46 protein-coding genes and 1 pseudogene (1 of these 47 only partly in view) are annotated in these 56,670 nt (G+C 74.7%); 18 read left to right on the forward strand and 29 right to left on the reverse strand.

Annotated elements, in window-relative coordinates; all coding sequences use genetic code 11:
• Positions 1–447 precede the first annotated feature (447 nt).
• A complete protein-coding gene (locus ACFWJO_RS25270) occupies positions 448–897 on the forward strand; it encodes a PTS glucose transporter subunit IIA (protein WP_386868580.1) in 450 nt (149 codons plus the stop codon).
• An 81-nt stretch (positions 898–978) separates the two neighbouring features.
• Positions 979–2,649, forward strand: a complete 1,671-nt coding sequence (gene ptsP, locus ACFWJO_RS25275) for a phosphoenolpyruvate--protein phosphotransferase (protein ID WP_386868581.1) — start codon at positions 979–981, stop codon at positions 2,647–2,649.
• Between the two features lie 70 nt (positions 2,650–2,719).
• On the opposite strand, the gene ACFWJO_RS25280 is transcribed toward ptsP, so the two are convergent.
• Both ACFWJO_RS25280 and ACFWJO_RS25285 read right to left on the reverse strand, forming a co-directional pair.
• A complete protein-coding gene (locus ACFWJO_RS25280; RefSeq protein ID WP_386868582.1) occupies positions 2,720–3,688 on the reverse strand; it encodes a hypothetical protein in 969 nt (322 codons plus the stop codon).
• A 25-nt stretch (positions 3,689–3,713) separates the two neighbouring features.
• Positions 3,714–5,012 (reverse strand): MFS transporter, encoded by a 1,299-nt coding sequence (locus ACFWJO_RS25285; RefSeq protein ID WP_386868583.1) that lies wholly within the window; start codon positions 5,010–5,012, stop codon positions 3,714–3,716.
• Positions 5,013–5,059: 47 nt separating this feature from the next.
• Here ACFWJO_RS25285 and ACFWJO_RS25290 point away from each other — a divergent pair, with 47 nt between their 5' ends.
• Together ACFWJO_RS25290 and ACFWJO_RS25295 are read left to right on the forward strand one after the other, a co-directional pair.
• Positions 5,060–6,379, forward strand: coding sequence for an aminotransferase class I/II-fold pyridoxal phosphate-dependent enzyme (locus ACFWJO_RS25290; RefSeq protein ID WP_386868585.1), 1,320 nt, complete (start codon positions 5,060–5,062; stop codon positions 6,377–6,379).
• A gap of 240 nt (positions 6,380–6,619) precedes the next feature.
• Positions 6,620–7,318: a TetR/AcrR family transcriptional regulator gene (locus tag ACFWJO_RS25295; protein ID WP_386868587.1), complete on the forward strand. Its 699-nt coding sequence runs from the start codon at positions 6,620–6,622 to the stop codon at positions 7,316–7,318.
• 148 nt (positions 7,319–7,466) lie between these two features.
• Here the strand turns inward: ACFWJO_RS25295 and ACFWJO_RS25300 are convergent, their stop codons facing one another.
• From ACFWJO_RS25300 to ACFWJO_RS25335, 8 genes are all read right to left on the reverse strand, one after another.
• On the reverse strand, positions 7,467–8,231 hold the full coding sequence (locus ACFWJO_RS25300) for an SDR family NAD(P)-dependent oxidoreductase (RefSeq protein ID WP_386868589.1): 765 nt from the start codon (positions 8,229–8,231) through the stop codon (positions 7,467–7,469).
• Complete coding sequence (locus ACFWJO_RS25305; protein WP_386868591.1) at positions 8,224–9,432, reverse strand: MFS transporter; 1,209 nt, start codon at positions 9,430–9,432, stop codon at positions 8,224–8,226. The genes ACFWJO_RS25300 and ACFWJO_RS25305 overlap by 8 nt, the downstream gene beginning before the upstream one ends.
• Positions 9,433–9,435: 3 nt before the next feature.
• The gene (locus tag ACFWJO_RS25310; RefSeq protein ID WP_386868593.1) at positions 9,436–9,990 is read right to left on the reverse strand and encodes a quercetin 2,3-dioxygenase; all 555 of its coding nucleotides are present in this window, start codon (positions 9,988–9,990) and stop codon (positions 9,436–9,438) included.
• Between the two features lie 12 nt (positions 9,991–10,002).
• On the reverse strand, positions 10,003–11,079 hold the full coding sequence (locus ACFWJO_RS25315) for a methionyl-tRNA formyltransferase (protein WP_386868594.1): 1,077 nt from the start codon (positions 11,077–11,079) through the stop codon (positions 10,003–10,005).
• Between the two features lie 44 nt (positions 11,080–11,123).
• The gene (locus ACFWJO_RS25320; RefSeq protein ID WP_386868595.1) at positions 11,124–12,305 is read right to left on the reverse strand and encodes an acyl-CoA dehydrogenase family protein; all 1,182 of its coding nucleotides are present in this window, start codon (positions 12,303–12,305) and stop codon (positions 11,124–11,126) included.
• A 28-nt stretch (positions 12,306–12,333) separates the two neighbouring features.
• Positions 12,334–13,866, reverse strand: coding sequence for an FAD-binding oxidoreductase (locus tag ACFWJO_RS25325; protein ID WP_386868597.1), 1,533 nt, complete (start codon positions 13,864–13,866; stop codon positions 12,334–12,336).
• Between the two features lie 421 nt (positions 13,867–14,287).
• Positions 14,288–14,812, reverse strand: coding sequence for a chorismate mutase (locus tag ACFWJO_RS25330; RefSeq protein WP_386868599.1), 525 nt, complete (start codon positions 14,810–14,812; stop codon positions 14,288–14,290).
• Complete coding sequence (locus ACFWJO_RS25335) at positions 14,809–15,342, reverse strand: flavin reductase family protein (protein WP_386868601.1); 534 nt, start codon at positions 15,340–15,342, stop codon at positions 14,809–14,811. The genes ACFWJO_RS25330 and ACFWJO_RS25335 overlap by 4 nt, the downstream gene beginning before the upstream one ends.
• A 145-nt stretch (positions 15,343–15,487) precedes the next feature.
• On the opposite strand from ACFWJO_RS25335, the gene ACFWJO_RS25340 reads away from it, so the two are divergent.
• Positions 15,488–16,939, forward strand: a complete 1,452-nt coding sequence (locus ACFWJO_RS25340) for an amino acid permease (RefSeq protein WP_386868603.1) — start codon at positions 15,488–15,490, stop codon at positions 16,937–16,939.
• Between the two features lie 140 nt (positions 16,940–17,079).
• Here the strand turns inward: ACFWJO_RS25340 and ACFWJO_RS25345 are convergent, their stop codons facing one another.
• Positions 17,080–17,283 carry a hypothetical protein gene (locus ACFWJO_RS25345; RefSeq protein WP_386868605.1) on the reverse strand — a complete coding sequence of 68 codons (204 nt, stop codon included), beginning with the start codon at positions 17,281–17,283 and terminating at the stop codon, positions 17,080–17,082.
• Between the two features lie 344 nt (positions 17,284–17,627).
• Between ACFWJO_RS25345 and ACFWJO_RS25350 the strand changes: the two genes are divergently transcribed.
• A complete protein-coding gene (locus ACFWJO_RS25350) occupies positions 17,628–18,212 on the forward strand; it encodes a DNA-binding protein (protein ID WP_386868607.1) in 585 nt (194 codons plus the stop codon).
• Positions 18,213–18,256: 44 nt separating this feature from the next.
• On the opposite strand, the gene ACFWJO_RS25355 is transcribed toward ACFWJO_RS25350, so the two are convergent.
• Positions 18,257–20,227 carry an acetoacetate--CoA ligase gene (locus tag ACFWJO_RS25355; protein ID WP_386868609.1) on the reverse strand — a complete coding sequence of 657 codons (1,971 nt, stop codon included), beginning with the start codon at positions 20,225–20,227 and terminating at the stop codon, positions 18,257–18,259.
• 216 nt (positions 20,228–20,443) lie between these two features.
• Here ACFWJO_RS25355 and ACFWJO_RS25360 point away from each other — a divergent pair, with 216 nt between their 5' ends.
• Complete coding sequence (locus ACFWJO_RS25360; RefSeq protein WP_386868611.1) at positions 20,444–23,008, forward strand: glycoside hydrolase family 31 protein; 2,565 nt, start codon at positions 20,444–20,446, stop codon at positions 23,006–23,008.
• Here the strand turns inward: ACFWJO_RS25360 and ACFWJO_RS25365 are convergent.
• Positions 22,999–23,571 carry an NUDIX domain-containing protein gene (locus ACFWJO_RS25365; protein ID WP_386868613.1) on the reverse strand — a complete coding sequence of 191 codons (573 nt, stop codon included), beginning with the start codon at positions 23,569–23,571 and terminating at the stop codon, positions 22,999–23,001. The two genes, ACFWJO_RS25360 and ACFWJO_RS25365, sit on opposite strands and share 10 nt — an antisense overlap.
• On the opposite strand from ACFWJO_RS25365, the gene ACFWJO_RS25370 reads away from it, so the two are divergent.
• The 3 genes from ACFWJO_RS25370 to ACFWJO_RS25380 all read left to right on the forward strand — a co-directional run bounded on the left by ACFWJO_RS25370 (position 23,570) and on the right by ACFWJO_RS25380 (position 26,163).
• Positions 23,570–24,406 carry a M15 family metallopeptidase gene (locus ACFWJO_RS25370; protein ID WP_386868615.1) on the forward strand — a complete coding sequence of 279 codons (837 nt, stop codon included), beginning with the start codon at positions 23,570–23,572 and terminating at the stop codon, positions 24,404–24,406. The two genes, ACFWJO_RS25365 and ACFWJO_RS25370, sit on opposite strands and share 2 nt — an antisense overlap.
• 81 nt (positions 24,407–24,487) lie before the next feature.
• Positions 24,488–24,979 (forward strand): Zn-ribbon domain-containing OB-fold protein, encoded by a 492-nt coding sequence (locus ACFWJO_RS25375; protein WP_386868617.1) that lies wholly within the window; start codon positions 24,488–24,490, stop codon positions 24,977–24,979.
• Complete coding sequence (locus ACFWJO_RS25380; protein WP_386868619.1) at positions 24,976–26,163, forward strand: lipid-transfer protein; 1,188 nt, start codon at positions 24,976–24,978, stop codon at positions 26,161–26,163. Before ACFWJO_RS25375 ends, ACFWJO_RS25380 begins: the two co-directional genes overlap by 4 nt.
• 55 nt (positions 26,164–26,218) lie before the next feature.
• On the opposite strand, the gene ACFWJO_RS25385 is transcribed toward ACFWJO_RS25380, so the two are convergent.
• The 4 genes from ACFWJO_RS25385 to ACFWJO_RS25400 are packed head-to-tail and all read right to left on the reverse strand — an operon-like array spanning position 26,219 to position 30,401.
• Positions 26,219–26,830 (reverse strand): ATP/GTP-binding protein, encoded by a 612-nt coding sequence (locus tag ACFWJO_RS25385; RefSeq protein WP_384420333.1) that lies wholly within the window; start codon positions 26,828–26,830, stop codon positions 26,219–26,221.
• Positions 26,811–27,218 carry a DUF742 domain-containing protein gene (locus ACFWJO_RS25390; RefSeq protein WP_386868621.1) on the reverse strand — a complete coding sequence of 136 codons (408 nt, stop codon included), beginning with the start codon at positions 27,216–27,218 and terminating at the stop codon, positions 26,811–26,813. The genes ACFWJO_RS25385 and ACFWJO_RS25390 overlap by 20 nt, the downstream gene beginning before the upstream one ends.
• A gap of 16 nt (positions 27,219–27,234) precedes the next feature.
• A complete protein-coding gene (locus ACFWJO_RS25395; RefSeq protein WP_384420339.1) occupies positions 27,235–27,672 on the reverse strand; it encodes a roadblock/LC7 domain-containing protein in 438 nt (145 codons plus the stop codon).
• Complete coding sequence (locus tag ACFWJO_RS25400; protein ID WP_386868715.1) at positions 27,669–30,401, reverse strand: nitrate- and nitrite sensing domain-containing protein; 2,733 nt, start codon at positions 30,399–30,401, stop codon at positions 27,669–27,671. Before ACFWJO_RS25400 ends, ACFWJO_RS25395 begins: the two co-directional genes overlap by 4 nt.
• Positions 30,402–30,828: 427 nt before the next feature.
• Here ACFWJO_RS25400 and ACFWJO_RS25405 point away from each other — a divergent pair, with 427 nt between their 5' ends.
• Complete coding sequence (locus ACFWJO_RS25405) at positions 30,829–31,188, forward strand: hypothetical protein (protein ID WP_386868623.1); 360 nt, start codon at positions 30,829–30,831, stop codon at positions 31,186–31,188.
• A gap of 181 nt (positions 31,189–31,369) precedes the next feature.
• Here the strand turns inward: ACFWJO_RS25405 and ACFWJO_RS25410 are convergent, their stop codons facing one another.
• The 5 genes from ACFWJO_RS25410 to ACFWJO_RS25430 form a co-directional block, all read right to left on the reverse strand.
• On the reverse strand, positions 31,370–36,061 hold the full coding sequence (locus tag ACFWJO_RS25410) for a hypothetical protein (RefSeq protein WP_386868625.1): 4,692 nt from the start codon (positions 36,059–36,061) through the stop codon (positions 31,370–31,372).
• A gap of 35 nt (positions 36,062–36,096) precedes the next feature.
• A complete protein-coding gene (locus ACFWJO_RS25415; protein ID WP_386868627.1) occupies positions 36,097–36,990 on the reverse strand; it encodes a hypothetical protein in 894 nt (297 codons plus the stop codon).
• Positions 36,987–37,373: a hypothetical protein gene (locus ACFWJO_RS25420; protein WP_386868629.1), complete on the reverse strand. Its 387-nt coding sequence runs from the start codon at positions 37,371–37,373 to the stop codon at positions 36,987–36,989. Before ACFWJO_RS25420 ends, ACFWJO_RS25415 begins: the two co-directional genes overlap by 4 nt.
• Entirely contained in the window at positions 37,370–38,917 is a 1,548-nt protein-coding gene (locus ACFWJO_RS25425; RefSeq protein ID WP_386868631.1) for a hypothetical protein, read from the reverse strand. The genes ACFWJO_RS25420 and ACFWJO_RS25425 overlap by 4 nt, the downstream gene beginning before the upstream one ends.
• A gap of 249 nt (positions 38,918–39,166) precedes the next feature.
• Positions 39,167–39,862, reverse strand: a complete 696-nt coding sequence (locus ACFWJO_RS25430; protein ID WP_386868632.1) for a GntR family transcriptional regulator — start codon at positions 39,860–39,862, stop codon at positions 39,167–39,169.
• Positions 39,863–40,036: 174 nt separating this feature from the next.
• Between ACFWJO_RS25430 and ACFWJO_RS25435 the strand changes: the two genes are divergently transcribed.
• The 5 genes from ACFWJO_RS25435 to ACFWJO_RS25455 are packed head-to-tail and all read left to right on the forward strand — an operon-like array spanning position 40,037 to position 44,415.
• Positions 40,037–41,317, forward strand: a complete 1,281-nt coding sequence (locus tag ACFWJO_RS25435; RefSeq protein WP_386868634.1) for an MFS transporter — start codon at positions 40,037–40,039, stop codon at positions 41,315–41,317.
• Positions 41,314–42,117 (forward strand): putative hydro-lyase, encoded by an 804-nt coding sequence (locus ACFWJO_RS25440; protein WP_386868636.1) that lies wholly within the window; start codon positions 41,314–41,316, stop codon positions 42,115–42,117. Before ACFWJO_RS25435 ends, ACFWJO_RS25440 begins: the two co-directional genes overlap by 4 nt.
• Positions 42,118–42,167: 50 nt before the next feature.
• A complete protein-coding gene (locus ACFWJO_RS25445; protein WP_386868638.1) occupies positions 42,168–42,932 on the forward strand; it encodes a LamB/YcsF family protein in 765 nt (254 codons plus the stop codon).
• A complete protein-coding gene (locus ACFWJO_RS25450) occupies positions 42,929–43,555 on the forward strand; it encodes an allophanate hydrolase subunit 1 (RefSeq protein ID WP_386868639.1) in 627 nt (208 codons plus the stop codon). The genes ACFWJO_RS25445 and ACFWJO_RS25450 overlap by 4 nt, the downstream gene beginning before the upstream one ends.
• Positions 43,552–44,415, forward strand: a complete 864-nt coding sequence (locus ACFWJO_RS25455) for a biotin-dependent carboxyltransferase family protein (protein ID WP_386868641.1) — start codon at positions 43,552–43,554, stop codon at positions 44,413–44,415. The genes ACFWJO_RS25450 and ACFWJO_RS25455 overlap by 4 nt, the downstream gene beginning before the upstream one ends.
• 9 nt (positions 44,416–44,424) lie before the next feature.
• Here the strand turns inward: ACFWJO_RS25455 and ACFWJO_RS25460 are convergent, their stop codons facing one another.
• From ACFWJO_RS25460 to ACFWJO_RS25485, 6 genes are all read right to left on the reverse strand, one after another.
• A complete protein-coding gene (locus tag ACFWJO_RS25460) occupies positions 44,425–48,018 on the reverse strand; it encodes a hydantoinase B/oxoprolinase family protein (RefSeq protein ID WP_386868643.1) in 3,594 nt (1,197 codons plus the stop codon).
• Positions 48,015–48,977: an SGNH/GDSL hydrolase family protein gene (locus ACFWJO_RS25465; protein ID WP_386868645.1), complete on the reverse strand. Its 963-nt coding sequence runs from the start codon at positions 48,975–48,977 to the stop codon at positions 48,015–48,017. Before ACFWJO_RS25465 ends, ACFWJO_RS25460 begins: the two co-directional genes overlap by 4 nt.
• Positions 48,974–50,227 (reverse strand): glycosyltransferase, encoded by a 1,254-nt coding sequence (locus tag ACFWJO_RS25470; protein ID WP_386868647.1) that lies wholly within the window; start codon positions 50,225–50,227, stop codon positions 48,974–48,976. Before ACFWJO_RS25470 ends, ACFWJO_RS25465 begins: the two co-directional genes overlap by 4 nt.
• Positions 50,224–51,351, reverse strand: a complete 1,128-nt coding sequence (locus ACFWJO_RS25475; RefSeq protein WP_386868649.1) for a glycosyltransferase family 4 protein — start codon at positions 51,349–51,351, stop codon at positions 50,224–50,226. The genes ACFWJO_RS25470 and ACFWJO_RS25475 overlap by 4 nt, the downstream gene beginning before the upstream one ends.
• A gap of 159 nt (positions 51,352–51,510) precedes the next feature.
• Positions 51,511–52,932, reverse strand: a complete 1,422-nt coding sequence (locus ACFWJO_RS25480) for a HEAT repeat domain-containing protein (protein WP_386868651.1) — start codon at positions 52,930–52,932, stop codon at positions 51,511–51,513.
• A gap of 253 nt (positions 52,933–53,185) precedes the next feature.
• Entirely contained in the window at positions 53,186–53,584 is a 399-nt protein-coding gene (locus tag ACFWJO_RS25485) for an ankyrin repeat domain-containing protein (RefSeq protein WP_386868653.1), read from the reverse strand.
• Between the two features lie 297 nt (positions 53,585–53,881).
• Between ACFWJO_RS25485 and ACFWJO_RS25490 the strand changes: the two genes are divergently transcribed.
• On the forward strand, positions 53,882–54,076 hold the full coding sequence (locus tag ACFWJO_RS25490) for a hypothetical protein (protein ID WP_386868655.1): 195 nt from the start codon (positions 53,882–53,884) through the stop codon (positions 54,074–54,076).
• 37 nt (positions 54,077–54,113) lie between these two features.
• On the forward strand, positions 54,114–55,763 hold the full coding sequence (locus tag ACFWJO_RS25495) for a hypothetical protein (RefSeq protein WP_386868657.1): 1,650 nt from the start codon (positions 54,114–54,116) through the stop codon (positions 55,761–55,763).
• Between the two features lie 105 nt (positions 55,764–55,868).
• Here ACFWJO_RS25495 and ACFWJO_RS25500 read toward each other — a convergent pair.
• Positions 55,869–56,670, reverse strand: a pseudogene (locus tag ACFWJO_RS25500) (PLP-dependent aminotransferase family protein); its annotated part runs 695 nt beyond the window's last position; the annotation flags it as partial.

Raw genomic sequence — 56,670 nt, forward strand, 5'->3', positions numbered from 1 at the left:
CCCTCGCGGGCTTTCCTCCGGGCGCTTCCTTCGTTCTTGCGTTTCCGACTCTATCAGATCTTTCCGATCCGATTTCCTCGGTGCTTTCCGGTCCCTTTTCCAGGCATTCACCTTCGGGGCCCTTCGGCGGGGTCAAACACTACCAGGCTTTTTCCCTCCCCCTGACCACCCCCTCCGCGAGCACGCAGAGGTGTAGACCACTGGGGTTAGGATCTGGCTTGATAGGTGCTGCCGACCCACGACTCAAAGCCGCGTTGGGGTCAGGCAGGAGTACGACAGTACATCCCTACGTCACCTGAGGCAAATCGTTTCCGGTAGTCCCTAGGTCCGCCAACTGGTACGTCTCGTGCGGAACCCGGACTACCTATGACATAGGCTTCTGAACAGTACGCCGTCCAGGACAGGCAGTGACGGCGCCACACAATCTCCGCCCCTGGGAGGCTTCCCATGACAACCGTGACGTCGCCACTCGCTGGACGCGCCATCGGTCTCGCCGCAGTACCCGACCCCGTCTTCTCCGGTGCGATGGTCGGTCCCGGTACCGCCATCGACCCCGTGCGTGAGCCCTCCGAGGCCGTCTCGCCCGTCGACGGCGTCGTCGTCTCTCTTCACCCGCACGCCTTCGTCGTCGTGGACAGCGACGGTCACGGCGTGCTGACCCACCTCGGGATCGACACCGTCCAGCTGAACGGGCAGGGCTTCGAGCTGCTCGTGAACAAGGGTGACACCGTGACGCGCGGACAGGCCGTCGTGCGCTGGAACCCGGCCGACGTCGAGGCCGCAGGCAAGTCCGCCATCTGTCCGATCGTGGCTCTGGAGGCCACGGCCGACTCCCTCTCCGATGTCCGTGAGGACGGGGACGTGAAGGCCGGCGACACGCTCTTCTCCTGGAGCTGACCGCCGGCTCGTCCTTCCGACGAGCGCGCATACGACATTCAACGCGGCGGCCCGGCCGCCGCTCTATCGGAGACGGGTGAGATGGAGACAACGCTGCGAGGCGTCGGGGTCAGCCACGGAGTGGCGATCGGCGAGGTCCGGCACATGGGCACGGCGGTTCTGGAGCCGCCGGCGAAGCAGATTCCCGCCGATGAGGCGGAGCGCGAACAGGGGCGCGCCCGTCAGGCTGTGGAGGCTGTGGCCGCCGATCTGATCGCGCGCGGCAATCTGGCCGGTGGAGAGGCCCAGGCGGTGCTCGAGGCCCAGGCGATGATCGCTCAGGACCCGGAGCTGATCGCCGACGTCGACCGCCGGATCGCGGTGGGCAGCACCGCCGAGCGCGGTATCTACGACGCGTTCTCGCACTACCGGGAGCTGCTCGCGGGTGCCGGTGAGTACATGGCCGGCCGCGTGGCCGACCTGGACGACGTGCGGAACCGGATCGTGGCGCGCCTGCTCGGCGTGCCGATGCCGGGTGTGCCGGACAGTGACGAGCCGTACGTACTGATCGCGCGGGACCTGGCGCCCGCCGACACGGCTCTGCTCGACCCGGCGCTGGTGCTCGGTTTCGTGACCGAGGAGGGCGGGCCGACCAGCCACAGCGCGATCCTCGCGCGTGCCCTGGGTGTGCCGGCCGTGGTCGCGCTGCCGGGTGCGGGCGAGCTGGCCGAGGGCACGGTCATCGCGGTGGACGGTTCCACGGGTGAGATCTTCGTGGATCCGAGCGAGGAGAAGAAGGCGGAGCTGACCCGGGCCGCCGAGGAGCGCAAGGCCGCCCTCGCCGCTTCCAGCGGTCCCGGTGCGACCTCGGACGGGCACAAGGTGCCGCTGCTGGCGAACGTGGGCGGGCCCGCGGACGTTCCGGCGGCGGTCGAGGCCGGTGCCGAGGGCGTGGGTCTGTTCCGTACGGAGTTCCTGTTCCTGGACGACAGCGCCAAGGCGCCGTCCGAGGAGAAGCAGGTCGAGGCGTACCGCAAGGTGCTCGAGGCGTTCCCCGAGGGCCGGGTGGTCGTGCGGGTGCTCGACGCGGGCGCGGACAAGCCGCTGGACTTCCTGACGCCGGCGGACGAGCCGAACCCGGCGCTGGGCGTGCGGGGTCTGCGGACGCTGCTCGACCACCCGGAGGTGCTGCGGACGCAGCTGACCGCGCTGGCCAAGGCCGCCGAGGGGCTTCCGGTGTATCTGGAGGTCATGGCGCCGATGGTGGCCGACCGTACGGATGCGAAGGCGTTCGCCGACGCGTGCCGTGAGGCGGGGCTGCGGGCGAAGTTCGGTGCGATGGTGGAGATTCCGTCCGCCGCGCTCCGGGCGCGTTCGATCCTGCAGGAGGTCGAGTTCCTGTCGCTCGGCACGAACGACCTGGCGCAGTACACCTTCGCGGCCGACCGTCAGGTGGGTGCGGTGTCGCGGCTTCAGGATCCGTGGCAGCCGGCGCTGCTCGACCTGGTGGCGCTGTCCGCCGAAGCGGCCAAGGCCGAGGGCAAGAGCTGTGGTGTCTGTGGTGAGGCCGCGTCGGATCCGCTGCTCGCGTGTGTGCTGACGGGTCTGGGGGTGACCTCCCTGTCGATGGGTGCGGCGTCGATTCCGTATGTGCGGGCGACGCTGGCCAAGTACACGCTGGCGCAGTGCGAGCGTGCCGCGGCCGCGGCGCGTGCTGCGGACACGGCGCATGACGCGCGGATGGCCGCGCAGGCGGTGCTGTCCGGGGAGTGATCCCGGGGCCGCCGGCCGTGAACAGGTGTTGAAGGGGCTTCCCGCCGTGTGGCGGGGAGCCCCTTCGGCGTCAGTGGGGGTGGGTTTCGTCGTGGGGTGGTGCGAGGGGGAAACCGGGGCGGTAGTCGACGTGGGGTTCGGGGGCGATGGGTTCGCCGGTGCGGGCGTCGGTGCAGTACGCGTCGAACACCTCGGCCTCGGTGAGGGGGTGGAGCCGTCCGGCGTGGAGGCGCCAGCCGTGGAGGCGGTCGCGGGCGCCGGGTGTGGTGGTGCGCAGGACGAGTCCGCCGGGGCTGTGCAGGGCGATGCCGGCGGCGAGGACGGTGACGAACTCGGCGCCTTCGGCGCTGTCGATGCGTGCTGGTCCTGTGGTGTCGCGGGTGACGTGGAGGGTGGCGATGAGCTGCTCGTCGTCGGCGGGGACGCTGCACACGAGGTGGTGGGTGCCGGGTCCTGCGGCGTCGAGGAGGCGCAGCAGCAGCTGGGAGGCGCGGTCGAAGGAGGCGCGGCCGATGTCCTGGCCGCAGTCGGCGCACGGGCCGGTCTCGGCGAGGAGCATCGTGGCGTACTCCCAGGTGGCGCGGCGGACGGCGGTGTCGATGAGGGTGGGGACGAGGGTGGCGAGGGGCTGTCCGGTGTAGGTGACGCGGGGGCCGGTGGCGGCGCGTTCGGCGGTGTAGCGGGCGCGGCTCGTGGGGTGGTCGGGGTCGAGGGCGGTGTCGGCGCAGTAGTCGGCGTAGTCCTCGGGGTCGAAAAGGGCGACGGTGGTGTGGCCGCCGTGGGTGGTGAGGGTGTGGAGGAGGTCTTCGACGTGGTCCAGGTAGCGGGCGTGGTCGTCGAAGGCGAAGGTCTCGTACTGCCGCATGGCGGTGAAGTCCTCCTCGTCGGCGAGGAGGGCGAGGGTGCCGGCGGTCTCGCGGCGGAGGGCGCGGCGCAGGTCGGGGTCGGTGGTGCGGTGGCGGGCGTGGTCGCCGGTGTGCCGGTCGCTGCGGTTGTGGCGGTCAGTGCGGTCGGTGCGGTTGGTGCCGTTGTCGGTCATGTGTCCCCCTGGGTGCTGCCATTACTTAGTCACTCACCGTAGCCGTTGGCACTGACAGTGACGACGGATCGGCCTCCGGCTCGGGCTCGGGCCTGGCGAGCCGGTCGCGTGTCACCCGGTGCTGGGCGGCCGCGGCGCCGACGAGGGCGAGGCCGAGCAGCGGCCAGGCGAGCGGGCCCGCGGCCATGACGCCGGTGACGAGGAGCGGGCCGGCGAAGCGCTGGGTGGACTGGGCGAGTCCGTGGACGCCGAGGTAGGCGCCCTGGGCCTCGGCGGGGGCGAGGGCGACGGAGAGTTCCCAGGAGGCGGTGGTGTGGACGATCTCGGCGAAGGTGAGCGCGATGACGGCGACGACGAGCGCGCTGATGGCGACGGCGCGGCCGCCGGCCGCGGAGGCGGCGAGGGCGAGGGTGCCGACGACGAAGAGTCCGGCGAGCGGGAGGAGGAGGCGGCGGGCGGCGGGGGTGGTGGCGGCGAAGCGGGCGAGCGGGACCTGGAAGAGGACGACGAGGACGGTGTTGAGGACGAGGAGCAGCGGGGCGAGGCCGACGGGTGCCGTGGTGGCGTGGGCGATCCAGAGCGGTACGGCGACCTGGAGGATCGTGTCGTCGAGGAAGAGCGCGGCGTCGGTGGCGGTGTAGCCGAGGAAGGTGCGGTCCCGCCAGGGGTTGGCGGGCCGGGCCTTGGGGGCGTCGGCGGAGGTGGCGGCGACGCGGGTGGGGGCGGGCGGTTCGGCGCAGCGCAGGGTGAGGGCGGCGATCACCGCGTAGGTGAGGACGTTGCCGATGAGGAGCAGGCCGTAGGCGCGGGTGCTGCCGGTGGCGAGGGCGGCGGCTGCGCCGAGGCCGCCGATGGACCAGCCGATGTTGACGGTGGTGCGCTGGATGGCCTGGTAGCGGACGCGTTCGGTGCCGACGAGGCGGGCCGCGTAGAGCTTGATGAGGACGCTGCCGGCGCGGTCGGGGAGGGCGCCGAGGGCGGAGTAGAGGGTGAGGAGGAGGAAGTCGTCGGTGGTGAGGAGGGCGAGGAGGGCGGCGCCGCGCATGAGCTGGGCGCCGGCGATGAGGCGGACGAGCGGGAAGCGGTCGGCGAGGCGGCCGGCGAGGGGTGCGCCGGCGATGCCGACGCCGCCGGAGACCGTCATGAGGAGGCCGACCTGGGCGAGGCCGAGTCCGGAGACGTAGGTGAAGTAGAGGGCGGTGCAGCCGGCCCAGAGGCCGGTGCCGGTCTTGTCGATGATGCTGACCAGGAGCATGCGGCGGCCGTCGCGGCCGCCGGGAATGCGGTCGAGAGCGGTGCGGTGCCACGGGTGCGGGCGGCTCACTCGGTTCCCCCTTGACGCGAGTTATGTATTGATACATAGTTCGGTACGTGGCAACACAATATTCGATCAGTGGGACGACGGCCAAGGGGATCGCCGCGTCCGTCGAGCGCGGGATCTCCGAGGGCGAGCTCGCGCCGGGCGACGCGCTGCCGCCGGTGCGGCGGCTCGCCGACGAGCTCGGTGTCAGTCCGGGCACCGTCGCCACGGCGTACAAGGAGCTGCGGGGCCGCGGCCTGGTGGTCACGCGCGGCCGGGGCGGCACGGTGGTCGCCGAGGCCCCCTCCGTGGCCTCGCGCAGACCGCCGCGCGTGCCCGCGGGGCTCGTGGACCTGGCGGGCGGGCATCCGGACCCGGCGTTCCTGCCGGTGCTCAGGCCGCCGGCCGAGGTGCGCCCGGCGTTCGGCTCCCACCGCGCGGCGCCCCGGCTCGCCGCCCTCGAGGAACTGACCCGGGCCTGGTTCGCACGGGACGGCGTGCCCGCGGAGCGGGTGACCTTCGCGCACGGCGCGCTCGACTGCATCGCGCGACTGCTGTCCGTGGAGCTGCGGCCCGGCGACGCGGTGGCGGTGGAGGACCCCGGCTTCCACCACCTCCTGGACCTCGTGCCGGCCCTGGGTCTGCGCATGGTGCCGGTCGGCGTGGACGCCCACGGGATGACCCCGGACGCCCTGCGCGCCGCACTGCGGGCCGGGGTGCGGGCGGTGGTGTGCACCCCGCGCGCCCAGAACCCCACCGGCGCCTCCTTCTCCCCCGCACGGCGCGACGAACTCGTGGCACTGCTCCGGGAGTTCCCCGAGGTGCTGGTCGTCGAGGACGACTACACCGTGGAGGTCGAGGGCCCCGTCGCGCCCACGCTGGCCGCGGCGGGCCTGGACCGGTGGGCGCAGGTGCGCACCGTCTCCAAGCGGCTGGGCGTCGACCTGCGGTGGGCCGGGGTCGCCGGTGATCCCGTGACGATCGCCCGGCACGACGGGCGGATGCTCATGACCTCCGGCTGGGTCAGCCACGTCCTGCAGGAGACGCTGGTCGGGCTGCTGTCCGACCCGGCGGTCGCCCGGCTCGTGGCGTCCGGCGAGGCCGCGTACGCGGAGCGGCGCCGGGCCCTGGTCGACGCCCTCGGCTCGTACGGCATCCGCTCCGTCGGCGCGAGCGGGCTGAACGTGTGGGTGCCGGTGCGCGACGAGTCGGCGGTGGTGAACGGGCTGCGCACGCACGGCTGGTGGGTGGCGGCGGGGGCCCGGTTCCGGATCGGCGCGCCCACGGGCGTACGGATCACGACGGCGACGCTCGTCCCGGAGGAGGCGGAACGGCTGGCCCGGGACTTCGCCGACGTCCTCGGCGACCGGCAGGCCACGTACGGCGGTTAGGCGTCGTACCGCCAGTCGCAGGCGCTCGGGAGCGAGCCGCGGAAAGGGCGATTCCGGCTTCCGGGTACGGCCGTGGCGAGCGGGGGCAGGGGCGCCCGGGGCAAAAGCGGGACAGATAGCGCGGGGGCGGAAAAAACCCGCACTGATCGGCAATCAGTTTATTAACGGCGTTTACTGTACCAGGAGTACGCTGCGAACCGAACGCCGTATAGTTCTGCCCCCGACCTGGAGGACAACAGCATGGAAACCAAGCCCACCCGTCGCGCGCGGCTCCGCCAGCAGACGATCGCGGAGATCAAGGAAGCCGCCCTGAAGGCGCTGGCGGAGTCGGGCCCTGCGGGCATCACGCTGCGGGGGATCGCCCGCGAGCTGGGCATGACGGCGGCGGCGCTCTACGGCTACTTCGACACTCGCGACCAGCTGATCTCCACCCTCGCGGCGGACGCCTACAACGAGCTGGCCGACTCGCACGAGGCGGCCCTGGCCGCGCTCCCGCCCGAGGAGGCGGGCCGCCGGGTGCGCGCGGTCTGCGACACGTTCCGGACCTGGTCGGTCGCGAACCCGGCGGCGTTCCGCTTGATCTACGGCGACGGCCTGCCCGGCTTCAGCCCGCCGGCGGAGGTCACGGAGGCGGCGCGGCGATGTTGCATGGCACTGCTGGCCGTGGTCGCCGGCGCCTGGGAGCACGTGCCGGCGGCGCTCCGCGAGGACGAGGCACAGTGGGCCGACTTCCAGGAGTCCCTGGTCACGCCGGCCCGCGAGCAGTTCCCGCAGCTGCCGCCGCAGGCGCTCGGCCTGACCCTGCGGATCTGGGGGCGGATGTACGGACCGGTGATGCTGGAGGTGTTCGGCCACCTCGGCCAGCAGATCGTCGACCCGGCCCAGGTGTATCGCCGTGAAGTCGAGGCGATCATCGAAATGCTGGGTCTTGGCGAGTAATTGCCTGGGAATTACTGGCAGGCTCCGGTGATCGGATAGCAATCCGATAATGCTTTACCCTTCACGCAAATCCCCCGGGGTCTCCGCCCGGCTGCCCGGAAGGGCCGGGCCGTCCCGCGACGGCCCGGCCCCGGCAGGGGCGCGTGCGTCAGGCCGTGGCCCCGCCGTCCACCGCGAGGGTGGCGCCGGTGACGAACGAGGCGCCGGGCGAGACGAGATAGGCGACCGCCTCGGCGATGTCGGCCGGGGCGCCGTAGCGGCCGAGCGCGGTGCCGGCCCGCTGGAAGTCGGCCGAGGGGCCGTCGGCCGGGTTCATGTCGGTGTCGACCGGGCCGGGGCTGACCTGGTTGACGGTGATCCCTCGCGGACCGAGGTCCCGCGCCAGTCCGCGGGTCAGGCCCAGGATCGCGGCCTTGCTGACCGCGTACGGCGTCATTCCGCCGCCCGGCACGCGCTCGCCGAGGCAGGAGCCGATGTTCACGATCCGTCCGCCCTCGGGCAGGTGCCGGGCGGCGGCCTGCGCGGTGAGCAGCGCGCCGCGCACGTTGACGTGCAGGGTGCGGTCGACCGCCTCGGGCGTGACGTCGGTCAGTTCGGCCCCGCTGAGGTCCATGTATCCCGCGTTGTTGACCAGGATGTCGAGGCGGCCGAAGTGCCCGACGGCGGCCTCCACGGCGGCGGCCGGGCCCTCGTGGCCGGCGGCGTCGGCCCGGATCGCCAGGGCCTTGCCGCCCGCCCGCTCGATCGCGGCGACCACCTCGTCGGCGGCCGCGGCGCCCCGGGTGTAGGTGAGGGCCACCCGGATCCCGTCGGCGGCCAGCCGGCGGGCGATCGCGGCGCCGATGCCGCGGCTGGCGCCGGTCACCAGGGCGACCCGGTCCTGCGCGGGGGACGGCGTGGTGAGGTCAGACACGGGTCGGCCTTTCGGTGGTCGGGAGCGGGGAGTCCGCGGCGGCGGACGCGGACGGGGCGGTCCGGCGCAGGACCTCGGGCAGCAGCGTCAGCAGCCCGAGGACGGCCATGGCCGCGCCCGTCCACAGCGGGGCGCGCAGGCCCCAGTGGGCGACGCCGATGCCGCCGACCCAGGACCCGACGACCACGCCGAGGGTGATGAAGGAGGTGTGGACGGTGTTGACCAGCGGGCGGTCGTTGGCGGTGCGCATCACCCGGGTCACCATCGCCGGGTTCATGGTCACGCCGACCAGGCCGATGCCCGTCATCGCCGCGAGGGCCGTCACCGCGTTGCCCGCGCCGAGCGCGAACACCGTCAGGAACACGGTGTTCAGCGCCAGACCGGTGCCGAGCACCGTCAGGGTGTGGCGGTCGGCGAGCCGGCCCACGACGGCGTTGCCGACGACGGTGGCGGCGCCGTACAGCACCAGCAGCAGCGGGACGGTGCCCGCGGCGAAGCCGGTGACGTCGGTGAGGATCGGCACGAAGTAGGAGAAGGCGGCGAAGGTCGCGCCGATGATGAGCATGCTGGTGGCGAAGGCGGCCCACAGCCGGGCGTTGCGGAACGCGCCCAGCTCGGCCCGTACGGAGCCGCCGGCGGCGCCGCTCTCCTCCTTGGCCAGGGCCGGGACCGCGCCGCAGGTGACGGCGAGGGCCAGCGCGGCCAGGGCGGCCACCGCCCAGAAGGCGAACCGCCAGCCGTAGTGCTCCCCGGCCAGCTGCGACAGCGGCAGGCCGAGCACGGTGCCGACCATCAGGCCGCCGAGCACGATGGAGGTGGCCCGGCCGCGCACCTCGGGACCCGTGATGCGGACGCAGACGGCGAGCGCGACGCCGAAGAACGCGCCGGAGGCGGCTCCGGTGACCAGCCGGGCGGCGACCATCACGGCGTAGCCGGTGGCGAGGGCGCCGAGCGCCTGGCCGGCGAGGAAGACGACGTACAGGCAGATCAGGGCGGTCTTCTGGCGCAGCCTCAGCAGGACGGCGGTCAGCAGGGGCCCGCCCAGGGCCATGGCGGCGGCGTAGACGGAGACCAGGTAGCCGATCTGCGGGATGCCGGCGTTCAGGTCCTCGGAGAGCTGGGGCATGAGCCCGGCCACCAGGAACTCGCTGGTGACCATGGTGAAGATGCCCAGGCCCAGGACGTAGATGGCGAAGGGCACGGCTCAGACCCCGTCCGTGCGGGACGGACCGGGCTGCGGGGCCCGGGGCGCCTCGGCGATCTGGTACGAGCCGAGGGCCTCGGCGATCTCCTTGGCCCGGGGGTTGTCGGCCGGGTCGAAGACCGGGATCGGCTCGCCGGGGCGGGCCTCGGTGCCCGCCTGGAGGAAGAACTCCTCGAAGCCGCTCGGCGTGAAGATCAGCAGCTGCTTGGCGGCGTGCAGGCCCTTGTTGCGGAAGCGGTGCACGGTGCCCTTGGGGACGAAGACGAAGTCGCCGGCCCGGACGTCGTAGGTCTGCCCGTCGGCGTAGAACTCCAGTTCGCCTTCGAGGAGGTAGAAGGCCTCGTCCTCGTTGCGGTGGTCGTGCGCGGGCGGGCCGCCGCCGGGCGGCACGGAGGCCTCCAGCAGCGTGATCGTCCCGCCGGACTGCGCGGTGTCGACCTTGACGGTGTAGACGTCGCCGTTGAGCCAGACCGAGGGGCCCTGGCCGGCGGGGACGTGGAGCACCTTGCCGAGGGTCGGCGGGTGCTCGCCGTGGAGCTGTTCGTTCAGTGACATGGGGTACGGACCTCAGGGGGCGGGGACGGGTACGGGAGCCGGGCCGGTTACGGGGACCGGGCCGGCCGGGGCGGGGGTCTGCGGGGCGGGGGTGTCCGGGGAGACCAGGCGGGTGCCGTCCGGCAGCTGGCCGGTGCCGCCGGCCGCGGCCTCCCGGCCGTCGCACTCGGTGGTGAGCACCTCCAGCCAGCCGTCGGCGCAGCCGGCGAAGACCCGGCCCGCGGCGCCGTGCACGACCAGGCCCGGCACCGGCGGCCGGCCGAGCGCGTCGGCGGGGGCCGGCTCGGCGGACAGGATCCGCACCCGGCGGCCGGCCTCGTCGGCGGTCCAGGCGCCGGGCGAGCGGTAGCCGGCCCGGACGTGCCGGGCCACGACGGCGGCCGGCGAACGGAAGTCCAGGCGCAGGTCGGCGTCCGAGGGGCGGCCGAAGTACGAGCGCAGCGACGGGTCCTGGGGGATCGGGCGGTAGCTGCGGTCGACGAGCTGCGGGATGAGCTCCAGGAGCATCAGGACGTTGGCCCGCTCCTGGGCGGTGCGCAGCTCGATCGCGGTCTCGCGGCCGGTCAGCGGCACCTGGTGCTGCATGATCAGGTCGCCGCTGTCGAGTACGGGCGCCATCTCGATGGCGGAGACCGCGGACTCGGTCGCGCCCTCGCGGATCATCCAGTAGAAGGGCGAGAGGCCGGCGAAGGCGGGCAGCGGGGAGGGATGGAAGTTGACCGCCGTGACCCGGGGCACCGACAGCAGCCGCTCGCGCAGGATCTGCTGGAAGTTGGCGACGAGGAAGTAGTCCGCGCCGTAGCCCTCCAGCTCCTCGACGAAGGCGGGCCGGTTGACCGAGGCGGGCCGCAGCACCGGCACGCCGAGCGCGGCGCCCTGGGTGACCAGGTCGACCTGTTCGGGATCGTCGGTGAAGTACGAGCAGCGCTTGCCCTGCGGGGAGGTGACCACCGCGGCCAGGTCGACCTGCGGGTGGCCGTGGAGCATGCTCAGGAACGGCGAGCCGAGCTTGGAGTTGACCTCCGAGAACAGCACGACGCGTATGCGGCCCGCGGGATCCGTGGGAGCGGCGGGAGCCGTGGGTGCCATGGGTCGGGAGAACCTTTCTCTGGAGCGGACGGGTACGGGCCGGTCTAGAAGAAGGGGCTGGTCGACTTCCCGCCGAGCAGCACGTTGCCGGTGAGCTGGAGGATCGAGTCCTGGGCGACCGCGTGCTGGTTCATGGTCCAGGCGTCGCGCAGCCAGCGGTCCAGCGGCGAGGGCTTGTAGACGGAGGAGCCGCCGACCAGGTCGAAGAGGGTCTGGACGATGTCGCGGGCGGTGCGGAAGGCGTGCCGGCGGGCGATGGCGGTGGCCACACGGGCGTCGTCGGTCAGCTCGGTGCCGCCGGCCAGCGCGTCCCACTGGCGGGTGAGGCTGGCGTACACGCCGGAGCGGGCGGCGAGCAGTTCGCCCTCCAGCCGGGCGATGGTGCTCTGCACGCGGTGGTCCTGCGTCCAGGGCGTGCCGGTCTCGCGGTCGGTGCGGTGCGCGGCCAGCTCGCGTACGTGGTCCAGGGCGGCCCGGGCCACGCCGAGCGGGATGCCGGACATCTTGCGCAGGATCGCGTCGGGGCTGGAGTGGAGGGGGCCGGTGCGGCGCGGGTCGGAGAAGCTGAAGGAGCGCTCCTCGGGGACGAACAGGTCCTCGCAGGAGTAGTCCTGGCTGCCGGAGCCGGCCAGACCGGTGGTGTGCCAGGTGTCGTGGAACGTGTAGGCGTCGGGCCGCGAGATCAGCACCCTCCAGTGGGTGGGCTCGCCGGAGACCGGGTCGGGCTCGGGGTTGCCGTCCTCGTCCACGATCAGGCAGCCGGCGCCGAGCCAGTCGCAGTGGGCCGAGCCGGAGCCGAACTTCCAGCGGCCGGTGAGGCGGTAGCCGCCCTCGGTGCGCACGGCACGGCCCTGCGGGTAGATCCAGCCGGAGTTGGCCAGGTCGAGCGACGGGTACATCCGGCGGGCGACCTCGTCGTCGAGGTAGCCGGAGTAGATGCCGGAGTCCATGCCGATCATGGCGCACCAGGCGGTGGAGGCGTCGCCGGTGGCGAGGGTCTCGATCAGCTCGCACTGCTGCATGGAGGTGAGCTCCGGGCCGCCCCAGGTCTTGGGCATGGCGGCACGGAAGACACCGCCCTCGCGCAGCAGGGCGACGATGTCCTCGGGCAGTGTGCGGTTGGCCTCGATGCGGGGGCCGGCCTCGCGCAGCAGCGGGACCAGGGTGCGGGCGTGCGCGAGGATCGCCTCGGCGGTGTCGGGGACGGCTTCGGTGGTCGTGGTCATGGCTGGGTCCTTGAAGTGAGCGGGACGGTCAGAGGTAGCGGCCGGGGGCGATCGTGCGGTGCGGGTCGACGAGGTCGGCGATGGCACGGACCAGCTCGGCGTCGGCGGCGTCCGGGGCGTGGGTGCGGCCCCAGCCGCCGTGCGCGGCGTCCAGCCGGTACGGCGCCCAGCCGGAGTCGGCGAAGAGCGCGTACGCCCGGTCGAGCGCGCGGTGCGCGGCCTCGGCCTGGGTGGTGCGGTCGAAGGGGAAGGAGACGACCAGGTCGATGACGTCGGCGTCGAGGGCGTTGACGGTGGCGCCGGGCCGGATGCCGGTCTCGGCGTGGATGGTGTCGAGCAGGGCCAGGGCGCGGGAGGTGTCGGCGCCGGTGAAGGGGATCAGCGGCAGGAAGAACAGCCAGCCGTTGCCCTCGGTGTCGACGAGGTCGGCGCGGGTGCCGGTGGCGGAGGCGAGCATGTCCTCGTTGAACTCGACCGAGCCCGCGTAGGCGGCCTGGACGACCTTGGAGACGGTGTCGTCGGCGGCGGGCTCCTCGCCGGCCGCGATCCGGTCGAACAGGCCGGTGGCGCGGGCCTCTTCGACGAGCGCGCCGACCAGGGCGTCGAGGGTGCCGGCGGTGGCGTCCACGCACAGGTGGGCGAGGTAGCCGAGGCCGCGCTCGCCGCCGTAGGTCGCGGTGGAGGCGGTGTCGTAGATCTTCACGACCCCGGAGACCACGTTGCCGGCCCGCCAGCGGCGGATCAGGTCCACGGCCTCGGGCAGCCGCTCGCGTCCGAAGGAGAGCCGGACCACGCACTGCGCCTCGGGGCGCGGCAGCAGCCGGACCACGGCGGCGGTGACCACGGCCAGCGGGGACTGCGTGAAGAGGTGCAGGGTGCTGGGGCCCAGGCCGTACGGGTTGGGGGCGTGGCCCGCCGTGGTGTCGGGCCACCAGCCGGTGCGCACCACGCGGCCGTCGGGCAGCACGGCCTCCAGGCCGAGCAGGTCCTCGGTGCGCTGGCGGCGCAGGCCTACGCCCCGGTCGACGAGGTTGCCGACGAGGGAGGTGTGGCCGGAGGAGGCGGTGACGTTGAGCATGCGGTCGGTGCCGGCGAGCCGGGCGGCGAGGGCGGCCTGGGTGACGCCGGGCTCGACGACGGCGTACCCGGCGTCGGTGTCGAGGGCGCGGACGGCGTCGAGGCGGTCGAGTTCGAGGCGGACCACGGGTCCGGCGGCCGGTTCCTTCGAGCCCAGGCCCCAGTTGCGGCCGGTGGAGACGGCGTGCAGGCCGGGCAGGCCGGCGCGGGTGCCGCCGTGTGCGGCGAAGGCGCGGACGACGAGCCGTACGTCCTCGGTGCTGCCGGGGCGCAGCACGGCGTGCAGCGGGCGGGCGGCGAAGGCGGAGACGTTGGCCTCGGCGGGCAGCGGCCCGGCGGCACCGCCGGCGGAACGGATCACGTGACCGGGGCCGAGTGCGGCGGCGACGGTGTCGAGGACCGTGTCGAGGACGGGGGCGGGGGCGGGGGCCGCGGCGCCGTCCTGGGCCGCGGGGAGGTCGGGGCGGGTGGCGGTTTCGGGCATGGCGAATCCTCGGAGGGTGCGTACGCGGGCGACGGCGTACGGAGGTGGTGGGAGGGAAAGGGGCGCGGGCAGCTGGGTTCGGGCCGCTGGGTTCGGGCCCGGGCTCGGGCTCGGGGGCCGGGCTCGGGCTTGGACCCGGGTCGGGGGCCGGGCTCGGGCTCGGGGGCCGAACTCGGGGCCGGCTCGGGGCCGGACTCGGGCTCGGACCGGGTTCGGTGCCGGACTGGGCTCGGGACCGCCGGGTTCGGGCTCGGCTCGGACCCGGATCGGAGGCCGTCTTCGGGCGCGGTCGCCGGGTTCGGGCCGTGGCTCGGACCCGGATCCGGTGCCGGACTCGGGCTCGGGGCCGGATCACGTGCCTGGCTCGGGCCGTGGCGTAGAACCGTGCGGGACTCTGCTCGGAACCGGCGCCCGGGCGGGCTCAGGTGCCGGGCCGGGTCGGGGCCGCGCCCGCGAGGTAGGCCGGGACGGGCCGGCCGGGCCGGTCCCAGCGGAGGTGGGCGAGCACGCGCAGCGTGCGGGCGGGCGCCCCGGTGAAGGCGGCGTCCTGTGCGCAGAGCGCGGGCACGTCCCAGCCCGCCTCGTGCAGGGCGAGCGCGGGGTTGGTGGCGGTGAGGTCCGGGGTCTGGGTGAACACCAGGCTGACCAGGTCGGCCCGTTGGAGGCCGTTGGCGGCCAGCAGGGCGGCGAGCAGGTCGTGGGTGGCACGGGCGATGGCCGGCGCGGTGTCGGCGGCCACGGCGATGGCGCCGCGGACGGCCACGAGGGTGGCGGCCGTGGGCGTACCGCCGGGCCTGCCGGCCCCCTTCGGCGTGCCGTCGGACCAACTGGCCTCCGTGGGCGTGCCGTCGGGCTCACCGGGCCTCGCGGGCGTGCCCGCGTCGGCGGGTGGCGTCGTGCCGGGACCCGTCGCCGGGGCGGTGTCCGGGCCCGTGTCCGGGCTCAACTCCGGTCCGTGGCGGCGGAGGTGAAGCGTCCCTCGTGGAACACCAGCGCGTCCTGCGGCTCCTCGGAGCACGTGGTGTGCAGGACCCGGGCCAGGAAGAGGCTGTGGTCCCCGCCGGGGTAGGTGTCCTCGACCTCGCAGGCGAGCGAGGCCAGGGCGCCGGGCAGTACGTCGTGCCCCTCGGCCGAGCGGTCGAGGAAGGCCCCGAGGGTGTGCCCGGACGGCTTCTCGCGGGAGGCGAACAGGCGGGCCACGTCGCCCTGGTGGGCGGCGAGCAGGTGGATCCCGAGCCTGCCGCTCGCGGCGATGACGGGATGCGCGCGGGCGGTCTTCATGACGGAGACCAGGACGCGCGGCGGGTCGAGCGAGACCGAGGTGAACGCGTTGACGGTCATGGCGACGGCGGACTCTTCGCTGCCGCTGCTGAGGACGGTCACCCCGGTGGGATAGCGGCGCATGACGTCCCGCAGATCCGCGGGCGCGCCGCCCGCGGTCGTGCCGCGGGCATGGGTGATGGACGGTGCAGGCATGACTCCCCCTTCGCACGGTAGTGCGAATCTTGTTGCTGCCTAAACGCTAGCGCGACTTGTGAACGCTGATAGCTTTTCTAACACAGATTGCGCCACACTGGTCAACCGAGACCCCGTCAACAAACCGCTTGCATTAGGGAAATCCGTGACGCCACCGCCCGCCCGCACCGCCCAAGCAGCGCTCCGCTCCCGCCACTTGGCGATGCTCGCCCTCGGCGGCGTGATAGGCGCCGGACTGTTCGTCGGCACCGGCGCCGGGCTCGCCGCGGCCGGCCCCGCGGTGCTCGTCTCGTATCTGCTGGCCGCCGCGCTCGCCCTCGCGATCATGCGCATGCTGGGCGAACTGGCCGCCGCACTGCCGGAGTCGGGGTCCTTTTCGGTCTACGCGCGTCGCGCGCTGGGACCGTGGGCCGGGTTCACGACCGGCTGGCTGTACACGTGGGTCACCGCGGTCGCCATCGCGGTGGAGGCCCTGGCCGGCGCGGCGATCCTGCACGCGTGGTGGCCGGCGGTGCCCTCGTGGGCCTTCACGCTCGCCGCGATGACGGTCTTCACCATCGTGAACATGACAGACGTGCGCACCTTCGGCGAGGCCGAGTTCTGGTTCGCCTCGCTGAAGGTCCTGGCGGTCCTCGCCTTCATCGCGCTGGGCGCCGCGGCCCTCCTCGGGCTGCTGCCCGGCACCCGCTCACCGGGTCTGGCCCACCTCGCCGGCGACGGCGGATTCGCCCCGCACGGCCTGTCCGGCATCGTGACGGCGCTTCTAGGGGTGGTGTTCGCCTTCGGCGGCATGGAGGTCATCGGCATGGCGGCGGCCGAGTCGCACGACCCCGGCCGCAGCATCCGCACCGCGGTCCGTACCGCGATCTGGCGGATCGCCCTGTTCTACCTGGGGTCGGTGCTCGTCCTCGTGCTGCTCCTGCCCTGGCGGGCGGCGCGTCCCGACGAGAGCCCGTACGTCGCCGCGCTCGTCCGCCTCGGCATCCCGCACGCGGACGTGATCACCCAGGCGGTGATCCTGGTGGCCCTGCTCTCCGCCCTCAACGCCAACCTGTACGGCACCTCGCGCATGCTGCACTCCCTCGCCGAGCGCGGCGAGGCGCCCCGGGCGCTGGCCCGGCGGACCCGGCGCCGGGTGCCGGCCCGCGCGGTGGCCGCCGCCTCGGCCGTCGGCTTCGCCGCGGTCGTCCCGGAGGCCGTGGCGCCGGGCGCGGCCCTCCCGCTCCTGGCCAGGGCGATGGGCGCGGCGATGCTGTTCATGTGGCTGGCGCTGGCCTGCTCCCACCTGGTGCTGCGCCGGTCCCTGGAACGCACCGGCCGCCTGGTGCTCCGTACCCGCGGCTTCCCGGCCACCACGCGCGTGGTGATCGGCGCCATCGGCGCCCTGATGGTGCTGATGGCCCTCTCCCCCGCCACCCGCCCTCAGCTCCTCACGTCCGGAGCGCTGGCCGCGGCCCTGGCCGTGACCGGATTCCGCCTCGGCCGGCGGTCCCCCGATTCGCGCCCCGGCCCGCGGGCCGCGCCCCTTGCTCCTTCCGCTCCACCTCGGGAGCCTTCCGCTCCCCAGCGGGAGCGTCCCGTACCGGCCGGCGACTGACGCACGGTGCCGAGCTGTCCGGCGATCGGCGGGCCGGCCACGGCGGGCGGCGCGCCGTGGCCGGCGGGGAGGCATCCGGCCGCGTACGTGCGCCGTAGCGCGCCGGCGCGCTCCCCTGCGGCGTCAGCCGCGCGGCGGCGTCAGAGGCTGGCGACGGTGAGGACCACGTCGTTGCCCGAGGTGGCGATGCTGACCGAGGTCTTGTCCGAGGTCGCGGTGAAGACGCCGGCGACGTCCACCACGGTGTAGCTCGCACCCTCCAGGGCCGTGCGGTAGTTGGCGACGAGAGCCTTCGGGTCGTCCGAGCGGTACGTGAGCACGTACGCGCCCTTGTCGCCGGTCACCGTCGTGAGCGTGCCGTCCGGCAGGGGCAGGCCGGCCGGCAGGTCCTCGGGCGCCTTGACGCCGCCGGAGGTGCCGGGCGCGTCCGAGGAGGCGCCGGAGTCCGGCGTGCTCGGGGCGGCCGAGGTGGTGGCGGGCTTGTCGGAGCCCTTGGTGTCCGATCCGTCGCCGCCGCAGGCGGTGAGTCCGAGGCCGGCGATCAGGACCGCGGCGCGAGCGAAGTGGTGCGGTTCCAGGACATGGTGACATCCCGTCAGTCGATGAGGGTCGGTCGTGCCTTCGGACCGGAGATTGACACATGAAAACTATCTTTGACAAGTGTCAATTGCCCTCCTAACGTGCAGGTATGGACCACGCCACGACGAAGCGCAACGAGGAGCTCCAGCGTCAGTGGTACGGAGCTCCGCTCGGCGAGCTGTGCCGGGACCTCTGCGGCCTGTTCGGAGTGACCCAGTCCGGGCTCGCCGAGATCCTCGGCGTCTCCCCCGCCATGCTCAGCCTGGTGATGCGCGGGCAACGCGCCCGCATCGCCAACCCTGACGCCGCGGCGCGCCTGTCGGCCGTACTCCGCCTCGCCCACGACGTGCGCGCCGGCACCGTGCCGCCCGCGGCGGTGCCGGACGCCCTCGCGGCGATCCGGGCCGACCGGACGCCCGGGCAGGCCTCGCTCGGCACGGCCGTCACGCAGCCGTCCCCCGCCGACGAGCCGGAGGGGGACGGTGATCTGTGCTTCGCGCTGCGGCTGAGGGACCTGCTCAACGCGCGGGCCGGCGCCGTGGAGATCCTGGAAGCGGCCGCGCTCCTCGACGCCCGGCACCCGGCGCTCGCCGAGATCCTGCGCACGTGCGGCGCGGGCCGGACGGACGAGGCCGTGGACCTGGTCCGCCGTCTCGCCGCCCGCCCGGAGGACGGGGGACGAGGGCGGGCCTAGGCCGTTTCCTTCGGATCTTGGCCGGGAGGGCCGGGCGGCCGGGGTCAGGCCTTGCGGCGCTTCGCCGCGAGCTCCTCGTAGAAGCGCAGCAGGTCGAGGTTGTCGACCGAGCCCGGGTTGACGGCCTTGGCCATCGGCGTGCCCTGGAGCAGACGCTTGACCGGGACCTCGATGCGCTTGCCGGTGAGGGTGTGTGGGACGGCCGGGACCTCGATGATGTCGTCGGGGACGTGCCGCGGGGAGAGTTCGGAGCGGATCGTGCTCTTGATGCGGCCGATCAGCTCGTCGTCCAGGGCGGCGCCGTCGGCGAGGTGGACGAACAGCGGCATCCAGTAGCCGCCGTCCGGCTCCTCCAGGCCGATGACCAGCGACTCGCGGATCTCCGGCAGGCGCTCGACGGCCTCGTAGATGTCGGCGCTTCCCATGCGGACGCCCTGGCGGTTCAGGGTGGAGTCGGAGCGGCCGTGGATGACGACGGAGCCGTGGTCGGTGATCGTGATCCAGTCGCCGTGCCGCCACACGCCGGGGAACATCTCGAAGTAGCTGTCGCGGTAGCGGCTGCCGTCCGGGTCGTTCCAGAAGCGGATCGGCATCGACGGCATCGGGTTGGTGACGACCAGCTCGCCGACCTCGCCGACCAGAGGCTTGCCCGACGGGTCCCAGGACTGCAGGTCGGTGCCGAGGCAGGCGGCCTGGAGCTCGCCGATGTGCACCGGCAGCGTGGGCACGGCGCCGGCGAAACAGGAGCAGACGTCGGTGCCGCCGCTGACGGAGGCGATCCACAGGTCCCCGCGGACCTCGTCGTGCAGCCAGCGGAAGCCGTCGGGCGGCAGCGGGGAGCCGGTGGTGGCCACGCACTTCACGCGGGAGAGGTCGAAGTCACGGCCGGGGTGCACGTCGGCCTTGGCGCACGCCATCACGTACGCGGCGGAGGTGCCGTACAGGGTGGCGCCGGTGCGCTCGGCGACGCGCCACTGGGCGCCGGTGTCGGGGTAGCCGGGGCTGCCGTCGTACAGGACGACGGTGGTGCCGGTGAGCAGACCGGAGACGAGGAAGTTCCACATCATCCAGCCGGTGGAGGTGTACCAGAAGAACACGTCGTCCGGGCCGAGGTCGCAGTGCAGGCCCAGCTGCTTGACGTGTTCGATCAGGATGCCGCCCTGGGACTGCACGATCGCCTTGGGCAGGCCGGTGGTGCCGGAGGAGTAGAGCACCCAGAGCGGGTGGTCGAACGGCACGTGCTCGAAGACCGGCTCGGTGTCGGCGGAGGTCAGCTCCGCCCAGGCGAGGGCGCCATCGGGAGCCGGGGTGCCGAGCAGCGGGATGTGCACGACGGCGCGCAGCGAGGGCAGTTCGGCGCGCAGCTCGGCCACGGTGTCGCGGCGGTCGTGCTCCTTGCCGCCGTAGCGGTAGCCGTCGACGGTGAACAGGACGACGGGCTCGACCTGCTGGAAGCGGTCGAGGACGCTGCGGGCGCCGAAGTCCGGGGCGCAGGAGGTCCACACGCCGCCGACGGCGGCGGTGGCGAGGAGGGCGACGACGGCCTCGGGGATGTTGGGCAGGTAGCCGCTGACGCGGTCGCCCGGCCGCACGCCGAGGCGGCGGAGCTCGGCGGCGAGCGAGCCGACCTGCCGGCGCAGCTCGGCCCAGGTGATCGGGCGCGGCTCGTGCGTCTCGTCGACGTGGAGCAGCGCGGTGGCGTCGGGCCGCTCGTAGGCGGCGCGCAGCGCGTGCTCGGCGTAGTTGAGGGTGGCGCCCGGGAACCACTCGGCGCCGGGCATGGAGCGGTCGCCCAGGACGCGCTCGTAGGGGGTGGCGAAGCGGAGGTCGAACCATTCGGCGACGGCCGCCCAGAAGCCCTCGAGGTCCTCGACGGACCAGCGGTGCAGGGCCTCGTAGCCGCCGTCGGCGGGGGCGCCGTGGCGCTCGGCCGCCCAGGCCTGGAAGCGGGTGACGGCGGCCGCGGCAATGCGGTCCTCGTCAGGCTGCCACAGCGGCTCGGTCTGCGATGTCATGTGGGTCGGCTCCCTGGCTGTACGCGGGTCTGCGTGTGTCGCGCGCACGTGCGGGGGTGTGCGCGTGACGCGGCTGACAGGGACGATGCCATGTGATCCGTGTTCGCACCAGGGTTCCCCGCCCATGGTCCGCTAGCTGAATGTGTGCTCCCACCACGGGTGAACGGCAGTTGAACGGACCGCGCACGGCCTGCCCCGGATGGCAGGGTGAGCCGCATGGACGGTCGTGAGCTGGTGCGCTCGGTGAAGGTGATGGGTTCGGTGCAGGGGTTGCGGGCGGTCCGCTCGGCGTGGCGGCAGCGGCGTGCCGACGCGCGGGCGCTGCCGCCGAGAGGTGCGGAGCGGGCCCGGGTGCCGGGGCCGGTGGCCGGGGCGGAGCCGTCGCCGGGCGGCGGCGTCATCCGTTTCGCCCGCTCGGAGCTGAGGATCTCGGTGTCGGCCGGCGGCACCGTGTTCTGGGGCTGGGACGGGGCCGAGCCGCTGCCCTCGTACGCGCTCGCCGGCGAGCCGCCCGAGCCCGATCCGCGTGCCGTCCTGGAGCCGGACACCGACGGCGGCTGGCGGGTGGTGTCGGAGCGGGTCACGGTCGCGGTGTCCCGGAACGGCGCGGTGGAGGTGCGCACACCGGGCGGGATGACGCTGCGCCGCGACCTACCGCCGCGATGGTGGGAGCCGGTGCGGGGCGGGGAGACGGTGCGCGGCGGGGAGACGGTGCCGGGCGGGGATGCCGTACGGGACGGGGAAGCCGTACGGGACGGGTCAGGCGCCCGGGTGGGGCGAGCCGCGCTGGACGAGGCACGCGGCTTGGCGGGCGCACCGGACGGGGAGGGCGACGGGAAGCGCGGCGGGACGGGCCGGCGCGGCGCGGTGGTTGAGCGTGGCCGGTCCGCGCGCTGGGTGCAGCGCAGTGAGGTGCCGGCGGACGCCCGGTTCTTCGGGCTCGGCGGGCGGGCGTCCGGGCCGCGGCTGCGCGACGGCTCGTACCGGCTGTGGAACACCGATCCCTCGGGCGCCTTCTCCCCCGGCGACGACCCGCTGTACATCACCATGCCGGTGCAGCTGGTCGTGGCCGACGCGGGCACGCACCTGGCCTTCTACGACAACTCCTGGGACGGGCGGGTGATCCTCGCCGAGGGCGAGGAGGGCGCGGGATCCGGCCATGACCGGCCCGGCACCAGCGAGGTCCGCATGGACGGCGGCCCGCTGCGCTGCTGGGTGGTGGTCGGCACCCCCGCGCGCGTACTGCACGGCTGGGCGGCGCTCACCGGCGCGCCGGCGCTGCCGCCGTCGTGGGCGCTCGGGCCGCAGCACGCGCGCTGGGGCTTCGGCAGCGAGCGGGAGGTGCGGCGGGTGGTGGACGGCTACCGGGACCGGGACCTTCCGCTGTCGGTGCTGCACCTGGACATCGACCACTACGACGGGCACCGCGTGTTCACCGTGGACAAGGAGCGGTTCCCCGATCTTCCGGGGCTCGCGGCGGAGCTGCGCGAACGCGGGGTGCGCCTGGTGTCGATCGTCGACCCGGCGGTGAAGGCGGAGCCGGGCAACCCGGTGTACGACGGCGGGCGGGCGGCCGGAGCGTTCGTGCGGGACGACCGGGGCGAGGAGGTCCACGGCGTGGTGTGGCCGGGGGACTGCGCCTACCCGGACTTCACCGACCCGGCGGCGCGCGAGTGGTGGGGCGGTCTGTACGAGGAGCGGCTGCGGCAGGGATTCTCCGGCGTGTGGCACGACATGAACGAGCCCGTGTCCTTCGCCCCGTTCGGCGATCCGACCCTGCCGCGCTCGGCCCGGCACGCGCTGGAGGGGCGGGGCGGCGACCACCGCGAGGCGCACAACGTGTACGGGCTCGCGATGGCACGCGCCGGGTACGAGGGGCTGCGCCGGCTGCGGCCGGAGGAGCGGCCGTTCCTGTTCTCGCGGTCCGGGTGGGCGGGGATGCAGCGGTACGGCGGGACCTGGTCGGGCGACGTGTCGACGGGCTGGCCGGGGCTGCGGGCCTCCCTGGCGCTGGTTCTGGGGCTCGGGCTGTGCGGGGTGCCGTACTCGGGTCCTGACGTGGGCGGCTTCGACGGGAGCCCGACGCCGGAGCTGTTCCTGCGCTGGTACCAGCTGGGGGCGTGGCTGCCGCTGTTCCGCACGCACGCGGCGATCGACGCGGGGCGGCGCGAGCCGTGGGAGTTCGGTCCCGAGGTCCTGGCGCACGCGCGGGCGGCGCTGGCCGAGCGGGAACGGCTCCGGCCGTACTTCGTGACGCTGTCCCGGCTGGCCCGGATGACGGGCGCGCCGTACGTGCGTCCGGTGTGGTGGGGCACGCCGGAGGACCGGGCGCTGCGGGACTGCGAGGACTCGTTCCTGCTCGGCGACTCGCTGCTGGTCGCTCCGGTGCTGTCCCGGGGCACGGACCGGCGGGCGGTGCGGCTGCCGCGCGGTCGCTGGTACGACACGGCGACGGGCGAGGCGTACGAGGGCCCGGGGCAGGTGCTGCTCGACGCGCCGCTCTCCCGGGTGCCGGTGCTGGCCCGCGCGGGCGCGGTGATCCCGGTGCGCGGGGACGGGGACGGGTCCGGGGACGGGGAGCCGGTCCTGGAGGTGTGGGCGCCGGCCGCGGGTCGTACGGGCGGCGGACTGGTGGTGCGGGACACCGGGGACGGCTGGGAGCCGGCGGAGGTCGAGCGCTACCAGTCGCGCGTGGTGGACGGCCGGGTGGTGGTGGAGCGGGTCACCGACCGGGGCGTGCGGGAGGCGGAGCTGCCGGTCCGGGTGCGGGGTCAGGTGTAGTCGCCCGCGAAGAAGCGCCGTACCGCCTCCGTGTGGAGCGGGAAGGCCAGTTCCTCGGGTGCGCGCAGCAGGTGGTGGCCGCTGGTCTCGTCCGTCGCGGCCGGCGGCGGGAGGTCGGCGGCCGGGCGGGGCGGCAGCAGGCCGAAGACGAGCAGGTGGCCGGCCGGGGAGCTGAGGGCGTCGGCGAGCCTTACGTCCTCGACGGCGGCCTCGATGCCGGTCTCCTCGCGCAGTTCGCGCACCACGGCCGCCCGCCAGTCCTCGCCGAAGTCGACGAAGCCGCCGGGCAGGGCGACCTGCCCGGACTGCGGCGGGATGGTGCGGGTGATCACGACGAGCGCGGTGCCGCGGGCGTCGGTCACGGGCAGCAGGGCCACGGCGACGGGGAGCGGGTTGCGGTAGGCGGTGGAGCCGCAGGCGGCGCAGGTGCGGGGCCAGCCGGCGTCGGCCGGGTGGCGGGCGCCGCAGGAGGAGCAGTGGGAGTGCGGAGCGGAGTCGGTCACGGGCCGACCGTACGCGATCACCCTTTCCCGCCGCTGCCGTACCTGATAGACGGTGCACATGACAGGACTGAAGCGACTGACAGGACTCGGCTCCGCGCTCCGTGCCCTCGGAGCCCTGGCCGCCGCCGGACTGCTCGCCGCCACGGCCGCCGTGCCCTCGGCGCAGGCGGTCACCGCCTCGCCGGAGCCCAAGGCTCCGAAGGAGTTCGTGGCGCTGGACCGGGTGGACCCGACGATCCTCCAGGAGATGCGTTACACCACGGAACACAACTTCGTGGGCGAGCGGATCGACGGCTACCGCCAGCCGGTGTGCATCCTGACCCGGCCGGCCGCGGAGGCGCTGCACCGGGCCCAGGTGGGGCTGCTCGCCAGGGGCTACACGCTGAAGGTGTACGACTGCTACCGGCCGCAGCGGGCGGTGGACCACTTCGTGCGCTGGGCGAAGGACCTGGACGACGAGCGGATGAAGCAGGAGTTCTATCCGCTGGTCGACAAGTCCCGGCTGTTCGCGGACGGTTACATCGCGGAGAAGTCCGGGCACAGCCGCGGTTCGACGGTGGACGTGACGGTGGTGCGGCTGCCCGCGGCGCCCACGCGGCCGTACGTCCCGGGCGAGCCGCAGGTGGAGTGCTTCCGGCCGCAGGAGGAGCGCTTCCCGGACAACTCCCTGGACATGGGCACCGGTTTCGACTGCTTCGACACCCTCTCCCACACCGACGATCCGCGGATCCAGGGGGCGCAGCGGGCCAACCGCGACCTGCTGCGGGGCGCCCTGGCGGAGCAGGGCTTCGTCAACCTGCCCGAGGAGTGGTGGCACTTCACCTTCAAGCCGGAGCCGTTCCCCGCGACCTTCTTCGACTTCCCGGTGGCGCGGAGGTCGGTGGCGGGGCACTGACGTCTTCCCCCGGTCCGTCCGCCCGTGCCAGACTTCCGACGCACGCTTCTGACACACCGTCAGATCACGGGAGGGTCGCGGATGGCACGGACGCCCAGGCCGGTGGTGGCCGGCTGGTTCACCGACTGCACCGACGAAGCCGGCGGGACGGCCCCCGACGGGGAGTTCCGGCTCCTGGGGACCCGCTGCACGGCCTGCGCCTCGGTCTTCTTCCCGCGCGAGGACGACTGGTGCCGCAACCCCGGCTGCCCCGGCGGCGGCGAGCTCGTCGAGACACCGCTCTCCCGGCGCGGCCGGGTCTGGTCGTACACCGACGGCCGCTACCGGCCCCCCGCGCCGTACGTCTCGGACCCGGACGCGCCCTGGGAGCCGTACACGCTGGTGGCGGTGGAGCTGGCGGCCGAGGCCATGGTGGTCCTCGGGCAGGCGGCGCCGGGCGTGCGGACGGCCGATCTGGCCGTCGGCGCGGAGGTGGAGCTCGTGCCGGGCGTGCTCGACGAGGACGACGAGCACGTCTGGACCACCTGGCACTGGCGGCCGGTGGCCGACGGCACCGGGGAGGCGGGCGCGTGAACGACGTCGCCGTGCTCGGGGCCGGAATGCACCCGTGGGGCAAGTGGGGCCGGAGCTTCGTGTCGTACGGGACGGCGGCCGCCCGGGCCGCGCTCGCCGACGCCGGGCTGGACTGGCGGGACGTCGACTCGGTGGTCGGCGCGGACACCGTGCGCGGCGGCTACCCCGGCTACGTGGCCGGAGCGACCTTCGCGCGGGCCCTCGGCTGGCAGGGCGCGCGGGTGACCAGCGTGTACGCGGCCTGCGCGTCCGGGGCGCAGGCGATCGGCACGGCCAGGGCGCAGATCCTCGCCGGGCTCGCGGACGCCGTCCTGGTGGTGGGCGCCGACGCGGCGCCGAAGGGCTTCTTCGCCCCGGCGGGCGGCGACCGTCCCGACGACCCGGACTGGCTGCGCTTCCGCGTGCTCGGGGCGACGAACCCGGCCTACTTCGGGCTCTACGCGCGCCGCCGGATGGCGCTGTACGGGGACACGCCCGAGGACTTCGCCCAGGTGAAGGTGAAGAACGCGGCGGCCGGCGCGCTCAACCCGCTGGCCCGCTACCGCACGCCGGTGAGCGCCGCGGAAGTGGCCGCCTCGGCGGTGGTCGCCGATCCGCTGCGGCTGCTCGACATCTGCGCGACCTCCGACGGGGGCGCGGCCCTGGTCCTGTCGAGCATGGACTTCGCCCGGCGGCACGGGCACCCCGACCCGGTCCGGGTCCGCGCGGTGTCGACGGTCACGCCCGAGTACCCGCGGACGGTCCTCGACCTGCCGGACATCGCGACCGACTCGGCGGCCGCGGTCTCCCCCGCCCCGCACTCCTTCCGCTCGTCGATCGCCCGCGCCGCGTACGAGGAGGCGGGGCTGGGCCCCGAGGAGCTGTCCCTGGCGGAGGTGTACGACCTGTCCACCGCCCTGGAGCTGGAGTGGTACGAGGACATCGGGCTGTGCGCGGAGGGCGAGGGCGCCAAGCTGCTGCGGGAGGGCGCCACGGCGCTCGGCGGCCGGATCCCGGTCAACGCGAGCGGCGGGCTGGCGTCCTTCGGCGAGGCCGTGCCGGCGCAGGCCATCGCCCAGGTCTGCGAGCTGACCTGGCAGCTGCGCGGCACGGCCGGCGACCGTCAGGTACCGGGCGCGAGGGCCGGGATCACCGCCAACCAGGGCCTGTTCGGCCATGGTTCGGCGGTGGTGGCGGTGCGCTGAACTCCGGCGGCGGGGGTGCCCAGGGCCGCCGGAGTCGGCGTCAGAGGCCGGCCGGTCAGCCCGGCACGGTGGCCGGGTCCGGCCCTGCCAGGACCAGCGCGTGCTCGACGACCGCCACGAGGACGTTCTTGACCGACTCGCGGTCGCGGGCGTCGCACATCACGAGCTCGACCTCGGGATCGAGGTCGAGCGCGCCCCGGACCGTCTCCGCCGGATAACGGCGGGCGCCCTCGAAGCAGTTGACGGCGACCGTGAACGGGATGCCGCGCCGCTCGAAGTAGTCGATGGCGGCGAAGCTGTCCTCCAGGCGCCGGGTGTCGGCGAGGACGACCGCGCCCAGGGCACCCTGCGCGAGCTCGTCCCACAGGAACCAGAAGCGGTCCTGTCCGGGCGTGCCGAACAGGTACAGGACCAGGTCCTCGCGCAGGGTGATGCGGCCGAAGTCCATGGCGACGGTGGTGGTCGACTTGGTCTCGACGCCGTGCAGGTCGTCGACCGGCCGGCCCGCCTCGCTGAGGATCTCCTCGGTCCGCAGCGGCCGGATCTCGCTGACCGCGCCCACCAGGGTGGTCTTGCCCACCCCGAAGCCGCCCGCGACCAGGATCTTCAGCGTCACCGGCTCGACCGGCGGCTGCCTGCGGCTGGAGCTAGAGCGCCCGAAGGCCATTGATCACCTCGCGAAGGATGCTCACGTCCGGCAGCTCGGCCGGCGGAACGGGGCGGGTCACGTGCACGAGCTCGTCTTCGACGAGGTCGCCGACCAGGACCCGTACCACCCCGACGGGGAGGTCGAGTCCGGCGGCGAGTTCGGCGATCGACTGCGGCTGTTCGGCGCAGCGCTCGACGATCTCCACGTGCTCGGGGGACAGCGTCTGGTCGCGGCCCGGGTCGTCGGCGGCCGGCTCGGGCACCACCAGCGCGATCAGGTCGAGCCGGTGGCGGGTCGCGGCACTGGTGCGGCCGCGGGTCATCGCGTACGGGCGGACCACCGGGCCCGCCTCGTCGTCGAACCAGCGGGCGGCCGGCTCCTCGCGGGACTGGTCTGCTTCGGTCATGCCGTCCCCCCTCTCCTCATCCTCCGGTGGGCAGCCCGGACCGGGGCGCCGTGGCGAGATGTGCGCCGACGCGCTTGACCATGAGGGTCATCTCGTACGCGACCTGGCCGACGTCCGAATCGGCGTCGGCGAGCACGGCGAGGCAGCTGCCGTCGCCCGCGGCGGTGACGAAGAGGAAGGCGTCCTCGAGCTCGACCACGGTCTGCCGGACCCTGCCCGCCTCGAAGTGGCGGCCGACGCCCTTGGCGAGGCTGTGGAAGCCGGAGGCGACGGCGGCCAGGTGCTCGCCGTCCTCGCGCGAGAGGTCCTGCGAGGCGCCGGTGGGCAGGCCGTCGCTGGAGAGCACCAGGGCCTTGCGGATGGAGCCGACGCGCTGGACCAGTTCGTCGAGGAGCCAGTTCAGCTCCCCGTTGCCGTGGGCGGAGCTGTGGGCTGCGGCGTTCGGTGCGGTCATCGACCGTCCCCCTCGGGTGTCGTTCCTGGTGCTGTCGTTTCGGCGTTCTGCCGGCGGCCGCGCTGCCAGCCGCGCTGCATCGAGGCCATGCGGCTGCGCACCTCCTCGGCGTCGCGCTCGAAGGAGTCGGTTCCCTCGGCGGGGGCCGGTTCGGCCGTGGCGGCCTGCTGGTCGTCGGCGCGGTCTCCGGTGCTCCGCAGCTGCGGGGCGAGGCTGGCCTGCCGTACGCGGCGGGGCAGCCCGGCGAACGGCGCGGGGCCGCCCTCCTCGGGTACGGGTACGAGCGTGGGCGCGGGGCGCACCCGGGCCAGTTCCATGGTGTCGTCCGTCATGGCGCCGCCCGGGGCGGCACCGTCGGTCGGCGTGCCGGCGGGATGGGCGCGGCCCTCCTCGTCGAGGCGCCGGCCGTGGTCGACGACGAGCGTCGGCGGGCGGCGGCGGGGCAGCGTCACGGGTCGGGCGGGCGCGTCGTCGTCGCGGTCGCCGCCGGTCCGGGCGCCGGAGTGGTCCGGGGCCTGCTGGTGCTGCTCGCCGCGGCGGCGGTGCTCGCGGGCCCGGAACAGGCCGCCGCGCTCGCTCTCGGTGTCGAGGAGGTCGGCCGCGCCGAGAAGGCCGGCGAAGCTTTCGGAGCCCAGCGGGGCCTCCAGTTCGACGGGGCCGTCGAGGAGCGGTCCGGCGCTTTCGAGGGCCGGGTCGGGCACCTTGGTGAGGGCGGGGCGCCGGGACGGCAGGTCGTCCGGTCCGGTGCCGCCCCGCCGGTCGAGCGCGGCGCGGTCGAGGTGCGGCCGCTCCGGGCCCTTGCGGTCGAGGCGGAAGCCGGCGCCCTGGGTCTCGGGGGCGTCGGTGAGCAACGCGGCCGGGATGAACACGACCGCGGTGGTGCCGCCGTACGGGGAGGGCTGGAGCGAGACGCGGACGTTCTGGCGCTGGGCGAGGCGGCTGACCACGAACAGGCCGAGCCGGTCGGTGTCGGAGAGCTCGAACTCGGGCGTCTCGGCGAGCCGGAGGTTGGCGTCGAGCAGGGCGTCGGGGTTCATGCCGAGGCCGCGGTCGTGGATCTCCAGGGTGAAGCCGTTGGCGACGCGCTCGCCGAGCACCTGCACGGCGGTGTGCGGCGGAGAGAACACGGTGGCGTTCTCGAGGAGTTCGGCGATGAGGTGGGTGAGGTCGGCGACGGCGGGGCCGCCGACGCCGAGCCGGGGCAGCCGGCGGACCTCGATGCGCTCGTAGTCCTCGACCTCGGCGACGGCGGCGCGGACCACGTCCATGAGCTGGACGGGCTTGCGCCACTGACGGGAGGGCGCGGCGCCGGAGAGGATCACCAGGCCCTCGGCGTGGCGGCGCATGCGGGTGGTGAGGTGGTCGAGCCGGAAGAGGTCGGCGAGTTCCTCGGTGTCCTCGGTGCGGCGTTCCATGGTGTCGAGGAGGGTCAGCTGGCGGTGCAGCAGGACCTGGTTGCGGCGGGCGAGGTTGACGAACACCTCGGAGACGCCGCGGCGCAGGTCGGCCTGCTTGACTGCGGCCTCGACGGCGGCGCGCTGGAGGGTGTTGAGGGCCTGGCCGACCTGGCCGACCTCGTCGTCGTCGTAACGGAGGTGCGGCACCTCGGTCTCGACGTCGACGTGTTCGCCGGCGGCGAGGCGGCGCATGACGCTGGGCAGCCGGACGCCGGAGACCTCCTGGGCCTCCTTGCGCAGCAGGCGCAGGTCGCGGACGAGTTCGCGGCCGACGCGGACCGAGACGACGACCGAGACGAGGAGGGCGACGAAGCCGAGGACGCCGGCGATGCCCGCCTTGAGGAGCACGCTGTACGCGGCGGGCTGGACGCGGTCCTTGTAGCGGTCGCCGGCGGCGGTGTTGTCGCGGGCGAGGTCGTCGAGGACGGGGGTGGTCTGCTCCTGCCAGCGGTCGGCGGTGACGGAGCGCGGGTGCTCGGTGGCGCCCTGGGCGATGAACGCCTCCTCGGCCTTGCGCAGCGGCGCGGTCTCGGCGCCGGACCAGTACTTCTCGAAGCGGTCGCGCTCGGAGCCGGGCAGGATCTCCAGGTTGGCCTCGTAGAGCAGCTTGCGGCCCGCGACGAGGTCGGTGACGGTGCGGGCCTCCTCGGCGGTGACGCGTTCGGCGATGAGCGCGGAGACGACGAGGGCGTCCTCGCGGGAGAGGAGTTCGCGGGCGCGGGTGACACCGACGAGGGCGCGGCCCTGCTTGTCCATCTCGACGTTCTCCAGGGCGTGGAGCGTCATGAGGAAGCTGTAGGCGGGGTCGACGAGCCGGTTGTAGAAGTCGAGGGCCTGCATGCGGCCGATGCTGCGGTTCTCCACGGAGCGGCGCAGCGAGGAGAGGCCGTCGTAGGCGGCGAGCAGGGAGTTGAGGCGCTGGGTGGTGACGGGGCTCATCTCGCCGCGTACGCCGGGGTCGGCGGCGTTGCGGCGGATCAGCGCGATCTGCCGGTCGGTGGCCTCGCGTTGCACGCGCAGGTCGGTGAGGGCCTCGGCGGCGCGGGGGTCGGCGAGGTAGATGAGGGACTGGCGGCGTTCCTTCTGGATGACGCGGGCGGTGTCCTCGACGGGGTAGCCGACCTTGTCGACGATGTAGCTGACGTCGAGGAGTTGGCGCGCCTCGCGTCCGGTGAGGACGGTGGCGAACCCCCAGAGCCCGGTGAGGGAGACGAGCGGCACGAGCAGCAAGGCCACGATCTTCCTGCGGATGGACTTCCCGCGAAAGCGCATGGCCTCCCCCAGCTCGGCCTCCGCGGCCACGGAGGTCTTCACGTTTCGTCACGCCCGGCGTCAACACGCGGCGTCAACCTTCAGCTTCAACAAACGGCGGCGCGAGCCTACTACTGCATCACAGCCATCTCGAAGACGCGTCCGGGCGATTTTCAGCCGGTCGAGTGAGTGTTGATCATGAGATGTCCCGGTATTCGGGGAGTTGGGTTCCCGGAGTGTGGCGTAGGACACCCGAGCGTCAGGGTTTCGCCGTCTCCGGACAGATGGCTGGAACTGTTCGTTCCGCAACGGTGTGAAGGGCACCCCGGCGAAACCTTTTCCCGCTGTCGTACGTCATTCTGTACCGGGGAGGGTTGTGTCCGCGTAAAGCGACGCAAGACGGGCAGCAGCCACCTTGAAGACGTCGGTGGTGGGGAGAGACAGCGCGATGGGACACGAGGCGCGGCCGGTGCGGCAGTTGTGGGTGGAGGACGAGAAGGGCCGGCGGCGGATGCCCGATCCGGTGCGCAGGGCCGCGGTGCGGGCCGTGCTGATCACGTCGGTGACGCTGATTCAGGCGATGGTCGCCTTCTTCTGTTCGGTCGCGGGGTCGTGGCTGGCGTTCCCCATGACCGTCACGGCGGTCACCAGCACCGTGGTCGCGACCTGGAGCGTGCTCGACGTGTGGATCACCCGCCAGGTGTGGCGCCAGCGCAACGGGGTCGTGTCCGAGCCGAGCAGCGCGGCCCGCGGCCCGCGGCGCGAGGGGCGCCGGGAGGAGCAGACGGCCCTGTCGGAAGCGGCCTGAGCGGGAGTCAGCGGAATACGGCCCGGAGGCCGGTCGGAACTCGGCGGGAGGCCGTCGGAAGGCTGGCCGGCACTCGGCCGGAAGCCGGTCGGAAGCCGGTCGGAAGTCGGTAGAAAGGGCCCGGTCCCCCTGTGGGGGCCGGGCCCTTCCGGTTGCCGCCGCGGATCGCGGTCCGCGGCCGCTACTGCTCGACGGCGGCCGGCGCGGCGTCCACCAGCGTACGGCGGAACACCCGGGTCGCCGTGATCTCGCCGTGGATGGTCTCGCCCTCCGCGCTCGGCTGCGGAAGACCGGGCCGCAGGTGCTCCTCCACGCTGATGTACTTCAGACCCGCCCGCAGGTCGGCGTCGTTGCGCAGCCGGATGACCAGCGGGAACTCGGCGAGCGCCGTGGTGTCGAACAGGCCCGTGGTGTACAGCAGCTGGACACCGAGCGCGTCCGACACCGCCCGCTGCAGCTCGAGCAGGTACGTGGCGTTGGCGCGGCCGATCGGGTTGTCGAGGAACAGCGTGCCCGCGTGCCGGTGCTTGTCCCGGCCCCGGTCGTTCGACCGGAGCGCGGCCATCGTGCAGTAGAGCGCGATGGCGGCGGTGAGCAGCTGGCCGCCGGAGAAGACGTCGCCCATCTGACCGACCGGCACCCGCTCGGCGCGCAGCACCGCGTCCGGCTTGAGGATCTCCACGGCGACGCCCTTCGGTTCGAGGGCGGCCTGCACACCGCGGAGCAGCAGGGACATGCCGTCCCGGCGCAGGTCGGAGTTCTTCTTCAGGGCCGCGCGGGTCGCCTCGTCGACGACCTCGCCGAGCCGCTCGGTGAGCGTGGCCTGGTCGGGCTCCTCGAAGCGGATGCGCAGGAACTCCTGACCCGACCACTCCCCCAGGCCCTCGGGCAGCCGCGACAGCCGCTGCGCGGAGCGCAGCGTGGCGAGCGCCGACTCGACCAGGCCGCGCAGCCGGTCCACGATCGAGTCGCGGTTGCGCTCCAGCTGCGCCAGCTCGTCGGTGAGCACGCGAAGGCGCGGTGCGAAGGCCTCGGCCCACTTAGCGGCGTGCTCGGGCAGCGCGGCGGAGGGCAGTTCGCGGATCTGCTGCCGGGCCGGGGTGCGCACCTGCTCGTAGCGGGTGGAGTTGGCGTGCCGTACGAGGATGTCGCCCGCCTCGCGGACGGAGGCGTCGGCGGCCGACAGGTCGGCGGCGCAGCCGCGCAGCGAACGCCGGGCCTCGGACGCCGAGGCGCGGGCCTCGGCCAGCGGTCCCGGGTACGGCTCCGGCTCCTCCTGCTCCTCGTCCGTGTGGTCGCGGAGCAGGTCGCGCAGGAGCGCGGCGGTCTCGTCGAAGCCGCCGGCGGCGTCCTCGGCGGCCCGGTGGGCCTGGAGCAGGCCGGTGTGCGCGGAGCGCGCGGCCTCCAGGGCGTCGGTTCGGGCGGCGAGTTCGGAGGTGGCGGTGCGGAGCAGGGCCTGGGCCTGCTCGGCGTCGGCGGGAACCAGCTCCTCGGGCAGCTCGGTGTGCGCCTCGCCGTCCTCCGGGGCCAGGCGCTCGGCCTCGCCGCGGAGCCGGCCCAGCTTCTCGCTGGCCTCGGAGGCGCGCGTCTCCAGCTTCTGCACCAGGGCCTCCGCGCGGGCGGCGGCGGCCTGGCGGGACGGGCCGTCGGCGCCGTCGGTGGACTCCAGGAGCTGCTCGGCGCGGGTGCGGACCTTGTTGGTGAGCCGGTCCAGTTCGGCGAGGGCGGCGGACTCGTCGCTCTCGGCGCGGGCCTGCTCGGCGCGCAGGTCGGCGCCGACGCCGACCTTCTCGTACACCTGGGAGGCGGCCCGGTAGGCCTCGCGGAGGGTGGGCAGCGCGGCGCGCGGTGCGTCGGCGTCCTCCTCCGGCAGGTTCTCGGGCGCGCCGGCGATCTCGGCGCGCTCGGCGCGCAGGGCGCGGGCGGTGCGGTGGGCGTCGTCGGCGGCGCGCTGGGCGGCGCGGCGGTCCTCGTCGGCGGCGCGGGCGCGCTCCAGGCAGGTCTGGGCGCGGGCCTCGCACTCGGTGGCCTCGTCGGCGAGTTCGCGCAGCTTCGCCTGCCAGGCGGAGCGCTCGCGCAGCCGGAAGGCGAGACCGGCCAGGGCGTCGGCGACGCGGCGGGCGCGCTGGGCGGCCTCCTGGCGCTCGTCGCGGACCCGGGTGGCGTCGGCGGCGGCCTCGTCGGCCTCGGCCCGTACCGTACGGGCCTCGGCGAGGGCGGCTTCGGCGGCCTCGGCGGCGGTGCGGGCGGAGGCCGCGGCGGCCGAGAGCTCGGTGAGCATGCCGGGCGGGCAGTCGGCGCGCCAGGCGCCGATCCGGGCGGCGAGGGAACGGTCGCCGGTCAGCCGGGCGGCGAGGGTACGGATCTCCTCGTCGCGGGCGGCGGCGCGGGCGCGCAGCGCCTGGCGCTCCTCGTCGGCGGCGTGCTCGTCGTGCATGGCCGGGTTCGGCGGTACGAGGAAGACGTCACCGTCCTGGCCGGCGCCGGGGTCCGGTACGGGCGCGAGCAGCGCGGCGGCGGTGCCGACGGCGACGGTGGAACGCGGCAGCAGGGCGGCGCCGCTGAGCACCTCGCGGGCCCGGGTGTACGAGACGGGGTCGGTGATCACGACGCCGTCGACCAGCTCGGGGCGGGCGGCGAGGACGGCGGCGTGGTCGGCGGGGTCGACGGCCTGCGCGAGGTAGCGCCAGCCGGGCAGGGCCGGGATGCCGTGCTCGCCGAGGTACTCGACGGTGGCCAGGACGTCGGGTCCGGGCGGCAGCAGGCCGCCGTCGCCGAGGGCGCCGAGGATGCGGTTGTCGTCGGCGGCGGCCGTGCGCAGGTCGAAGAGCTGGCGCTCGGCGGAGGCGATGGACCGGTCGAGCAGTCCGCGCAGTTCGTCCGCGTAGCGGTCGAAGTCGGTGACGGTGAGGGGGCCCTGGTGGGCGTCGGCTCCGCCGGTGGGGCCGGAGGCGGCGCCGGCCGGGGCGCCGGTGCCCGGCGTCCCGCCGCGCTGGCCGGGCAGCGGGGAACCGGTGGCCGGGCCCGCGTCCGGCAGGCTGAGGAGTTCGGCCAGGCGCGGGTCGGAGGCGAGGGACTCGGCGGCGCGGCGCTCCGCCTCGTAGGCGTGCTCGGCGGCCTCGGCCGCGTCGGCGGCGCGGGCGGCGGCGAGTTCGGCGCGGGACTCGGCGGCGGCGGCCTCGCGGGCGCGTTCGGTGGCCGTGCGGGCGGCCTCGCGGGCCGCGTCCCAGGCGGCGACGGTGGTCTTCTCGGCGTCGCTGGCGGCGAGCGCGGCGCGGGCCGGGTCGGCGTCGGGCGCGGTGTCGTCGAGCCAGCCGGCCCGGACGGCCTCGGCGGTCTCCTGCTCGACCTCCGCGAGCCGCTGGCGCAGGTGGCCGGCCTCGCTGCGGGCGCGCTGGGCCTCGGTGGCGGCGGCCGTGGCGTCGCGGTGGGCGGCCTCGCCCGCCTCCTGGAGGGCGGCGGAACGCTCCTCCTCCTCGGCGGCGTGCCGCTCGCCCTCCTCCGCGGCGGCGGCGAGCGCCCGTACGAGGTCGGCGGCGGCCTTGGCGCGGGCGGCGAGGGCCGGGGCCGCGTCCCGCTCGGCCTCGCGGATGGCGGCGGCGACGCGCGCGGAGCGGTCGCTCGCGGCGCGGTGGCGGAGCACGGACTCGGCGGCCTGCCACGCGGAGTGGAGGGTGCGGGCGTCGGTGAGCTCACGGCGCTGGGCGGCGGCGCCCTTCTCGGCGGCGGCCAGGGCGAGCGAGGCGTGCCGGAAGGCGAGTTCGGAGGCGATCAGGGCGCTGCGGGCGCGGGCGGTCTCGGCCTCGGAGACGGCGTGGGCGGCGGAGGTGACCTGCTGGGCGAGTTCGGCGGCGCGTCCGCGTTCCGCCGCGGCGCGGGCGGAGAGCCGGCGGGCGAGGGTGCGGGTGCGGCGCTCGGCCCCGGCGTGGACGTCGCGGGCGCGGGCGCGGGTGTCGGCGGCCTCGACGATGCGGTTCAGGAGGTCGACGGAACCGGCGGTGAAGTCGCGCTCGGCGGTGAGCTCGGCGCGCCGGCCGAGCTTGTTGCCGAAGCCGCTGACCAGGTCGGCGAGGCCGTCGGTGTCCCGGGTGTCGGTGACGGCGCGCAGCAGCAGGTCGGTGAAGTCGGAGTCCTTCTTGACCGCGAAGAGGCCGGCGGCCTCGCCTTCGTCGGCGTTCATCTCGCGCTGGTAGCGGAAGAGTTCGGGGTCGAGGCCGAGGTCGCCCAGGTGCTCGTTCCAGCGGTCGTGGATCTCCTCCCAGTACACCTCGAGGTGCGGGTAGGCCTTGCCGGCCTCGGTGATCGCGTCGCGGAAGCCCTTCATGGTGCGGCGGCGTCCGGTGGCGCCGGAGGCGCCCTCGACGGGCGGGCGGACCGAGGTGGCCTCGGCGACCGGAAGGTTGTCGAGGCTGAGTCCGGGGCCCGGGCGGAAGGAGTACCAGGCCTCGGCGAACTTGCGCGGGTCGTTGGAGACCTGGCGGCCGCGCCACTCGCTGACCTTGCCGACGACGACCAGCTCGCCGGTGAGGGTGTGCTGCCACTCCAGGGCCACGTGGCCGCAGTCGTCGGCGAGCAGGAACTTGCGGAGCACGCCGGAGCTGGCGCCGCCGAGGGTGTTGCGGTGGCCCGGGAGCATCACCGAGAAGATCAGCTTGAGCAGGACGGACTTGCCGCCGCCGTTCTCCAGGAAGAGCACGCCGGCGGGGGCGGGACGGCGCGGCGGGCCGACGGGCTCCTCCTCGAAGAACTCCGCCTGGGTGGGCGCGGGGCGGGGCACCGGCGCGCCGACTCCACGCAGGTCCAGGACGGTGTCGGCGTAGCGGGCACCGGCCGGGCCGATGGAGTAGAGGCGTACCCGGGACAGCTCGTACATGGGGCGGACTCTCGTCGTCTCTCTGGTGGCTCGGGTCAGGCGTGGAACGGCAGGCCGGCGTCGGCGGCGATCTCCAGGTCGTCGCCCTCGGGCGGCGGCAGGAGGGTCGCGGAGCCGTCGCTGACGGGGACGACGCCCAGCTCCAGGAGCTCGGCCATGGCGGCGCTGCCGGCCATGTCGCGGACCTGGAGCTGGTAGCGGGCGGTGGTGCGGTAGGAGCCGCCGGACTCGTCACCGGTGCGCTGGAGGAAGCCGGAGTCGGTGAGGAAGGCGACGGCCTTGCCGACGATGCCGGTGGTGGAGCCGGCGAGGCGGCGGGCGTCCTTGGTGGCGCCGGTGGCGCTGCGGCGGGCGTAGATCCGCCAGGCGGCCTCGAGGCCGGGCGCGTCGGTCTCGGGGTCGGTGTTCTCGCCCTGCTCCTCGGCGCGCTCCTCGAGGCGGCGGCAGGCCTGCCGGACGAAGGCGTCGACGCCGTTCACGGTGAGTCGGCCGATGTAGCCGTCGTCGGCGAGGTCCTCCGGGCGGGGGAAGGCCATGGCGGCGACGGCGAGGTGGGCGAGGCCGTGCAGGAAGCGGTCGGCGGAGTCGGTGGAGGCGCGGCGGGCGTAGTCGCCCATGCGGACGGCGAAGACCGAGTCCTCGCCGGCTGTCACGGCCATGCCGGCGCGGGTCGAGACCTCGAGGACGACGAGGCCGAGGCCGGTGGCGACGGCGTCGGCGAGCCGCGCGAAGCCGGGGTCCTCCAGGTAGCGGCGGAGCAGCTCCGCGTACTCGGCGTCGCGGGCGGGCAGCAGCTTGGGCTGGAGCCCGAAGGACACGAGCCGTGCGGCGTCGGCCGCGTCGGCGGGCGTGAGGGCGGTGGGCGCCGCCGCCCGCGGGGCCTCGGGCTCGCTCCACGCGTCGGTGTGCTCGACGTGGTGTTCGCTCACGGCTGGGGCTCCTCGGGGCGGTGCTGCTGCGTCGGTGCGGCGGTTTCGGGCGGGGACAGGGGCAGGCGTACGGGGGTGACGCCGGGGGCCGGTGCGGCGGGCGGGGGTTCCGGGGCGGGCTGCCCGCGCTGCGGCAGCGGCACGGCGCGTACGAACGGCCGCCGCGGGTCCGCGGGCGTGGGGGTGCCGGTCTCCACGGTTCCCACGCGGGGTCCGTCGGCGGTCGGCTCCGGCGTCTCGGTGGCGGGCCGTGCCACGGTGACCCGCGCGACGCGGGGGCCGGGAGCCCGGCCGGCGTCGTCCGCGTGCCGTGCCTCGGGCACGGCGGACGGCGGGGCCGCCTCGTCGGCGGGGTCCGTCGCCGGCGTGCAGGGCGCTGTCACGTCGCCTCCGTGCGGTCGGCGGCCATGCCCACAGCGTCCAGGAGGGCCGTGCCGACGATGAGGTCGGCGCCGCCGAACTCGGGGTCGTCGAGGGGCGTGCCGTCGTCGACGGCGAAGAGCAGCCGCTCCTCGCCCTGGCGGTAGGCGGTGCCGACCGGCGGGCTCGCGGCGTGGACGGCCAGGAGCGCGACGAGGTAGGCGAGGTCGGGGTCGCCGCCGCGGCGGGCTTCGGCGAGGAGGCCGGAGAGCCGGCGCGGGGCGTCGTGCTCCAGGTCGAGCAGTTCCATGGCGGCGGCCAGCTGCTCCTCGCTGAAGCGGCTGTCGTCCGGGGTGGCGATGAGGTCGGGCTCGGGCATCTCGGCGCCGAGGTGCTGGCGTTCCACGGGCGGCGTGAGGAGCAGGTCGACGAGGTCCCCGACGCGGACGGAGGCGGGAGTGCGCAGTCCGGTGCCGCGGGCGAAGAAGGCGTCGGTGACCTTGGTGGCCTGCTCGACGGGGAGCGGCAGGATCGGGGCGACGAGCTGCCCGTACAGGTCGAGGCCGGTGTACGAGGTGGGCGCGGCGAAGGCCTGGCGGTCCTGCTCGGCGCGGAAGAGCGGACCGGCCTCCAGGAGGCGGGACTGCAGCTGGGTGTGGCGCCGGATGCAGTCCTTGACGATGTCGACGAGCTCGGCGGCGCGGCGCTTGTGCTCGGCGGTCTTCGCGTCGGTGGCGGCCTCGGCCTCGTCGCGGGCCTTGCGGATGTTGGTGAGGATCGCGTTCTCGTGGCGGTAGCGGTCGGCGACGTGGTCGAGCGCCTCGGCGATCATGTCGGGGACGGTGTGGAGCCAGTCGACCGCGCGGACGTTGCGCCGGGTGGCCTCCAGGGTCTTGCGGAGGGTCTCCGCGTACTGGACGGTCCGGTAGCGGGCCTGCTCGGCGGCGAGCTGCGCGTCGGCGAGGCGGCCGCGGTTGATCAGGACCTCGAGCTTCACCTCGGCGGCGATCTGGGCGCTGGTGACGTCGGTGTCGAGGGCGCCGACGAGCACGTTGACGGCCTCGTCGGTGGTGCGCAGATAGATCCCGCCGCCGTAGCCGGGGACCTCTTCGATGAGTTTGAAGTCGTAGTCGCGACGCGTGTAGACGCCGTCGGTGCCGAAGGTGCCGTAGACGGCGCGGAAGCCGCGGTCGACGCTGCCGACGTTGATCAGGTTCTCCAGGACCCAGCGGGCGACCCGCTCGTGTTCGGCGGCGGGGCGCTCGGGGGCCTGGGCGGCGACGCGGGGCAGCAGCCGGGCGATTATCTGCTCGCTGTCGGCACCGGTGTCGAAGTCCATGTTGAGGGTGACCAGGTCGATCGCGGCGAGGGCGACCTCGGCCATCGCGTAGACCGAGTACTCGCCGGCCAGGTTGGCCTTGCGCGCGTCGAGGTCGTGCAGCGGGGCGGTGCACGCGAGCGCGCGGAGCCGCCGCGCGAGCCCTTCGTCGGCGGCCGGGCCCTGCGCGGGCCGCGGCCCCGCGCTGAGCTGGGGCGGAGCGAGGTCCGTCGAGGCAGGCGAAGTCACGGTGCACAGAGTAGGTCCTCGAACTGACAACGGTCGAAACGGCGCTTATACGACCGCCCCGCACGCTCCCCCACGCGCCCCGCACGCCGCACCTGCGCGAACGGGGCCCGGGTCCGCAATGGGCCCGGGTCCGCGACGGGCCCCGCCCCTCCCGACCGGCCCGCGCCCCGGCCGGCCCGCGCCCCGGCCGTCCGAAGCACCCGGGGGCCGCGCGGACCGTCCCGGCCTGCCCGGCTGTCGCCGGGGGCGTCACGGCTCCGGGTCGTCGACCGCCTTCGCGTACACGTCCACGATCCGGCTGCGGGAGTCGTCGAGATAGCGGGCGAGGAGCAGCCCGGCGGTGTCTCTCCGGCCCTCCCGCAGGGCGTCCAGAATCTCCCGGTTTCTTATGAGATAAGGCTCATGGAGTCCGCGCGGGTCGGACACGACGTGGAAGGCGAGGCGGAGTTCGGCGAGGACGCCGCGCATCAGCTCGTCGGTGCGGGCACTGCCGGCCAGGGCGACGAGTTCGCGGTGGAAGTGGATGTTGGCGGTGGACACGCCCTTCCAGTCCCCGCGCCCGGCCGCCCGTTCGCCCTCGGCGACGGCGGCGGCGAGCCCGTCGACGGCGAACGGCGGCTCGCCCAGGGCGTGGACGACGGCGCATTCGACCAGCCGGCGGGTGCGGTAGATGTCGTCGACGTCGTCGACGGTGAGGACCCGCACGAACACCCCGCGGTTGAGCCGGTGGACGAGCAGCCGCTCGTGGGTGAGCAGCCGGAACGCCTCGCGGAGGGTGTTGCGGGAGACCCCGAGCGCGCCGCCGATGCTCTCCTCGGAGAGGCGGGTGCCGGGCGGGAAGAAGCCCTCGGCGATCCGGGTGCGCAGGATGTCGGCGACCCGTTCCGCCGTGCTCGTGCGGCCCAGCAGCGCGCGGTCGTCCGCCAGTTCGCCGATTGCGTCCATCGTGCCTCGTTCCCTCCGTCGATCGCGTCGAGTCAAGCGCAGGACCCGCGCCGGAAACAAGAACGTGACGACACGACTCTTGTCGGATCGTTGAACGATCCCTACATTGAACGACACCGCACCGCTCTTCAGCACGTCTCTTCCCGCACCCCTCCTTCCTCCTGCGAGGTGCAGATGAGCACGACCCAGACCCAGCGGCGGACCCCGGGCGAACGGCCCGACGACAACGGCGCCTTCGCCTGGCTCCGCGCCCTCGGGCCGCGCGGCAGGCGCGCCTTCGGCGGGGCGTTCGGCGGCTACGCCCTCGACTCGTACGACTTCTTCACGCTGCCGCTGTCGATGGTGGCCGTCGCCGCCTACTTCGGCCTCGACAAGGGTCAGACCGGGCTCCTCACCACCGTCACCCTGGTGGTCTCCGCCGTCGGCGGCGCGCTCGCCGGCATCCTCGCCGACCGCATCGGACGGGTGCGGGCGCTGATGATCACGGTCGTCACGTACGCGCTCTTCACCGTCCTGTGCGGCTTCGCGCCGAACTACGAGACCCTGATGGTCTTCCGCGCCCTCCAGGGTCTCGGCTTCGGCGGCGAGTGGGCGGTCGGCGCGATCCTCGTCGCCGAGTACGCCTCCGCCCGGCACCGGGGCCGCACGCTCGGCGGCATCCAGAGCGCGTGGGCGGCCGGCTGGGCGCTCGCCGTGATCGTCTACACCCTGGTCTTCCAGTTCGTCGACGCCGACACCGCCTGGCGGGTCATGTTCTGGACCGGCGCCCTGCCCGCGCTGCTCGTCGTGTACGTGCGGCGCAACGTCCAGGACGCCCCGAAGGCCGACGAGGTGCGCCGGGCGAGCGCCGAGCGCGGCTCCTTCACCGCGGTCCTCAGAGGGCCGCTGCTGCACACCACCCTCTTCGCGACCCTCCTGTCGACCGGTGTCCAGGGCGGCTACTACACGCTCGCCACCTGGGTCCCTACCTTCCTCAAGACCGAGCGGGGCCTCACGGTCGTCGGCACCGGCGGCTATCTCACCTTCCTCATCTCGGGTGCCTTCACCGGCTATCTGACCGGCGGTTACCTCACCGACCGGCTCGGCCGGAAGAAGAACATCGCGCTGTTCGCAGTGCTGTCGGCCATGGCCGTCCTCGCCTACACCCGGATTCCCGAGGGAGCGAACAATCTGCTGCTCGTCCTCGGCTTCCCGCTCGGCTTCTGCATGTCCGCCATCTTCAGCGGTTTCGGCTCCTTCCTCGCCGAGCTGTACCCGACGGCCGTGCGCGGCACCGGACAGGGCCTCACCTACAACACCGGGCGCGCGGTCGGCGCCCTCTTCCCGACCCTGGTGGGCTTCCTCGCCGACAGCTGGGGCGTCGGCGGGGCGCTGGTGTTCGGCGCCGTCGGCTACGGGCTCGCCGTCGTCGCCCTGCTCGGCCTGCCGGAGACCCGCGGGAGGGAACTCGTATGAGCACGGCCTCCGCGAACGGCTCCGCCGTCCCCGACGCCCGTACGGCACGCGCGCGTGCCCGTGCCGGGGCGAGCGGCCCCACGGCCGGCTGGGCCCCGGGCCACACCCAGGCCAATCTGATCGCGGTGCCCGCGGACTGGGCGTACGACGTCCTTCTGTTCTGCACCCGCAATCCGCGGTCCTGCCCGGTCCTCGACGTCACCGACCCGGGCTCCTGGCGGACCGCGCTCGCGCCCGACGCCGACCTGCGCACGGACATCCCGCGCTACCGGGTGTGGGAGAGCGGCCGGCTCGTCGACGAACCGACCGACGTCACCTCGTACTGGCGCGGCGACCTCGTGTCGTTCCTCATCGGCTGCAGCTTCACCTTCGAGGGAGCGCTGGCCGAGGCGGGCGTGCCGCTGCGCCACGTCGAGCAGGGCCGGAACGTGTCGATGTACGTCACCGACCGGGCCTGCCGGCCGGCCGGACGGCTGCGCGGCCCGATGGTGGTGTCGATGCGGCCCGTCCCGGCCGCGCTGGTCGGCGTCGCGCACCGGATCAGCGGGCAGCTGCCCGCGGTGCACGGGGCACCGGTGCACGCGGGCGACCCGGCGGCACTCGGCATCCGGGACCTCGACCGGCCGGACTTCGGCGACCCGGTGGCCGCCGAACCCGGTGACGTGCCGGTGTTCTGGGCCTGCGGGGTCACGCCGCAGGCGGCGGTGGCCGCCTCCCGGCCGCCGTTCGCGATCAGCCACGCGCCGGGCCGGATGCTCGTGACGGACGTGCGGGACGCGGAGTACCGCGTCGCGGCGTGACCGGAGCGGAGAACGCGCTCCTCAGTGCGGGAAGAGAAAGGAAACACCCCATGACCCGGGTCTCGATCGACCTCAACGCCGACCTCGGCGAGGGCTTCGGACGCTGGACGCTCACCGACGACGAGCGGCTGCTGTCCGTGGTCACCAGCGCCAACGTGGCCTGCGGCTTCCACGCGGGGGACGCCGCCACGATGCGGCGCGTGTGCGCGCTCGCGGCGGAGCGCGGGGTACGCATCGGGGCCCAGGTCTCCTACCGCGACCTGGCGGGCTTCGGGCGCCGCGCCATGGACGTGCCGGCGGACGAGCTGGCCGCGGAGGTCGCGTACCAGATCGGCGCCCTGGAGGTGTTCGCCCGCGCTGCCGGTGCGGCCGTGGCGTACGTCAAACCGCACGGCGCGCTCTACAACCGGGTCGTGCACGACGAGGAGCAGGCGGCGGCGGTCGTGGCCGGGGTGCTGCTCGCCTCGGCCGGTCTTCCGGTGCTCGGGCTGCCCGGCTCGCGGCTGCACGAGGCCGCGGAGAAGGCCGGACTGCCCGTCGTCGGCGAGGCGTTCGGCGACCGGGCCTACCGGGCCGACGGCACCCTGCTGCCACGGGGGCAGGAGGGTGCCGTCCTACACGAACCGGCCGAGGTGGTGGAGCGGTCGGTGTCCATGGCCCGGTTCGGGGTGGTGACCGCGCACTGCGGACGGTCCGTGCCGGTACGGGCCCGTTCGCTGTGCCTGCACGGCGACACGCCCGGCGCCGTGGACCTCGCCCGCCGGGTGCGCTCCGGCCTGGAGTCCGCCGGAATCCGGGTGGAGGCCTTCGCATGAGGGCCCGCAAGGTGTTCCGGGTCGGCGAGCGCGGGCTGCTCGTCGAGCTGGTGAGCGGGGAGGCGACCGAGGCCTTCCACGCCGAGCTGCTGCGCCGCCGGGAGGCGGGCGCGCTGCCCGCCGTGCGGGAGATCGTGCCGGCGGCGCGGACCGTGCTGCTCGAAGGGGTGGCCGCCCCCGACCGGCTGGCGGCCGAGCTGCGCTCCTGGGACGTTCCCCCGCTCCACGCGCGCGTGGCGGCGGTCGTGGAACTGCCGGTGCGCTACGACGGGCCCGATCTGGCCGAGGTCGCCGCCCTGTGGGACGTGTCGGTGGAGGCGGCCGTGCGGATCCACTCGGCGACCGAGTTCCGGGTGGCCTTCTGCGGGTTCGCCCCGGGGTTCGGCTATCTCACCGGTCTCGGCCCGCGGTACGAGGTCCCGCGCCGTGCCACCCCGCGCACCGCCGTGCCGGCCGGCTCGGTCGCCCTGGCGGGCCCGTACACCGGGGTGTACCCGCGGTCCTCGCCGGGCGGCTGGCAGCTGATCGGCAGCACGGACGCCGTGCTCTGGGACACGGCCCGCGAGCCCGCGGCCCTGCTCTCGCCCGGCACCCGGGTGCGGTTCACGGCGGCGGGCCGATGACCGATCGTGCCTTCGCCGTGGTGCGGGCCGGGGCGCTGACCACCGTCCAGGACCTGGGGCGGACGGGCCACGCCCATCTGGGCGTGCCCCGCTCCGGGGCGCTCGACCCGGGCGCGGCCCGGCTCGTCAACCGGCTGCTCGGCAACGACGAGGGTGCCGCCGTCCTGGAGACCACCCTCACCGGCTGCGCGGTGCGGCCGCGCTGCGCGGTGACGGTGGCGGTGGGCGGCGCTCCGTGCCCGGTACGGGTGGACGGCCGGCCCGCCGCCTGGGGCACGGCGGTGCGGGTCGGCGCCGGACAGCTCCTGGAGGTGGGCGCGGCCGTGCGCGGGCTGCGCTCGTACGTGGGCTTCGGCGGCGGCGTCGCCGTCGACCCGGTGCTCGGCAGCCGCTCCACCGACCTGCTGTCCGGGCTCGGTCCGGCGCCGCTGGCGGACGGGGCCGTGCTGCCGTTGGGGGCGGAAACGGCCGTACGGGGGTCGGTCGACGCTCCGCCGTGGCCGGGCCCGCCGGGCGAACTCGTCCTGCGGGTCCGGCTCGGTCCTCGCGACGGCTGGTTCACGCCCGGCGCCCGGGAATCCCTCGCCACGCGCGCGTGGCGGGTGTCGCCGGCGAGCAACCGCATCGGGCTGCGCACGGAGGGACCCGCCCTGGAGCGGGCCGTGGAGGGCGAACTGCCCAGCGAGGGCATGCCCTTGGGCGCGGTTCAGGTGCCGCCGGACGGCCGCCCGGTGGTCTTCCTCGCCGACCATCCGACGACCGGTGGCTATCCGGTCGTCGCCGTCGTCCGCGAGCCGGATCTGGCGGCGGCGGCGCAGGCGGTGCCGGGGACGCCGGTGCGCTTCGTGCCGTACCGCTGACAACCGTGTTCACAGGGGCGGCGGACCGTAGCCTCCGCCGCCCGGGGTGCGGACGACGAGGACGTCGCCCGGGCCGACGTCCGTGGTGTCCACGCCCGCGAGGTGGTCGACGGTGCCGTCGGCGCGTTCGACCAGGTTGGCGCCGAGCGCGCCCGGCTCGCCGCCCGCCATGCCGTACGGCGGGACGCGGCGGTGGCCGGTGAGCAGGGTCACCGTCATGGGTTCGAGGAAGCGGATGCGGCGTTCGACGCCCGCGCCGCCGTGCCAGCGGCCGCGGCCGCCGCCGTTCTCGCGGACGGTGAAGGCGTCGATCCGGACCGGGTGGCGCCACTCCAGGATCTCGGGGTCGGTGAGCCGGGAGTTGGTCATGTGGGTCTGCACGGCGTCGGCGCCGTCGAAGCCCTCGCCGGCGCCGGAGCCGCTGGCGACGGTCTCGTAGTACTGCACGCGGTCGTTGCCGAAGGTGAGGTTGTTCATCGTGCCGGAGCCCTCCGCCTGGACGCCGAGGGCCGCGTAGAGGGCGCCGGTGACGGCCTGGGAGGTCTCCACGTTGCCGGCGACGGTCGCGGCGGGGTGGACGGGGGCGAGCATCGAGCCGGGCGGGACGCGTACGTCGAGGGGTTCCAGGCAGCCGCTGTTGAGCGGGATGTCGTCGTCGACGAGGGTGCGGAACACGTACAGGACGGCGGCCATGACCACGGACGTGGGGGCGTTGGTGTTGCCGGGGCGCTCCGCCGAGGTGCCGGTGAAGTCGATGACGGCGGAGCGCCGTTCGCGGTCGACGGTGACGGTCACCTGGATGACGGAGCCGTCGTCGGTCTCGTAGCGGCAGGAGCCGTCGCGGAGGCCGGCGACGATGCGGCGGACGGACTCCTCGGCGTTGGCGCGCACGTGCCGCATGTAGGCGTGGACGACGTCGAGGCCGAACTGGTCGACGGTCTTGCGGAGTTCCTCGATGCCCTTCTCGTTGGCGGCGATCTGGGCGCGCAGGTCGGCGAGGTTGGTGTCGGGGTCGCGCGAGGGGTGGGGGGCGCCGGTGAGGAGGGCGCGGGTCTCGGCCTCGCGCAGCCGTCCGTCGCGGACGAGCAGCCAGTTGTCGAAGAGGACGCCTTCCTCGTCGACGGTGCGGCTGAAGGCGGGCATGGAGCCGGGCGTGATGCCGCCGATCTCGGCGTGGTGGCCGCGCGAGGCGACGAGGAACAGCAGCCGGTCGCCGGCGTCGTCGAAGACCGGGGTGACGACGGTGACGTCGGGCAGATGGGTGCCGCCGTGGTAGGGGTCGTTGATGGCGTACACGTCGCCGGGGCGCAGCTCGCCCTCGTTGCGGCGCAGCACCTCCTTGATGGACTCGCCCATGGAGCCGAGGTGGACCGGGATGTGGGGGGCGTTGGCGATGAGGTTGCCCTCGGGGTCGAAGAGGGCGCAGGAGAAGTCGAGCCGCTCCTTGATGTTGACGGAGCGGGCGGTGTTCTCCAGGCGCACGCCCATCTGCTCGGCGATCGCCATGAAGAGGTTGTTGAAGACCTCCAGGAGGACGGGGTCGACGTCGGTGCCGGCGGCCGTGCGCGCGGGGCGGGGCGTGACGCGCCGCAGCAGGAGGTGGCCGGTGTCCGTGGCGGTGGCCCGCCAGCCGGGTTCGACGACGGTGGTGGCGTCGGCCTCGGCGAGGATCGCGGGGCCGGTGACGGCGTCACCGGGACGCAGGTCCTCGCGGCGGTGCAGCGGTGTCGGGGCGGGCGCTCCTGCGCTGTACGCCGTCACCGTGGCCCGGGGCGTGAGGTCGCCCGTCCGCGTGCCCTGCGGGACGGCGACGGGCCCGTGCGGTCCCGCGGTGCCGACGGCCTCCACGGAGACGGCCTCGACGACGAGCGGGGCGTCCGTGGTGAAGCCGTAGCGCTTCTGGTGAAGGGCTGTGAACGCGGTTTTCATCTCTTCCGGTTCGGCGAGCGGTACCGCGAGGCTCGCGTCGGTGCCCGCGTAACGCAGCAGCACGCGCGCGTGGGTGGTGATCGCGTCGTCGGGCAGTCCGTCGGCGCGCAGTTCCTCGCGGGTGCGGCCGGCGAGTTCGCCGCACAGGCGGGTGACGCTCTCGGCGCTGTCCTCGGCGTCGAGTTCCGCCTCGACGGACCGCTCCCGCATGGCGGTGGCGTCGGCGAGCCCGATCCCGTACGCGCAGAGGACTCCGGCGAGCGGCGGTACGAGGACGGTGTCGACGCCCAGCGCGTCGGCGACGGCGCAGGCGTGCTGGCCGCCGGCGCCGCCGAAGCAGGTGAGGGCGTAGCGGGTGATGTCGTGGCCGCGCTGCACGGAGATCTTCTTGACGGCGTTCGCCATGCCGAGGACGGCGATCTTCAGGAATCCCGCCGCGACCTGCTCGGGCGTGCGGCCGCCGCCGATCTCGGCGGCGAGGGCGGTGAAGCGCTTCCGGACGACGTCGGCGTCGAGCGGCTGGTCCCCGTGCTCGCCGAACACGGCCGGGAAGTGGGCGGCCTGGATCCGGCCGAGCATCACGTTGGCGTCGGTCACCGTGAGCGGGCCGCCGCGGCGGTAGCAGGCGGGGCCGGGAACGGCGCCGGCGGAGTCGGGGCCGACGCGGTAGCGCTGGCCGTCGTAACGGAGCACGGAGCCGCCGCCGGCGGCGACCGTGTGGATGCTCATCATCGGGGCGCGCATCCGCACGCCGGCGACCTGGGTGCCGAGCTCGCGCTCGAACTCGCCCGCGTAGTGCGAGACGTCGGTGGAGGTGCCGCCCATGTCGAAGCCGATGACCCGGTCGTGCCCGGCCTCGCGCGAGGTGCGGGCCGCCCCGACGACGCCGCCCGCCGGGCCCGACAGGACGGCGTCCTTGCCGCGGAAGTGCGCGGCCTCGCGCAGCCCGCCGTTGGACTGCATGAACATCAGCCGGATCCCGGCGAGTTCGCGGGCGACCTCGTCGACGTACCGGCGCAGGATCGGCGAGAGGTAGGCGTCGACGACGGTGGTGTCCCCGCGCGGGACGAGCCTGATCAGCGGACTGACCTCGTGGGAGCAGCTGACCTGGGTGAAGCCGGCGGCGCGGGCGAGCCCGGCGACCCGGAGCTCGTGGTCGGGCCGGCGGTAGCCGTGGAGCAGGACGACGGCGGCGGAGCGCAGGCCGTCGCGGTGGGCGGCGGCCAGGGCGGTGACTACGGCGTCCTCGTCGAGCGGGGTGACGACCTCGCCGTGGGCGTCGACCCGCTCGGGAACCTCGGCCACGCGCGCGTACACCGCCTCGGGCAGCACGATGTGGCGGTCGAAGATGCGGGGGCGGTTCTGGTACGCGATGCGCAGGGCGTCGCGGAAGCCGGTGGTGACGAGCAGGAGGGTGGGCTCGCCGCGCCGCTCCAGGAGGGCGTTGGTGGCGACGGTGGTGCCCATCTTGACCACGGCGACCCGCTCGGCGGGGACCGGCTCGCCGGGTCCGAGGCCGAGGAGCAGCCGGATGCCGGCGACGGCGGCGTCGTGGGGGCGGGCCGGGTCGTGCGAGAGCAGCTTGCGGGTGACGAGCCGCCCGTCGGGGCGCCGGCCCACGACGTCCGTGAAGGTGCCGCCGCGGTCGATCCAGAACTCCCAGCGTCCGGTCATGCCCTCATTGTGGCCGCGAGGGCGCGGGAGAGGGCGGCTTCGGCGCGGGCGTCGAGCAGGGCGCGGGAGCCTGTGGCGTCGTGCCGGATCTCGGTGGCGGCGAGCAGCAGCAGCTGCGGCAGCAGGTCTCCGCAGCGGCGTACGACCCAGGCGGTGCCGGCGGTCGCGAGCCAGAGCAGCGCGTCGGCGCGGGTGGGCGGCGGCTCCTCCGGTTCGGTGGAGGGCGCCGTTCCGCGGGCGAGGCCCCGTTCCGCGAGGAGCCGGTGGAAGGCGGCGGCGACGGCGCGGTGGCCGCGCTCGCCGGGGTGCAGCCGGTCCGCGCTCCACAGCGAGCGGTCCTCGGTCCACGCGGGCGCGTCGAGGTGCAGGTGTACGGCGTCGTGCCGCTCGGACAGCGCGTGCACCACGGCGTTGACGGCCCGCTGCCGCCGGGCCAGCGGCCGGGCCAGCGGGGCGGGCAGCCCGAGCATCCGGCCGGGGTCGGGCAGGCAGGCGGTGAGCAGGACGGCGCCGCTCGCGGCGAGTTCGGCGCACACCCGGTCGAGCCGGCGGGCGAGCAGCCCGATGTCGAAGGTGCGGCGCAGCGTGTCGTTGACGCCGACGACCACGGACGCGAGCTGCGGCCGCAGCGCCAGCGCCCGGGCCAGCTGCGTCTCGGCCACGTCCCGGCTCTGCGCCCCGCTGACCGCGAGGTTGGTGAACGCGACCTCCTCCCGCCCGCCCGAAACCCCCTCGGCCAGCAGCGCCGCCCACCCCCGCCAACCGTCCCCGACCCGGTCACCGACCCCCTCGCTGAGGGAGTCCCCGAGCACGACGAAGCGGGTGACGGCGGGAGCGTGTGCGGATGCCGCCGCGGCACCGGTACCGGCCCGGCCGGGCCGGTCGGTGCCGGGCGCCCCAGGCCGGGCCGGCCCCCCGGCCGGCGCCCGGCCGGTCGACGCCTCCGCCTCGGTCGTCATCGGACGAGCTCCTGTCGCGGGGTGCCGGGGAAGGGGGCCGGTGGTGCGTCGTGGGCGGCCAGGAAGGCGGCGGTGGCGCGGGGCCAGGAGAAGAGTTCGGCGCGGGCGCGGGCGGTGGCGCGGCGGAGGGGCTCCGGGCGGGCGAGCACCGTGCGGACGGCGCGGGCGAGGGCGGCCGGGTCGTCGGGGGCGCAGGCACCGGCGTCCGCGACGACCTCGGGCAGCGCGGAGGACGCGCTGCAGACGACCGGTGTGCCGCAGGCGAGGGCTTCGAGGGCCGCGAGGCCGAACGTCTCGGCCGGACCCGGCGCCAGGCACACGTCGGCCGCGGCCTGGAGGTCGGCCAGGGCCTCGCGGTCGGCGACGTGGCCGAGGAACCGCACCGGCAGCCGCAGCTCCCGCGCGCGGCGCTCCATGGTGCCCCGCAGCGGCCCGTCCCCGGCCACCACCAGGGCCGCCCGCACGCCCTGGGCGCGCAGCACGCCCAGGACGTCGAGCGCGACGAGCGGGCGCTTCTCGACCGAGAGGCGCGAGCACAGCGCGAGCAGCACCCGTTCGCCGCCCGCGTACCGGTCCCGCGGCGCCGTGCCGCGCCGCTCCGGCCGGCAGCGGTCCAGGTCCACCCCGAGCGGGGCGCGGACGACGTTCCGCGCCCCGATCCGCACGAACTCCCGCTCCGCCCACTCCGTCGTGCACACGATCCGCGAATAGGCCCAGGCGGTACGGCGGTTGAGCCGGTCCGCCGCCCGTGCGGCGAGCGCGGGCGGGACGCCCCAGGTGCGGAGCACCCCGTCGGCGGTCTCGTGCGAGACCATCACGGACGGCACCCGGGCGCGGCGCGCCCACTCCCCCGTCCAGCGCAGGGTGGTCCGGTCGGAGACCTCCAGGCGGTCGGGCGCGAGTTCCTCCAGGAGCCGGCGCAGGCCGCGCCGGTCGGCGAGGACGCGGTAGCCGCCGGTGCGGGGGATCTCCGGCCCGGGCAGGGTGATCACCCGGCCCTGCTCGGTCTCGGTGTCGCCGGCCGTGTCGCCCGGTACGACGAGGACGGGTTCGTGGCCCGCGGCCCGGTAGCCGCGGCCGAGCTGGTCGAGGGCGGTGCGCAGCCCTCCGGAGGTCGGGGTGACGAAGTTGGCGAGCCGGACGATCCGCAGCGGGCCGCCTGCCGGGGGCCGTGCCGTACCTCCCGCCGTTCCGGGCGTGCCGGCCCGGCCCGCCGCCCGGGCTCTCCCCGGCGCGCCGGCGCCGTTCACGCCGCCACCGCCGTCCGCTCGCGCAGCACCTCCCGGTAGTGGCCGATCAGCTCGTCGCCGATCGCCTCCCAGGTGCGGCGTCCGACCGCGGCCCGGCCGGCCGCGCCGTACACCGCGCGGAGCTCCGGCGCGGCGGCGAGCGCGGCCACCGCCGTCCGCAGCTCGTCGGGATCGCACGGCGGCACGAGCAGTCCCGTACGGCGGTGGGCGACCAGGTCGAGGGGGCCGCCCACGGCGGGGGCGACGACGGGCACGCCGCTGGCCATGGCCTCCTGGACGGTCTGGCAGAAGGTCTCGTACGGCCCGGTGTGCGCGAACACGTCGAGCGAGGCGAAGATCCGCGCCAGTTCGTCGCCGGTGCGCCGGCCGAGGAAGACGGCCCCGGGCAGGGCGGCCCGCAGGCCGGGCTCGCTGGGGCCGTCGCCGACCACCACGACCCGGACGCCGCGCAGCCCGCAGACCCCGCCGAGCAGGTCGACGCGCTTCTCGGGCGCGAGCCGCCCCACGTAACCGACGAGGACCTCCCCGCCGGGAGCCAGTCTTCGGCGCAGCGCCTCGTCGCGCAGCCCGGGCCGGAACCGTGCGGTGTCGACCCCGCGTCCCCAGAGCCGTACCCGCCCGATGCCGTGCGCCTCCAGGTCGCTGACGGCGGCGGTGGAGGGGGCGAGGGTGCGGTCGGCGGCGCGGTGCACGGCGCGCAGGCGGCGCCAGGCGGCGGACTCGCCGGCGCCCATGTAGGTGCGGGCGTATCCGGCGAGGTCGGTCTGGTAGACGGCGACGGCCGGCAGGCCGAGGCGGGTGGCGGCGGTCATGCCGCGTACGCCCAGGACGAAGGGGCTGGCGAGGTGGACGAGGTCGGCCCGGTGGGCGGCGATGGCGGCGGCGACGCGGCGGCTGGGGAGGGCGACGCGGACCTGGGGATAGCCGGGCAGCGGGAGGGAGGGGACGCGGATCACGGGGCACGGCGCGTCGGCGTCCGTTCCCGGGGCGGATGCGGGGGCCGCGGGGGCGACGACGAGGGGGTCGTGGCCGCGGCGGACGAGGTGGCGGGCGGTCTGCAGGGCCGTGTGGGCCACACCGTTGACGTCGGGCGGGAAGGACTCGGTGACGATGACGACACGCATACCCGTGTTGTCGTCGGACCCGGCGTGTACCCGTCAAAGTGGATCTGGACGCCCGGGAAACGTCCCATGAGCGTTTTCCCCGGGCACGCGGCGGCCCGGGACGTACGCGAGGTGCCGGGGGTGGCCGTCGCGGGCCACCCCCGTGCCGCTGTGGAGCGGTCAGACCTGGAGGTCGAGGTCCGGCCCTATCCGGTTGCGCACCGCGTCCTGGACCTCCGCCTCCTCGGCGGGATCGGCGGCCAGCCTGCGCAGGCGTTCGGCGACGCGCACGTCGCCCGTCTCGGCATGGAGCGCGGCGACCTCGCGGGTGGTCTCCTCGCAGTCCCACAGGCACTCGACGGCGAAGCCGGTGGCGAAGCCGGAGTCGGTGGCGGCGAGGGCACGGGCGGTGCGGCCGCGGAGGTGGGAGGAGGCGGTCTCGCGGTAGACGTGGCGCAGCACGGGTGCCGCGCAGACGATGCCGAGGCGTCCGGCGCCGTCCACGAGGGAGTAGAGGGCGGGGGCGTCCGGGCCCTGGGAGCGCACCGTCTCGCGGAGGGCGCCGAGGACGAGGGGGGAGTCCTCGGAGCCGCCGCGGCAGGCGAGCATCCCGGCGGCTGCGGCGCCGAGCTCGTCGGGTCGGTGGATCCAGCCGCGGGCGCGGTCGACGGCGGCTTCGCCGCTCATCCGCCGGTACGCGGCGACGGCGGCCTCGGCGACGACGCGGGAGCCGTCGCCCACGGCGCGTTCGACGAGGTCGAGGACGGCGGGGTCCCCTGCCTCGGCGAGGTAGTGCAGGGCGGCGCAGCGGGCGCCGTCCGGGCCGCTGCGCGCGGCCGTGAGGATCGTCTCGCGGTCCTCGGGTCCGGCGACGGCGACCAGGCAGCGGGCGGCGGGCCCGTGCAGTTCGGCGCCGCGCTCGTGACCCTCCTGGGCCCAGTCGAGGACGGCCTGGACGCTCCAGCCGGGCCGGGGCCCGGTGGGGCGGAGCTGGCGCTGCCAGCGGTCGAAGGATCCCTGTTCGCGGGCGGCCCGGATGCGGGCGCCGACGGACTCGCGGGGATCGTCGGCCCACAGCCGCCAGGGCCGTGGCTCGAAGGCGTCGCGGACGGTGGCGGCGAGCGCGGCCTCTCCCTCGGGCGTGGCCGGGAAGCGGGCGAGCACGGGCTCGGCGAGGGCGCGCAGGCCGGCGTCGTCGTCGCGCAGCGCGAGCTCGTCGAGGGCCCAGGCCCAGTTGCTGCCGCCGGCGGCGTAGCGCCGCAGGAGCAGCAGGGCGTCGTGGCGTCCGTAGGAGGCGAGGTGACCGAGGACGGCGAGCGCGAGCCCGGTCCTGGACTCCTCGTCGTCGAGGTGGTCCTCGGCTCCGAAGAGGTGCGCCTCGATCTCCTCGAGGCCTCCGTGGAGGTCCAGGTACAGCCGCGCGTAGTAGAGGGAGCGGTTCTCGACCCGCCAGTCGTGGCGGGGGTCGTCGAGCACGCAATGGTTGAGGGCCGCGAGGGCCTCGGCGCGTGGCGCGGCGAGCGCGTGGAGGGTGCCGTCGCCGCGGCCCCTCTGCAGCAGACCGAGCAAGGTGCCGCTCGGCGCTATGACTGGATCGAACATGGAAGACGCCTCACATCAAGCTGTCGACACGACCGGGGGGAATCCGGGATGAACCGGGTCAGGCTGTTTGCCTAGGCCGTGCGGCAACATGTCGGGCCGCCCGTCGTCCTGCGCTTGCCAGTGACCATCTTCCTCTGCCTCTCGTCGGTGGCCCCCTGCGGGCCCGACGTCATGATGACCCACCCATTTCGCCACCGCGACCACATTTACGGCGCCGTCTCACCTGGGGTTCAGCCGTCGTTCACCTGGGATGTCAGCGAACTCCGAAGAGCTCCAGGAGTTCCGTCTTCCCAAACATCCGCGCGGTATCCACGGCGGACGGAGTTCCCGCTTCCGGATTCGCGCCGCCGGAGAGGAGGGCACGGACCACCGCGTCCTCGCCCTTGAAGACGGCGCCGGCGAGCGGGGTCTGTCCGCGGTCGTTGGCGGCGTCGGCGTCGGCGCCGCGGGTGAGCAGCGCGGTCACGGCCTCGGCGTGGCCGTGGTACGCGGCGAGCATGACGAGCGAGTCACCCTTCTCGTTCGTGAGGTTCGCCGGGACGCCCGCGTCGAGGTAGGCGGCCAGGGTCACCGCGTCGCCGGCGCGGGCCAGGTCGAAGACCTTGGAGGCCAGCTCGACGACCTCGGGGTCCGGGGTGTCGTTCTCGCTCATCGTTCACAACCCTTCGTGCTCGGCCCGCACGGCAGGCGCGGCCGTACGAGTGAATCGACAGGGTACTGCCCGCCGGACGACATGAGGGGGCTCCTCCGCGGCAAGGATCAACCGCGCCCGCCCCCTGGCCGGTGCACTACCGCACCCGGTGCGTTTCGCCACCCGGAGAGACACCCGCGTCCGCCGGTCAAGTGAAATCGCCCGCCATTCACCCATATGCACCTTTAATCACATAGATACTTGCTGTGAACCTGGAAGGACTCAAGGTGACTGTCCCCTCAACCAGGAGAACACCTCATGATCCTGTCCTTCTCAGTGGTCGTCCTTCTCGGCATCGTCTGCTTCTTGTTCTTCAAGAAGGACGGACTCAAGGTCTCGCACGCGCTCGTCTGCGCGCTCTTCGGCTTCTACCTGGCGGGCACGGCGATCGCGCCCAGCATCACCGCGGGCGGTCAGAGCCTCGCCAGCCTCTTGGGCGGGATCAAGTTCTGACGTCCCTCATCCCCTTCCACCACCTCAGGAGTACGACGTGGCCCGGCGACCACTTCCCCGCATTCTGAGCAGCGGCAGCGCACAGATCGCTCGCAGCCGAGAGATCGCGCGCACGGCCGCCGACAGCGCCACCGACGTGCTCCACCCGCTGATCACCATCTCGCGTGGTCTGCGGAAGCTGGCCGCGACCGCGCGCGCCAAGTGGGCCGCGACCCCCAAGGAGCGGCGCGGTCCTACGCTGTTCCTGGTCGCGGCCTGCGTCCTGGTCGTCGCCCTCGTGCCGTACGGCCCGCTCCTCGCGCTCGTCGCGCTGATGGGGGCGGCCGCCTGGCAGGGGCGTGAGCGCCCGGTCGTCAAGACCGGGCCCGACGACGCGGAGATCGCCCGGCTGAAGGGCCTCTACGAGGCACTGGTGCCGTACCTCTCGCTGCCCGACGACCCCGACCCGCTCTTCGCCCACGGCGGCGACTGGAGCGCGGCCTTCGGGGACCACGCCTTCGACGAGGACGGCCGGCTCACCCGGCTGCGGATCTCCTACCCTCCCTACTTCACCGACGGCGAGCCGGCCGCCCGGGCCCGGATCGAGCAGCTGCTGCACGCCAAGTCGGGCCGGGGCCGCGAGTACCACTTCGACTGGGACGAGGAGGGCAACCGGCTCACCATGCGGGTGCTGCCCGCGCTGCCCACGACCATCGCCGCCCAGCGCTTCGTCACCGTGCCCGGCGAGACCGTGCTCGGCTTCACCGACGCGGACGCCGTGCAGCGCACCGTGCCGGTCCGCGCGGCGGACGGGACCGAGGACGCCCCGGCCGTGGTGTGGCGCACCGGCCCCCGCTCCACCGAGCCGCACCTGCTGGCCGTCGGCCAGCCGGGCAGCGGCACGAGCTCCCTGCTGCGGTCGGTCGCCCTGCAGGCGCTGCCGCACGGCGACGTGCTGATCGTCGAGGGCGGCGGCACCGGCGAGTACGCGTGCCTGGTCGGCCGGGACGGGGTGCTCGCCGTCGAGTGCGGGCTCTCGGGCGCCCTGGCCAGCCTGGAGTGGGCGGCGCACGAGACCGAGCGGCGGCTGATCGCCGCGAACCGCGCCCGCCAGTCGGGCCGTCCCGCGCCCGAGGACACCCGCCGTCCGCTGTGGATCCTGCTCGACCGGCCGAGCGTGCTCGGCCACCTGGCCGCCGCCGACGGCCGCCCCGACCCTCAGGACCTGCTCCAGGTGCCGCTGCGGCACGGCCGGGCCGCGTCCGTGACGGTCGTGGTCGCGGAGCAGTTCGACAGCCTGGACGCGCTCGGCGAGACGGTACGGAGCCACACCCGGGCCCGGGTCGTGCTCGGGCCCGCCGCGCCCGACCAGATCGCGGCGGTGCTGGGCACCGGACCGCACACCACGCCGGTGCCCGACGTCCCGCCCGGCCGCGGCTACGCCCGCCTCGGCACCGGCCCGGTGCTGCGCCTCCAGGTCCCGGCCACGCCGGACCCGTACGACGACGCGACCAGTGAGGCGCACCGCCGCGCCGTTCTGGAGCTGCTGCCGGAGCGCCGTACGGCGACGATCACCGCGATCGAGCCGGCGCCCGGCCCGGCCCCGGCGTCCGGCCCCGTACCGGACCTGGACGCGGACACGGCCCCGACGCCCCGCAAGGACCCCGGCCCGGCCCCGGTCCCCTCGCCGGTCCCGGCGGAGGGCTGAGCGCCCGGGAGCCTCGTACGCCCCGGGACACCTCGGAGACGCGGAAGGGCGGCCGTACCCGTGCGGGTGTGGCCGCCCCTCCCTCTTCTTCCCGTTCCCTCTCTCCGCCCCAAACAACCAGGGAGCCCCCCTGCCCCCCCCCGCGCCCGGCTCCCCCCAACGGGCCGCGGCGGCGAGCCGGGACGCGGCCTCCTCGGCCACCGGGCCGCCGACGGTGAAGGGCAGCCGGACGTAGCCCTCGAAGGCGCCGTCCACGCCGAAGCGCGGGCCGGAGGGGACCCGGACGCCGACGCGCTCGCCGACCTCGGCGAGCCGCGAGCCGGAGAGCCCGCCGGTGCGGACCCAGAGGGTGAGGCCGCCGCGCGGCACGTCGAACTCCCAGTCGGGCAGCTCCCTGCGGACGGCGGTCACCAGCGCGTCGCGGTTCTCGCGGGCCTGGCTGCGGCGCAGTCCGACGGCCTCCTCCCAGCCGCCGGTCCGCATGAGCCAGTTGACGCCCAGCTGCTCGAGGACGGGCGTGCCGAGGTCGGCGTAGGCGCGGGCGGCGACCAGGGAGCGGATGACGTCGGGCGCGGCGCGCACCCAGCCGATCCGCATGCCCGCCCAGAACGCCTTGCTCGCCGAGCCGACGGTGAGGACGGTGGCGCCGGCCGGGTCGAAGGCGCAGACCCGGCGGGGCATGTCCAGGTCCTCGTCGAGGAACAGCTCGGTCATCGTCTCGTCGACGACGAGGACGGTGCCGGCCGAGCGGGCCGCCTCGACGAGCTGGCGCCGCTGGTCCTCGCTGGCGAGCGCCCCGGTGGGGTTGTGGAAGTCGGCGACGACGTACGCGAGGCGGGGCGCCGCGTCGCGCAGCACCTGGCGCCAGCGGGGCAGGTCCCAGCCGCCGAGCCCCTCGGCCATGGCG

The organism is Streptomyces sp. NPDC127092, assembly GCF_042722475.1.
Lineage (GTDB): Bacteria > Actinomycetota > Actinomycetes > Streptomycetales > Streptomycetaceae > Streptomyces.

Coding starts and splice junctions, on each gene's coding strand:
- ACFWJO_RS25270 (WP_386868580.1), top strand. CDS start 448: ATGACAACCGTGACGTCGCCACTCGCTGGACGCGCCATCGGTCTCGCC.
- ptsP (WP_386868581.1), top strand. CDS start 979: ATGGAGACAACGCTGCGAGGCGTCGGGGTCAGCCACGGAGTGGCGATC.
- ACFWJO_RS25280 (WP_386868582.1), bottom strand. CDS start 3,688: ATGACCGACAACGGCACCAACCGCACCGACCGCACTGACCGCCACAAC.
- ACFWJO_RS25295 (WP_386868587.1), top strand. CDS start 6,620: ATGGAAACCAAGCCCACCCGTCGCGCGCGGCTCCGCCAGCAGACGATC.
- ACFWJO_RS25310 (WP_386868593.1), bottom strand. CDS start 9,990: ATGTCACTGAACGAACAGCTCCACGGCGAGCACCCGCCGACCCTCGGC.
- ACFWJO_RS25315 (WP_386868594.1), bottom strand. CDS start 11,079: ATGGCACCCACGGCTCCCGCCGCTCCCACGGATCCCGCGGGCCGCATA.
- ACFWJO_RS25320 (WP_386868595.1), bottom strand. CDS start 12,305: ATGACCACGACCACCGAAGCCGTCCCCGACACCGCCGAGGCGATCCTC.
- ACFWJO_RS25325 (WP_386868597.1), bottom strand. CDS start 13,866: ATGCCCGAAACCGCCACCCGCCCCGACCTCCCCGCGGCCCAGGACGGC.
- ACFWJO_RS25335 (WP_386868601.1), bottom strand. CDS start 15,342: ATGCCTGCACCGTCCATCACCCATGCCCGCGGCACGACCGCGGGCGGC.
- ACFWJO_RS25350 (WP_386868607.1), top strand. CDS start 17,628: ATGGACCACGCCACGACGAAGCGCAACGAGGAGCTCCAGCGTCAGTGG.
- ACFWJO_RS25355 (WP_386868609.1), bottom strand. CDS start 20,227: ATGACATCGCAGACCGAGCCGCTGTGGCAGCCTGACGAGGACCGCATT.
- ACFWJO_RS25360 (WP_386868611.1), top strand. CDS start 20,444: ATGGACGGTCGTGAGCTGGTGCGCTCGGTGAAGGTGATGGGTTCGGTG.
- ACFWJO_RS25370 (WP_386868615.1), top strand. CDS start 23,570: ATGACAGGACTGAAGCGACTGACAGGACTCGGCTCCGCGCTCCGTGCC.
- ACFWJO_RS25365 (WP_386868613.1), bottom strand. CDS start 23,571: ATGTGCACCGTCTATCAGGTACGGCAGCGGCGGGAAAGGGTGATCGCG.
- ACFWJO_RS25375 (WP_386868617.1), top strand. CDS start 24,488: ATGGCACGGACGCCCAGGCCGGTGGTGGCCGGCTGGTTCACCGACTGC.
- ACFWJO_RS25385 (WP_384420333.1), bottom strand. CDS start 26,830: ATGGCCTTCGGGCGCTCTAGCTCCAGCCGCAGGCAGCCGCCGGTCGAG.
- ACFWJO_RS25390 (WP_386868621.1), bottom strand. CDS start 27,218: ATGACCGAAGCAGACCAGTCCCGCGAGGAGCCGGCCGCCCGCTGGTTC.
- ACFWJO_RS25395 (WP_384420339.1), bottom strand. CDS start 27,672: ATGACCGCACCGAACGCCGCAGCCCACAGCTCCGCCCACGGCAACGGG.
- ACFWJO_RS25400 (WP_386868715.1), bottom strand. CDS start 30,401: ATGCGCTTTCGCGGGAAGTCCATCCGCAGGAAGATCGTGGCCTTGCTG.
- ACFWJO_RS25405 (WP_386868623.1), top strand. CDS start 30,829: ATGGGACACGAGGCGCGGCCGGTGCGGCAGTTGTGGGTGGAGGACGAG.
- ACFWJO_RS25410 (WP_386868625.1), bottom strand. CDS start 36,061: ATGTACGAGCTGTCCCGGGTACGCCTCTACTCCATCGGCCCGGCCGGT.
- ACFWJO_RS25430 (WP_386868632.1), bottom strand. CDS start 39,862: ATGGACGCAATCGGCGAACTGGCGGACGACCGCGCGCTGCTGGGCCGC.
- ACFWJO_RS25435 (WP_386868634.1), top strand. CDS start 40,037: ATGAGCACGACCCAGACCCAGCGGCGGACCCCGGGCGAACGGCCCGAC.
- ACFWJO_RS25440 (WP_386868636.1), top strand. CDS start 41,314: ATGAGCACGGCCTCCGCGAACGGCTCCGCCGTCCCCGACGCCCGTACG.
- ACFWJO_RS25445 (WP_386868638.1), top strand. CDS start 42,168: ATGACCCGGGTCTCGATCGACCTCAACGCCGACCTCGGCGAGGGCTTC.
- ACFWJO_RS25450 (WP_386868639.1), top strand. CDS start 42,929: ATGAGGGCCCGCAAGGTGTTCCGGGTCGGCGAGCGCGGGCTGCTCGTC.
- ACFWJO_RS25455 (WP_386868641.1), top strand. CDS start 43,552: ATGACCGATCGTGCCTTCGCCGTGGTGCGGGCCGGGGCGCTGACCACC.
- ACFWJO_RS25460 (WP_386868643.1), bottom strand. CDS start 48,018: ATGACCGGACGCTGGGAGTTCTGGATCGACCGCGGCGGCACCTTCACG.
- ACFWJO_RS25465 (WP_386868645.1), bottom strand. CDS start 48,977: ATGACGACCGAGGCGGAGGCGTCGACCGGCCGGGCGCCGGCCGGGGGG.
- ACFWJO_RS25475 (WP_386868649.1), bottom strand. CDS start 51,351: ATGCGTGTCGTCATCGTCACCGAGTCCTTCCCGCCCGACGTCAACGGT.
- ACFWJO_RS25480 (WP_386868651.1), bottom strand. CDS start 52,932: ATGTTCGATCCAGTCATAGCGCCGAGCGGCACCTTGCTCGGTCTGCTG.
- ACFWJO_RS25485 (WP_386868653.1), bottom strand. CDS start 53,584: ATGAGCGAGAACGACACCCCGGACCCCGAGGTCGTCGAGCTGGCCTCC.
- ACFWJO_RS25490 (WP_386868655.1), top strand. CDS start 53,882: ATGATCCTGTCCTTCTCAGTGGTCGTCCTTCTCGGCATCGTCTGCTTC.